48 protein-coding genes, 1 pseudogene and 1 riboswitch (2 of these 50 running past the window's edge) are annotated in these 57,671 nt (G+C 60.6%); of the genes and pseudogenes, 26 read left to right on the top strand and 23 right to left on the bottom strand.

The window, feature by feature from the left end; all coding sequences use genetic code 11:
- On the bottom strand, positions 1-426 hold the 5' portion of the coding sequence (locus tag JS46_RS14390) for a multifunctional CCA addition/repair protein (protein ID WP_033752495.1). It extends 807 nt beyond the left edge of the window; the window shows 426 of its 1,233 coding nt (coding positions 1-426); its start codon is at positions 424-426; the stop codon falls past the left edge of the window.
- Between the two features lie 168 nt (positions 427-594).
- Positions 595-1,215 (bottom strand): TIGR04211 family SH3 domain-containing protein, encoded by a 621-nt coding sequence (locus JS46_RS14385; RefSeq protein WP_033752493.1) that lies wholly within the window; start codon positions 1,213-1,215, stop codon positions 595-597.
- Between the two features lie 207 nt (positions 1,216-1,422).
- Here JS46_RS14385 and JS46_RS14380 point away from each other — a divergent pair, with 207 nt between their 5' ends.
- The 3 genes from JS46_RS14380 to hldE all read left to right on the top strand — a co-directional run bounded on the left by JS46_RS14380 (position 1,423) and on the right by hldE (position 7,109).
- A complete protein-coding gene (locus tag JS46_RS14380; protein ID WP_033752491.1) occupies positions 1,423-2,733 on the top strand; it encodes an inorganic triphosphatase in 1,311 nt (436 codons plus the stop codon).
- Between the two features lie 25 nt (positions 2,734-2,758).
- On the top strand, positions 2,759-5,608 hold the full coding sequence (gene glnE, locus JS46_RS14375; protein ID WP_033752490.1) for a bifunctional [glutamate--ammonia ligase]-adenylyl-L-tyrosine phosphorylase/[glutamate--ammonia-ligase] adenylyltransferase: 2,850 nt from the start codon (positions 2,759-2,761) through the stop codon (positions 5,606-5,608).
- A gap of 76 nt (positions 5,609-5,684) precedes the next feature.
- Positions 5,685-7,109, top strand: coding sequence for a bifunctional D-glycero-beta-D-manno-heptose-7-phosphate kinase/D-glycero-beta-D-manno-heptose 1-phosphate adenylyltransferase HldE (gene hldE, locus JS46_RS14370; protein ID WP_033752489.1), 1,425 nt, complete (start codon positions 5,685-5,687; stop codon positions 7,107-7,109).
- Positions 7,110-7,145: 36 nt separating this feature from the next.
- Here hldE and JS46_RS14365 read toward each other — a convergent pair whose 3' ends face one another.
- Positions 7,146-7,451: an accessory factor UbiK family protein gene (locus JS46_RS14365; protein ID WP_033752486.1), complete on the bottom strand. Its 306-nt coding sequence runs from the start codon at positions 7,449-7,451 to the stop codon at positions 7,146-7,148.
- 172 nt (positions 7,452-7,623) lie between these two features.
- A riboswitch (FMN riboswitch) is annotated at positions 7,624-7,771 on the top strand.
- Between the two features lie 108 nt (positions 7,772-7,879).
- Between JS46_RS14365 and ribB the strand changes: the two genes are divergently transcribed.
- Positions 7,880-8,536 carry a 3,4-dihydroxy-2-butanone-4-phosphate synthase gene (gene ribB, locus JS46_RS14360; protein WP_033752483.1) on the top strand — a complete coding sequence of 219 codons (657 nt, stop codon included), beginning with the start codon at positions 7,880-7,882 and terminating at the stop codon, positions 8,534-8,536.
- Between the two features lie 62 nt (positions 8,537-8,598).
- Here the strand turns inward: ribB and zupT are convergent, their stop codons facing one another.
- Positions 8,599-9,366, bottom strand: coding sequence for a zinc transporter ZupT (gene zupT, locus JS46_RS14355; RefSeq protein ID WP_033752479.1), 768 nt, complete (start codon positions 9,364-9,366; stop codon positions 8,599-8,601).
- Between the two features lie 191 nt (positions 9,367-9,557).
- On the opposite strand from zupT, the gene ygiD reads away from it, so the two are divergent.
- Positions 9,558-10,340 (top strand): 4,5-DOPA dioxygenase extradiol, encoded by a 783-nt coding sequence (gene ygiD / locus JS46_RS14350; protein WP_033752476.1) that lies wholly within the window; start codon positions 9,558-9,560, stop codon positions 10,338-10,340.
- Between the two features lie 30 nt (positions 10,341-10,370).
- On the opposite strand, the gene JS46_RS14345 is transcribed toward ygiD, so the two are convergent.
- From JS46_RS14345 to tolC, 3 genes are all read right to left on the bottom strand, one after another.
- Positions 10,371-11,531, bottom strand: a complete 1,161-nt coding sequence (locus tag JS46_RS14345; protein ID WP_033752474.1) for a glutathionylspermidine synthase family protein — start codon at positions 11,529-11,531, stop codon at positions 10,371-10,373.
- 7 nt (positions 11,532-11,538) lie between these two features.
- Positions 11,539-12,210, bottom strand: a complete 672-nt coding sequence (locus JS46_RS14340) for a DUF1190 family protein (protein ID WP_033752472.1) — start codon at positions 12,208-12,210, stop codon at positions 11,539-11,541.
- A 309-nt stretch (positions 12,211-12,519) separates the two neighbouring features.
- Positions 12,520-13,986: an outer membrane channel protein TolC gene (gene tolC / locus JS46_RS14335; protein WP_033752470.1), complete on the bottom strand. Its 1,467-nt coding sequence runs from the start codon at positions 13,984-13,986 to the stop codon at positions 12,520-12,522.
- Between the two features lie 214 nt (positions 13,987-14,200).
- Here tolC and nudF point away from each other — a divergent pair, with 214 nt between their 5' ends.
- From nudF to JS46_RS14305, 6 genes are all read left to right on the top strand, one after another.
- Positions 14,201-14,836 (top strand): ADP-ribose diphosphatase, encoded by a 636-nt coding sequence (gene nudF / locus JS46_RS14330; RefSeq protein WP_033752469.1) that lies wholly within the window; start codon positions 14,201-14,203, stop codon positions 14,834-14,836.
- Complete coding sequence (locus JS46_RS14325; protein WP_033752467.1) at positions 14,833-15,258, top strand: DUF1249 family protein; 426 nt, start codon at positions 14,833-14,835, stop codon at positions 15,256-15,258. Before nudF ends, JS46_RS14325 begins: the two co-directional genes overlap by 4 nt.
- Positions 15,259-15,303: 45 nt before the next feature.
- Positions 15,304-16,131: a 3',5'-cyclic-AMP phosphodiesterase gene (gene cpdA / locus JS46_RS14320; protein WP_033752466.1), complete on the top strand. Its 828-nt coding sequence runs from the start codon at positions 15,304-15,306 to the stop codon at positions 16,129-16,131.
- Between the two features lie 3 nt (positions 16,132-16,134).
- A complete protein-coding gene (gene yqiA, locus JS46_RS14315) occupies positions 16,135-16,716 on the top strand; it encodes an esterase YqiA (protein ID WP_033752464.1) in 582 nt (193 codons plus the stop codon).
- 47 nt (positions 16,717-16,763) lie between these two features.
- Entirely contained in the window at positions 16,764-18,659 is a 1,896-nt protein-coding gene (parE, locus tag JS46_RS14310; RefSeq protein WP_033752462.1) for a DNA topoisomerase IV subunit B, read from the top strand.
- Between the two features lie 76 nt (positions 18,660-18,735).
- Complete coding sequence (locus JS46_RS14305; protein ID WP_033752461.1) at positions 18,736-19,635, top strand: LysR substrate-binding domain-containing protein; 900 nt, start codon at positions 18,736-18,738, stop codon at positions 19,633-19,635.
- Between the two features lie 51 nt (positions 19,636-19,686).
- On the opposite strand, the gene JS46_RS14300 is transcribed toward JS46_RS14305, so the two are convergent.
- The gene (locus JS46_RS14300) at positions 19,687-19,995 is read right to left on the bottom strand and encodes a putative quinol monooxygenase (protein WP_033752459.1); all 309 of its coding nucleotides are present in this window, start codon (positions 19,993-19,995) and stop codon (positions 19,687-19,689) included.
- Between the two features lie 32 nt (positions 19,996-20,027).
- Positions 20,028-20,606 (bottom strand): NAD(P)H-dependent oxidoreductase, encoded by a 579-nt coding sequence (locus JS46_RS14295; protein ID WP_033752457.1) that lies wholly within the window; start codon positions 20,604-20,606, stop codon positions 20,028-20,030.
- A 159-nt stretch (positions 20,607-20,765) separates the two neighbouring features.
- Between JS46_RS14295 and JS46_RS14290 the strand changes: the two genes are divergently transcribed.
- From JS46_RS14290 to ftsP, 4 genes are all read left to right on the top strand, one after another.
- A complete protein-coding gene (locus JS46_RS14290; RefSeq protein WP_051905625.1) occupies positions 20,766-21,533 on the top strand; it encodes a transporter substrate-binding domain-containing protein in 768 nt (255 codons plus the stop codon).
- 132 nt (positions 21,534-21,665) lie between these two features.
- Positions 21,666-23,939 carry a DNA topoisomerase IV subunit A gene (parC, locus tag JS46_RS14285; protein ID WP_033752453.1) on the top strand — a complete coding sequence of 758 codons (2,274 nt, stop codon included), beginning with the start codon at positions 21,666-21,668 and terminating at the stop codon, positions 23,937-23,939.
- Positions 23,940-23,985: 46 nt separating this feature from the next.
- Positions 23,986-24,723, top strand: a complete 738-nt coding sequence (locus tag JS46_RS14280; protein WP_033752568.1) for a 1-acylglycerol-3-phosphate O-acyltransferase — start codon at positions 23,986-23,988, stop codon at positions 24,721-24,723.
- Positions 24,724-24,855: 132 nt separating this feature from the next.
- Positions 24,856-26,286 (top strand): cell division protein FtsP, encoded by a 1,431-nt coding sequence (gene ftsP / locus JS46_RS14275; protein WP_033752452.1) that lies wholly within the window; start codon positions 24,856-24,858, stop codon positions 26,284-26,286.
- 53 nt (positions 26,287-26,339) lie between these two features.
- Here ftsP and dkgA read toward each other — a convergent pair whose 3' ends face one another.
- Positions 26,340-27,164, bottom strand: a complete 825-nt coding sequence (dkgA, locus tag JS46_RS14270) for a 2,5-didehydrogluconate reductase DkgA (RefSeq protein WP_033752450.1) — start codon at positions 27,162-27,164, stop codon at positions 26,340-26,342.
- Between the two features lie 194 nt (positions 27,165-27,358).
- On the opposite strand from dkgA, the gene JS46_RS14265 reads away from it, so the two are divergent.
- Positions 27,359-28,267, top strand: coding sequence for an AraC family transcriptional regulator (locus JS46_RS14265; RefSeq protein ID WP_033752449.1), 909 nt, complete (start codon positions 27,359-27,361; stop codon positions 28,265-28,267).
- 10 nt (positions 28,268-28,277) lie between these two features.
- Here the strand turns inward: JS46_RS14265 and JS46_RS14260 are convergent, their stop codons facing one another.
- The 5 genes from JS46_RS14260 to JS46_RS14240 all read right to left on the bottom strand — a co-directional run bounded on the left by JS46_RS14260 (position 28,278) and on the right by JS46_RS14240 (position 33,196).
- Positions 28,278-28,940 carry a DedA family protein gene (locus tag JS46_RS14260; protein ID WP_033752447.1) on the bottom strand — a complete coding sequence of 221 codons (663 nt, stop codon included), beginning with the start codon at positions 28,938-28,940 and terminating at the stop codon, positions 28,278-28,280.
- A gap of 105 nt (positions 28,941-29,045) precedes the next feature.
- Positions 29,046-30,236 carry a cystathionine beta-lyase gene (metC, locus tag JS46_RS14255; RefSeq protein WP_033752446.1) on the bottom strand — a complete coding sequence of 397 codons (1,191 nt, stop codon included), beginning with the start codon at positions 30,234-30,236 and terminating at the stop codon, positions 29,046-29,048.
- Positions 30,237-30,369: 133 nt separating this feature from the next.
- Positions 30,370-31,656 carry a TRAP transporter large permease gene (locus JS46_RS14250; RefSeq protein WP_033752445.1) on the bottom strand — a complete coding sequence of 429 codons (1,287 nt, stop codon included), beginning with the start codon at positions 31,654-31,656 and terminating at the stop codon, positions 30,370-30,372.
- Positions 31,657-31,665: 9 nt separating this feature from the next.
- Positions 31,666-32,172 (bottom strand): TRAP transporter small permease, encoded by a 507-nt coding sequence (locus JS46_RS14245; protein ID WP_033752443.1) that lies wholly within the window; start codon positions 32,170-32,172, stop codon positions 31,666-31,668.
- 46 nt (positions 32,173-32,218) lie between these two features.
- On the bottom strand, positions 32,219-33,196 hold the full coding sequence (locus JS46_RS14240; protein ID WP_033752441.1) for a TRAP transporter substrate-binding protein: 978 nt from the start codon (positions 33,194-33,196) through the stop codon (positions 32,219-32,221).
- A gap of 352 nt (positions 33,197-33,548) precedes the next feature.
- On the opposite strand from JS46_RS14240, the gene exbB reads away from it, so the two are divergent.
- Both exbB and exbD read left to right on the top strand, forming a co-directional pair.
- Complete coding sequence (gene exbB, locus JS46_RS14235; protein WP_071997460.1) at positions 33,549-34,274, top strand: tol-pal system-associated acyl-CoA thioesterase; 726 nt, start codon at positions 33,549-33,551, stop codon at positions 34,272-34,274.
- 4 nt (positions 34,275-34,278) lie between these two features.
- Positions 34,279-34,701, top strand: coding sequence for a TonB system transport protein ExbD (gene exbD, locus JS46_RS14230; protein ID WP_033752437.1), 423 nt, complete (start codon positions 34,279-34,281; stop codon positions 34,699-34,701).
- Positions 34,702-34,964: 263 nt separating this feature from the next.
- Here the strand turns inward: exbD and JS46_RS14225 are convergent, their stop codons facing one another.
- A complete protein-coding gene (locus JS46_RS14225; RefSeq protein WP_200879039.1) occupies positions 34,965-36,173 on the bottom strand; it encodes a sugar efflux transporter in 1,209 nt (402 codons plus the stop codon).
- Between the two features lie 237 nt (positions 36,174-36,410).
- Positions 36,411-37,307: an alpha/beta fold hydrolase gene (locus JS46_RS14220; protein ID WP_033752435.1), complete on the bottom strand. Its 897-nt coding sequence runs from the start codon at positions 37,305-37,307 to the stop codon at positions 36,411-36,413.
- Between the two features lie 284 nt (positions 37,308-37,591).
- Between JS46_RS14220 and JS46_RS14215 the strand changes: the two genes are divergently transcribed.
- Positions 37,592-38,911, top strand: coding sequence for an MFS transporter (locus JS46_RS14215; RefSeq protein ID WP_033752432.1), 1,320 nt, complete (start codon positions 37,592-37,594; stop codon positions 38,909-38,911).
- Here JS46_RS14215 and JS46_RS14210 read toward each other — a convergent pair.
- The 5 genes and pseudogenes from JS46_RS14210 to JS46_RS14190 all read right to left on the bottom strand — a co-directional run bounded on the left by JS46_RS14210 (position 38,908) and on the right by JS46_RS14190 (position 44,154).
- Positions 38,908-39,885 (bottom strand): spore coat U domain-containing protein, encoded by a 978-nt coding sequence (locus JS46_RS14210; protein WP_033752429.1) that lies wholly within the window; start codon positions 39,883-39,885, stop codon positions 38,908-38,910. The genes JS46_RS14215 and JS46_RS14210 overlap by 4 nt on opposite strands.
- Positions 39,882-42,332, bottom strand: a pseudogene (locus JS46_RS22925) (fimbria/pilus outer membrane usher protein). The gene JS46_RS14210 and the pseudogene JS46_RS22925 overlap by 4 nt, the downstream one beginning before the upstream one ends.
- On the bottom strand, positions 42,333-43,022 hold the full coding sequence (locus JS46_RS14200) for a molecular chaperone (RefSeq protein ID WP_200879038.1): 690 nt from the start codon (positions 43,020-43,022) through the stop codon (positions 42,333-42,335). It abuts the pseudogene before it with no gap.
- A 24-nt stretch (positions 43,023-43,046) separates the two neighbouring features.
- Complete coding sequence (locus tag JS46_RS14195; protein ID WP_235213006.1) at positions 43,047-43,535, bottom strand: spore coat U domain-containing protein; 489 nt, start codon at positions 43,533-43,535, stop codon at positions 43,047-43,049.
- A 49-nt stretch (positions 43,536-43,584) separates the two neighbouring features.
- A complete protein-coding gene (locus JS46_RS14190; protein ID WP_033752425.1) occupies positions 43,585-44,154 on the bottom strand; it encodes a spore coat protein U domain-containing protein in 570 nt (189 codons plus the stop codon).
- Positions 44,155-44,691: 537 nt separating this feature from the next.
- Here JS46_RS14190 and JS46_RS14185 point away from each other — a divergent pair.
- From JS46_RS14185 to JS46_RS14165, 5 genes are all read left to right on the top strand, one after another.
- Entirely contained in the window at positions 44,692-46,737 is a 2,046-nt protein-coding gene (locus tag JS46_RS14185; protein WP_033752422.1) for a bifunctional diguanylate cyclase/phosphodiesterase, read from the top strand.
- A 155-nt stretch (positions 46,738-46,892) separates the two neighbouring features.
- Positions 46,893-49,016 carry a bifunctional diguanylate cyclase/phosphodiesterase gene (locus JS46_RS14180; RefSeq protein WP_033752419.1) on the top strand — a complete coding sequence of 708 codons (2,124 nt, stop codon included), beginning with the start codon at positions 46,893-46,895 and terminating at the stop codon, positions 49,014-49,016.
- A 148-nt stretch (positions 49,017-49,164) separates the two neighbouring features.
- Positions 49,165-49,770 carry a cupin domain-containing protein gene (locus tag JS46_RS14175; RefSeq protein ID WP_033752414.1) on the top strand — a complete coding sequence of 202 codons (606 nt, stop codon included), beginning with the start codon at positions 49,165-49,167 and terminating at the stop codon, positions 49,768-49,770.
- Between the two features lie 74 nt (positions 49,771-49,844).
- The gene (locus JS46_RS14170) at positions 49,845-51,569 is read left to right on the top strand and encodes a lysophospholipid acyltransferase family protein (RefSeq protein WP_033752412.1); all 1,725 of its coding nucleotides are present in this window, start codon (positions 49,845-49,847) and stop codon (positions 51,567-51,569) included.
- Positions 51,570-51,892: 323 nt separating this feature from the next.
- Positions 51,893-54,754 carry an EAL domain-containing protein gene (locus tag JS46_RS14165; RefSeq protein WP_033752411.1) on the top strand — a complete coding sequence of 954 codons (2,862 nt, stop codon included), beginning with the start codon at positions 51,893-51,895 and terminating at the stop codon, positions 54,752-54,754.
- Here JS46_RS14165 and JS46_RS14160 read toward each other — a convergent pair.
- Complete coding sequence (locus tag JS46_RS14160) at positions 54,751-55,815, bottom strand: LacI family DNA-binding transcriptional regulator (protein ID WP_033752409.1); 1,065 nt, start codon at positions 55,813-55,815, stop codon at positions 54,751-54,753. The genes JS46_RS14165 and JS46_RS14160 overlap by 4 nt on opposite strands.
- Positions 55,816-56,052: 237 nt before the next feature.
- Between JS46_RS14160 and JS46_RS14155 the strand changes: the two genes are divergently transcribed.
- Together JS46_RS14155 and JS46_RS14150 are read left to right on the top strand one after the other, a co-directional pair.
- The gene (locus JS46_RS14155; protein WP_033752406.1) at positions 56,053-57,363 is read left to right on the top strand and encodes an MFS transporter; all 1,311 of its coding nucleotides are present in this window, start codon (positions 56,053-56,055) and stop codon (positions 57,361-57,363) included.
- A 10-nt stretch (positions 57,364-57,373) separates the two neighbouring features.
- A protein-coding gene (locus JS46_RS14150) for a TIM-barrel domain-containing protein (RefSeq protein WP_033752403.1) crosses the window boundary here: on the top strand, positions 57,374-57,671 show its 5' end (the start). Its footprint extends 2,063 nt past the window's final position; the window shows 298 of its 2,361 coding nt (coding positions 1-298); its start codon is at positions 57,374-57,376; its stop codon lies beyond the right edge, outside the window.

The following is a 57,671-nucleotide window of genomic DNA, read 5'->3' as shown; positions in this document are numbered from 1 at the left end:
CGCAAAGCGCGCCACGCGCAGCACGCGCAGCGGATCTTCGTTAAAGGCGTCAGAAACGTGGCGCAGCAGACGCGCCTGCAGATCGCGCTCGCCGTGAAAGGGATCGATCAGCTCGCCGTTTTCCCGCTGCGCGATGGCGTTGATGGTCAGGTCGCGGCGTTGCAGATCCTGCTCCAGCGTCACGTCGGGTGCGGACCAGGTGACGAAGCCGGTATAGCCGTTGCCGCTTTTGCGTTCGGTGCGCGCCAGCGCGTATTCTTCACGGCTTTGCGGATGCAGAAAGACCGGAAAATCGCGACCGACCTGCTGAAAGCCCTGCGCCAGCATCGCCTCCGGCGTCGCGCCGACCACTACCCAGTCCCGGTCTTTAACCGGCAGTTTTAACAGCGCATCGCGAACGGCGCCGCCTACTAAATACGTCTTCACTCAACAACTCCAGAGATAATAAAAAGGCGCGCCGGACGGCACATCCGCCGCTAAACATTCAGCGCGCTTGTTGCTCTATTGTTGCACACAATGGCCAGATTGCAGGCATGACGAAAAGGGCATCAAAGGATGCCCCTGGCGCACGGAACGCAAAACGCGGGAAAAAACTTAGTTCATCCAGCGATCTTTTTTCTTACGGCGCGGCACCATATGCGGCAGCACCAGACCCAGCAGCAGGCCGACGCCCAGCACGCCGCCGCCATACATAAACCACTGCATGATGATGGTGCGCTGCTTGTCATCCAGCTGAACGTTGGCGGCGCTGACTTTTTTCTGCGCCACGATCAGCTCGTTTTTCAGCTTCTGGTTCTCTTCTTTCAGCCCGTTGATGACGCTGTCGCTATTGGCGACCTTGTTCTGCATCTCGGCGGTGCGCTGGTTCCAGCTGTTGTCGATATTGCCCAGCTTCGCGGTCAGATCTTTGACCTGCTGCTCCAGCTGCGGCACGCGGGTGCGCAGGCTCGGTTCTGCGCTGAGCTGCGACAGCGGGATCCAGACGGTACGGCCTTCCGAATCGCGGATCTGGCCGTAGTTGGTATCGTTGTTGGTCTGCACCAGCTGCACTTCTTCGCCCGCGTTCAGCTTGCCGAGCAGGCGATACTGATCGCCCGGTCCGCTGCGAACCCAGGTGGATAATTCGTCGGAGATGTAGCGTTTTTCATCTGCATGGGCTGGTGCGAGCGTGCTGATAGCCAGCAAGGTAAGGCCTGCGATTACAATTTTTTTCATTCGATGTCGTTTTAGCTTGGGGGTCTGTAAATTTACCGGCACAGTCTGGAACCGCCTCGCATAAATCTGAATGAGAACTATCCTGGTCTCATTTCCCTGCGAAAAGGGTAGCGAAAGCGCAAAGAAAGCCGAGACAGCCTGCCTTCTGTGCATTACTCTTCGCCAGATAATCCTCGTAAGTGCCAGCAGCGTATTGAATAAAAAATTATGACCATCGAAATCGAACTAAAGTTCATTGCCACGCCTGACGTCGCCAGCAAGCTGACGCAGGCTCTCGCCGCTTACCCGCACCAGCATCAGGCCGCGCGGGCGCTAAGCAACATCTATTTTGAGACAGATGACAACCAGCTGCGCCGCTGGGATATGGGCCTGCGCATTCGCGGCGTTGATGGTCACCATGAGATGACGCTGAAGAGCGCCGGGAAAACGCTCGGCGGCCTGCATCAGCGCGCGGAATATAACATCGACCTGCCCGAGGCGAAGCTCGATATCGCGCGGCTGCCCGCCGAGGTCTGGCCGCAGGGCACCGACGTCGCCGCGCTGCAGCAGCGCCTGCAGCCGCTCTTTAGCACCCATTTCCAGCGCGAAACCTGGCTGGTTCAGGTAGGCGAAAGCGAAGTGGAAGTAGCATTCGATCGCGGCGCGGTCGCCACGGAGACGCTGAGCGAAGATCTGTTTGAAGTGGAGCTGGAACTGAAAAGCGGCCAGCGCGGCGACATGATGACCTTCGCCCGCGAGCTGATCGCCATCGGCGGCCTGCGTCTCGGCAGTCTGAGCAAAGCGGCGCGCGGCTATCAGCTGGCGCAGGGCAACCCGCCGCGACCGCTGCGTCCGTTCCCGCTGCTGAAAGCCGCGCCGAAAGCGACGGTGGAAGAGGGGATGGTGACCGCGATGTCGAGCGCCCTGAGCCACTGGCAATACCATGAAGAAGTCTGGCTGCGCGGCAACGCCGAGGCGCAGCGCAGCGTCGTCGAAGCGCTGGAAGCGCTGCGTCAGGCTTTCTCTCTGTTTGGCGCACTGGTGCCGCGCAAGGCGAGCAGCGAGCTGCGCCAGAAGCTCACGACGCTGGAAGAGACCCTCGCCGAGCCGGTTAAAGATGCGCAGGCGCTGAGCTTCTCGTCGCTCTCTGTAGAGACCCAGTTAGCGCTCACTCACTGGCTGGTGGAGTCGCAGTGGCGGCGCTGGATCGATGCCAAAAACCAGGCGAAGCTCGATGGCTCCTTCAAGCGTTTCAGCGACATCATGCTGAGCCGCATCGCAGCCGATCTTAAAGAGACCTTCAGCGACGTGCAGCAGCTGAACGAATATCACGACAAGGCGACGCGCCTGTCGCGTCAGCTGCTGGCGGTGCATCTGCTGGCAGGCGCCTACCCGGCGGAAGCCGTTTCCGTCTGGCTGGCGCCGTGGCAGCAGCTGCAACAGTCTATAGCGCAAAATCAGGAGCACTGGCTGCGATCGCTGGCGAACCAGGCGATTCGCCAGCCGGCTTTCTGGCTGAACAGCAGCGCGCCACGATGATCTGACCCATCAGGGAGAGAAGACGTTGTTAGAGTTACCCGCTGAATTACAGGCGCAGGCGGCCAGCGCGGCCGAGCGCCTTGGCGTCGCTGCCGACGCCTTAACCGACGCGCAGCGCGCCGCGCTGGCGTTCAGTGATTTCATCGCCGAGAACCTGCAACGTCACCCTGAATGGTGGCTGGCGATCCAGCAGCAGGCGCCACAGCCGGAGGAGTGGCAGCACTATGCGCGCTGGCTGGATGACGACCTCGCCGCGGTAGACAGCGAGGCGGCGCTGATGCGCGCGCTGCGGCTGTTTCGCCGCCGCATGCTGGTGCGGGTCGCCTGGATGCAGTGTCTGGGCGAAGCCAGCACCGAACAGAGCCTGCGGCAGCTTAGCGTGCTGGCGGAGGTGCTGATCGGCCGCGCGCGCGACTGGGTCTACCAGGCGTGCTGCCAGGATTTCGGCACGCCCTGCAACAGCGCGGGCGAACCGCAGCCGATGCTGATCCTCGGCATGGGCAAGCTGGGCGGCGGCGAACTCAACTTCTCTTCCGATATCGATCTGATCTTCGCCTGGCCGGAAAACGGCGCGACGCGCGGCGGACGACGCGAGCTGGATAACGCGCAGTTCTTCACGCGCATGGGGCAGCGGCTGATCAAGGTGCTGGATCAGCCCACCATGGACGGCTTCGTCTACCGCGTCGATATGCGGCTGCGCCCTTTCGGCGACAGCGGCCCGCTGGTGCTGAGCTTCGCCGCGCTGGAAGATTACTACCAGGAGCAGGGCCGCGACTGGGAGCGCTATGCGATGGTCAAGGCGCGCCTGATGGGCGACGATCAGGATCGCTGGAGCCAGGAGCTGCAGCAGATGCTGCGCCCCTTTATCTATCGCCGCTATATCGACTTCAGCGTGATTCAGTCGCTGCGCAATATGAAAAGCATGATCACCCGCGAAGTGCGGCGGCGCGGGCTGACCAACAATATCAAGCTGGGCGCGGGCGGCATTCGCGAAACCGAATTTATCGTGCAGGTCTTTCAGCTGATACGCGGCGGGCGTGAGCGCTCGCTACAGCTGCGTTCTCTGCTGCCGACGCTTGCAGCCATCGGTGAGCTGGGGCTGCTGACGCCGGAGCAGGTCGCGACGCTGCGCGACGCTTACCTCTTCCTGCGTCGTCTGGAGAATCTGCTGCAAAGCCTCAATGACGAACAGACCCAGACGCTGCCGGACGATGCGCTTAACCGCGCGCGGCTCGCCTGGGCGATGAACGCCGAGAGCTGGCCCACGCTGACGGCGCAGCTTGAGACGCATATGGCGGCGGTGCGCGCCATTTTCGACGAGCTAATTGGCGAAGATATTCCCGAAATAAGCGATCAGCCGGAGCTGCTGGAATTCAGCGGCATGTGGCAGGATTCGCTCGAAGATGCCGAGCTGGCGCCGCTGGTGCCGCAGCTCGACGATGAACAGCGCCGGACGCTGCATCGCGCGCTGGACGATTTTCGCCAGGACATCAGCCGCCGCACCATCGGGCCGCGCGGACGGCTGGCGATCGACCAGCTGATGCCGCGGCTGCTGAGCGAAGTCTGTCCGCGCGACGACGCCGCGGTCACCTTCAGCCGCCTTGTTCCGCTCTTGCTGGGCGTACTCACGCGCAGTACCTATCTGGAGCTGCTTACCGAATATCACGGCGCCCTGCGGCACCTGATCCGCCTGTGCGCGGCGTCGCCGATGATCGCCAGCCAGCTGGCGCGCTATCCGCTGCTGCTGGATGAGCTGCTCGATCCCGCCACGCTCTATCAGCCGACCGCCACCGACGCCTATCGCGATGAGCTGCGCCAGTATCTGATGCGCATCCCGGTAGATGATGAAGAGCAGCAGCTGGAGGCGGTGCGTCAGTTCAAGCAGGCGCAGCTGCTGCGCATTGCGGCGGCGGATATCGCCGGTACGCTGCCGGTTATGAAAGTGAGCGATCACTTAACATGGCTGGCGGAAGCTATCATCGAATCGGTAGTGCAGCAGGCGTGGCAGATGATGGTGCAGCGCTATGGCCGGCCGCAGCATCTGAAAAACGAGCACGAGCACGAGCGCGGCTTCGCGGTGCTGGGCTACGGCAAGCTGGGCGGCTGGGAGCTGGGCTACAGCTCCGATCTCGATCTGGTGTTTCTGCATGACTGCCCGGCAGAGACGGTCACTGACGGCGAGCGCAGCATCGACGGCCGTCAGTTCTATCTGCGCCTGGCGCAGCGCATTATGCATCTCTTCAGCACGCGCACCGCTTCGGGGATCCTCTACGAAGTGGACGCACGGCTGCGCCCTTCCGGCGCCGCAGGCATGCTGGTCAGCACCTTTGACGCCTTTGACGAGTATCAGCGCCACGAGGCCTGGACCTGGGAGCATCAGGCGCTGGTGCGCGCCCGCGTGGTGTTTGGCGATGAGGCGCTCGCGGGGCGCTTTAACGCTATCCGCCGCGCCATTCTCTGCCTGCCGCGCGCGCCGAAGGCGCTGCAAAAAGAGGTGCGCGAGATGCGCGAAAAAATGCGCGCGCACCTCAGCAACCGGCACAAAGGGCGCTGGGAGATCAAAACCGATGAGGGCGGCATTACCGACATTGAATTCATCGCGCAATATTTTGTCTTAGCCTGGGCCGCCGAGCAGCCCGAGCTGACGCGCTGGTCCGACAACGTACGCATATTCGAACTGGCGGCGCGCTACGACAAAATGCCGGAGGCGGAAGCGCAGGCGTTGACGCATGCCTACGTGACGCTGCGCGACGCGCTGCATCATCTGGCGCTGCAGGAGCTGCCCGGCCACGTCGAGCCGGACGCCTTCGCCGCCGAGCGGCAAACCGTAATGGCGAGCTGGCAGCGCTGGCTGGCGTCGCCGCCCGCACCTTAAAGCGCCTGTTGATAGCGCAGATCGCATCTGTGCTATCATCCGCGCACTATTTTTACTGCAGTCTGGAGTGTCTGGAATGAAAGTTACTTTGCCCGCGTTCGACCGTGCTTCGGTACTGGTTGTAGGCGATGTGATGTTGGATCGCTACTGGTATGGCCCAACCAGCCGTATCTCTCCTGAAGCGCCGGTGCCGGTGGTAAAAGTGGACGCTATCGAAGAGCGTCCCGGTGGCGCGGCAAACGTGGCGATGAACATTGCAGCGCTGGGTGCCGCCTCGCAGCTGATCGGCTTGACCGGCGAAGATGATGCGGCGCGCGTGCTGAGCGAAACGCTGAAAAACGTCAACGTTCGCTGTGACTTCGTGGCGGTCAAAACCCATCCCACCATTACCAAACTGCGCGTGCTGTCGCGCAACCAGCAGCTGCTGCGCCTCGATTTCGAAGAGGGGTTCGAGCAGGTCGATCCAGAGCCGATCCATCAGCGCCTGCGTCAGTCGCTGGCGGCCGCCGGCGCGCTGGTGCTCTCCGACTATGCGAAAGGGGCGCTCGCCAGCGTGCAGACCATGATTCGCCTGGCGCGCGAGGCTAACGTGCCGGTGCTGATCGATCCCAAAGGCACCGACTTCGAGCGCTATCGCGGCGCCACGCTGCTGACGCCAAACCTGTCAGAGTTCGAAGCGGTGGTCGGCAAATGTAAAAACGAAGAGGAGATCGTCAGCCGCGGCATGCAGCTGGTGGCGGATTATGAGCTCTCGGCGCTGCTGGTGACGCGCTCTGAAAATGGCATGACGCTGCTGCAGCCTGGCAAAGCGCCGCTTCATCTGCCGACGCAGGCGCAGGAAGTGTTCGACGTGACCGGCGCGGGCGATACCGTAATCGGCGTGCTGGCGGCGACCCTGGCGGCAGGCGACTCCCTTGAGGATGCCTGCTTTATGGCGAACGCGGCGGCGGGCGTCGTGGTCGGCAAGCTGGGCACCTCGACCGTGAGTCCGGTCGAGCTGGAAAACGCCATTCATGCGCGTCCGGAAGAGGGCTTCGGCATTATGAACGAAGCGCAGCTTAAAATCGCGGTCGAGCAAGCGCGCAAGCGCGGCGAGAAAGTGGTGATGACCAACGGCGTGTTCGACATTCTGCATGCGGGCCACGTCTCTTACCTGGCCAATGCGCGCAAGCTGGGCGATCGCCTGATTGTGGCGGTCAACAGCGATGCTTCGACGAAGCGCCTGAAAGGCAGCAGCCGTCCGGTGAATCCGCTGGTCAATCGCATGATTGTGCTCGGCGCGCTGGAAGCGGTGGACTGGGTCGTGGCGTTTGAAGAGGATACGCCGCAGCGCCTGATCGCCAGCGTGTTGCCGGATCTGCTGGTAAAAGGCGGCGATTACAAGCCGGAAGATATCGCGGGCAGCAAAGAGGTGTGGGCCAACGGCGGCGACGTGCGCGTGCTGAATTTCGAGGACGGCATCTCAACCACCAACATTATTAAAACCATTCGCGGCGAGTAGTGATGCGGGCGGGCGCATCGCGCCCGCCGTTAAAGCTTACTGCGGGGTGTCGATCTTGCCTGCCGGATCGGGCGTAACGACCGCTGGAGCGGGCGCGGAAGGCTGATGGCTTTCCAGCTGCGCCAGGCGCTGCTCCAGCGCGGCCAGCTTTTCACGCGTGCGCAGCAGCACCTGCGTCTGCACGTCAAACTCTTCACGATTGACCAAATCCATACGCGTCAGCTGCGCCTGCAGAACCTGGCGAATTTTCTTTTCGACATCGTCGCCAAATTCACGAATCCCTTTCGGCATCGCCTCGTGCACCTGACGCGCAAGTTGTTCAATTTTTTTCGTGTCGATCATGATGATTTCCTGGTTTCGTGTTGCTGGGGACAGCAGGGGGTGGAGCCTGATAATGGATAAGTGTAATGCCTGAAACGAAAAGGTTAAACCCGAAATCGACATGGCAGGAAATGCAAAAGCATTTGCGGTTTTGTTGATTGCCCGACCTGTTGAATGGCGCTATAGTGATTTTGCTTATTCTCAGGGCGGGGCGAAATTCCCCACCGGCGGTAAATCAGCGTGAGCTGAAAGCCCGCGAGCGCTTCCCGGCAACGGGAAGGTCAGCAGATCCGGTGTAATTCCGGGGCCGACGGTTAAAGTCCGGATGGGAGAGGGTAACGACATCTGCCGGGCTACGCCCGCTTCGCGTTATTGCCATGTCTTGATGACATCACTCCTAAGCTCGCCCTGATTCTGGTAACTCATATATTTTATAAGGTTTTATTACCATGAATCAGACGCTTCTTTCTGAATTTGGCACGCCGGAACAGCGTGTAGAACGTGCAGTCGCTGCGCTCCGTGAGGGACGCGGCGTGATGGTGCTTGACGACGAAGACCGTGAAAACGAAGGCGATATGATCTTCGCAGCGGAAACCATGACCGTTGAGCAGATGGCGCTCACCATTCGCCACGGCAGCGGCATTGTCTGCCTTTGCCTGACGGAAGAACGCCGTCAGCAGCTTGAGCTGCCGATGATGGTGGAGACCAACACCAGCGCCTACGGCACCGGTTTTACCGTGACCATTGAGGCCGCTGAAGGGGTCACCACCGGCGTATCCGCGCAGGATCGCATCACGACCATTCGCGCAGCGATCGCTGACAACGCAAAGCCGAGCGATCTTAATCGTCCCGGCCACGTCTTCCCGCTGCGCGCGCGCGACGGCGGCGTGCTGACGCGCGGCGGCCATACCGAAGCGACCATCGATTTGGTGACGCTGGCGGGCTTTAAGCCGGCGGGCGTGCTGTGTGAACTGACCAATGACGACGGCACCATGGCGCACGCGCCGGAAGCTATCACCTTTGCCAAAGCGAACAATATGCCGGTCGTCACCATTGAAGACCTGGTGGCGTATCGCCGCGCGCATGAGACGCGTCAGGCCAGCTAAGCTGCGCTGCTGACCAACGAAAAACGGGCCGCTTAGCGGCCCGTTTTGTTTGTAGCTGGCGCTTAGCCCAGCTCGCTTACCTGCAGCAGCGCCAGGCTCGCACCCATCACCGTCATGCCGCAGAGCACGCCGTAACTCGGGTTGTTATGGGGATCGATCTCGCGCGCCAGCGGCATCAGCTCGTCCACCGACAGCGCCACCATAATACCGGCGACGGCCGCCATCACCGCGGCGATCGCTACCGGCGACATCATCGGGCCGAGCAGCGCAAACGCCAGCAACCCGCCGAGGATCTCCGCCATGCCGGAGACGCAGGCCCAGAATAGCGCTTTGCTTTTCGAGCCGGTTGCGGCGTACATCGGGCCGGCTACCGCCAGACCTTCGGGAATGTTGTGGATCGCCACCGCCAGCGCGATGCCCAGCCCCAGCTCCATATCGCTGCTGGCGGTGACATAGGTGGCGACGCCTTCAGGGAAGTTATGCAGGCTGATGCCCAGCGTCAGCAGGATCGCCGTGCGGCGCAGCTTCGCCGGATGACGCTGCGCCGTCATTAGATCCTGCGGATGCTGATGCGGCAGCAGGCGATCCAGTGCGAAATAGCCGACCAGGCCCAGCATAAACATGCCGTATCCGAGTATCGGCGATATCCCCTCGGTACGCAGCGCGGTCGGCAGCATCTCCATCAGCGAAATCAGCAGCATGATCCCGGCGGCGAAGCCGAGCGCGAACGCCAGCATGCGGTTAGAGGGCTTTTGTCCCAGCACGCCGAATAGTGCACCGATAAACGTAGCGCCGCCAGCCAGAATGGTAAGCAGCAAAGGAACCGACATCGCACTCTCCTTAATGATAATCATTCGCATAAAGTTAGCGATAACCCCACGGAAGGTCGAGTTATTTTTGGTAAAGAAGTGTCGGCCAAAAGTTATTCAAATTCACTGATGCTCTTCATCATGCTTATGCGCGTTTCCGGCACTGTTAAAGGGCGTATCGTTGTCCCATTGAGAATGAGTGAGGATGGACAATGCAACAGACGATGCCTGCGCTGTTTTTAGGTCACGGCAGCCCGATGAACGTGCTGGAAGAGAACCGCTACACCCAGGCCTGGCGTCATGCAGGCGAGACGCTGCCGCGCCCGCGCGCCATTATCGCGGTATCGGCACACTGGTACACGCGCGGCACGGCGGTCACGGCGATGGAAGATCCGCGTACCATTCACGACTTCGGCGGCTTCCCGCAGGCGCTGTTCGACACGCGCTATCCGGCGCCGGGCTCGCCCGGGCTGGCGCAGGAGATCGCCGATGCGCTCGCGCCGACACCGGTGCGCTTCGACCACGAATGGGGGTTCGATCACGGCTCCTGGGGCGTGCTGATCAAGATGTATCCAGACGCCGATATTCCTGTGGTGCAGCTGAGCGTCGATGCGACGCAGCCGCCCGCCTGGCATTTTGAGCAGGGCAAAAAGCTGGCGGCGCTGCGCGACAGCGGCGTGATGATCGTGGCCAGCGGCAACGTGGTGCATAACCTGCGTAAGGTGCGCTGGGACGAAACGGCGGAAGCCTGGCCCTGGGCGCAGCGCTTCAATCAGTTCGTACGGGATAATCTGGACTATCAGGGCAGCACCGAGGCGCATCCGCTGGTGAACTTTATGCAGCATCCAGATGCGGCGCTGTCGAATCCGACGCCGGAACACTACCTGCCGCTGCTCTATGTGCTGGGCGCGCGTCAGGCCGGCGAGCCGGTGACCGTGCCGGTAGAGGGCCTGGAGATGGGCGCTATCAGCATGCTGTCGGTGCAGGTAGGCTAAGCGAAGGCGGGCCGGGGTGGCCCGCTCTGTTTATTCGACAAAAGCGTGGGGATAGAAGCGCGAAAGATCCTGAGTGATCAGGTCGCGATCCTCGCGCAGGCCGATACCGGCCGGCTGATCGTCTATCAGCCAGCTGCCGATCAGCGTGTAGCTGTCGCCGAACTTCGGCAGCGGGCAGAACTGCTGCACGATCATGCCCTCTTCGCCGTAAGGCCCGTCGACGCGCGCAATCTCCTGACCCTTTTCCACGATGCGAATATTGGCGCCTTCACGCGAGAACAGCGGCTTCACCACATATTTATCCATGTGCGGCACGTTGTCTTCGGCGAAATAAGCGGGCAGCAGGTTAGGGTGATTGGGGAACATCTGCCACAGCATCGGCAGCAGCGCCTTGTTGGAGACGATGCTTTTCCAGGCCGGCTCCAGCCAGCGCACGCCCGCATCCGCCAGCTTGGTGGAGAAGATCTCGCGCAGCATAAACTCCCACGGATAGAGCTTGAACAGGTTGCTGATCACCTGATCCTGCACGTCGGTGAACTGACCTTTGTCGCCAAGGCCGATCTCGTCGATATAGAGGAATTCGCTCGGCAAGCCCGCTTCGGTGGCGCAGTCCTGCAGATACTGCACCGTGCCGCGATCCTCTTCGGTATCGCGACAGCAGGCGAAATGCAGCCACTGAAAGCCGTGCTGCTGATGCAGCGCGGCGAAACGCTCGATCAGCTTCTCCTGCAGGCTGTTGAACTGATCGCTGCCCGGCGGCAGCTGACCGGCGTTGAGCTGATCTTCCAGCCAGATCCACTGAAAGAAGGCCGCTTCGTAAAGCGAGGTCGGCGTGTCCGCATTGTTTTCCAGCAGCTTAGCGTCGCCCTGACCGTCCCAGGCGAGATCGAGACGCGAGTAGAGCGACGGCTGGCGCTGTTTCCATGAGTCGCGCACGAAATCCCAGGTGTGCTTCGGAATGCGGAATTTTTCCAGCAGCTGCTCGCTGGCCACCACTTTCTCCACTACCTGCAGACACATCTGGTGCAGCTCCGCCGTGGTCGCTTCCAGCTTATCTATCTGCGCCAGCGTGAACTGGTAGTAGGCATCTTCGCACCAGTACGGCTCGCCGTGCATGGTGTGAAAACGAAAGCCGTATTCCGTGGCTTTTTCGCGCCAGTAGGGACGCTCGTTGATTGCAATGCGTTGCATAACGGCTTCAGCCTCCCAGCGAACGGCTGGAGGTGCCGGTAGCGCTGCTGCGCGCCATGCTGTTCTGCTTCGCGACCGTTTCGCCAAAGCCGCCGCGCGTGATGGTCGAGGTGGTGGCCGGTTTCGGCGCCAGCGCGGTTTTCGGCACGTTCATGGTGCGGCCGGAAGTGGCGGCGCCATAGTTTTTGCCTGACGCGTCAACAAACTGGCCGTTCGCCGAGCTGTTCGGGGTGCGCGGAGAGAAGAGCGGCTGCTGAGCGAAGCCCGCGCCGCCGCCCATCAGGCGTCCCATCATGTAGCCCGCCATTAACGGCATCCAGAAGCTGCCGCTCTGCTGCGCTTCGGCATTCTGCGTGGTGCCGACGCCAGCCTGCGCCGGCGTCTGCTGGCACTGGTTCTCGCCGAACTCCGCAACGCAGTCTTCGCGCGAGGCGTATTTCGGCGCGGTGCGCTCCGCTTCTTTCAGCGCGTTGTTGTAGGCGGTGGTGCACTGCGCGCTCTGGCCTGGATTGGCCTTGCTGCAGTCATCCGCGTTCTGATACATCGAGACCGTTTCATCGCTCTGTTCGCAGCCCGCCAGGGTAAATACCGCAGCGATGGCCAATGCGACCGGCGTTAAATGGCGTGCCTGCCAGCTTTTACGGAAAGCGGCATGGCGAATATTTTTTGTCCGTTTCATCGTTGTCGTCCTGTGCCCAAAGGTGATGCTCAGGATAGGGGATCGCTGGTGGAAAATGAAGCTGAGGGCCTGATGAGGAAAGGATCTTTACGTTGTTATACGTTTAACGGCGAGACGGGCCGCAAAGCGGCCGTTATGGCCAGCGGCTGAAATTCGAAACGGGTGTGATGTGGACCGAAGAGCAAAGCGTCACGCGCCAGGGAGGGCGCGTGTCGAGCAGGCTGGGATGCCGATTTTGCGACTTTGCGATTGGTCCATATCGCGCACGTTGGCACCGTCAAGACGGGCCGCAAAGCGGCCCGTTGAAGATTAATTGCGGAACGGATTGCCGCTGCTGCGCTGGGCGGCAGGGCGCGCTGTCGGAGCCGCCGGCTCCGCCGACGGACCGTTGTCAACGCGAGCGGTCTGCTGCGGATTTTCCGGCGCGACGCTTTCCGGCGAAGTCGAAATCTCTTTGCCGAGCTGGCTGTTCAGCTGCTGCAGATCCTGCTCATTCAGCGTACCCAGCGCATATTTGATATTCAGCTGGTTGATCAGGTAGCTGTAGCGCGCGTCGGAGAGCTGCTGCTTAGCGTTGTAGAGCGTGGTAGTCGCGTCCAGCACGTCGACGATGGTGCGCGTGCCGACCTGATAACCTGCTTCAGACGCATCCAGCGAGCTTTGCGCGGAGACCACCGCCTGCTTATAGGCTTCGATGCTGCTCACCGAGGCGTTCACGTTGTTGTAGGAGGAGCGTACGGTCTGCACGGCGGAGCGATGCGCGCTCTCCAGCTGCTCGCTGGCGCTAACGTAGTTATACTGCGCCTGCTTCACCTGTGAGGTGACCGCGCCGCCGCTGTAGAGCGGCAGCGAGAAGCTCAGGCCAACCTGGTTGGTGCCGCTGATCGAGTCGGTGCTGCCCGCGCTCTGGTTGGCGCGGCTGCCGCCATACTTGCTGTTCGAGAGACCGGTTGACGCAGTCAAATCCAGCGTCGGCATATGGCCGGTTTCGGCGTAGCGGATCTGCTCGCGCGCCAGATCCTGGTTCAGACGCGCCGACAGCAGGTTCAGGTTACGGCTCTCCGCCTGCTTCAGCAGCGCGCTGACCGCATCTGGTTTGGTGGTTTTGAAACGGTCGATATTCAGCGACGCCAGCGCAAGGTAGTCGTTGCCGGTAATCTGACGCAGCGCCTCGACCATATTGTCGAGATTGTTGCGTGCGGTCACTTCGTTCGCCAGCACGCTGTCGTACTGGGCGCGGGCGTTCTGCACGTCGGTGATCGCCACCAGGCCGACGTTAAAGCGCTGAGTAGTCTGATCCAGCTCGCGATAGATCGACTGTTTTTGCGCTTCGGTATAAGAAAGGGTATCGATCGCCTTTAAGACGTTGAAATAGGCGGTAGCGGTATTCAGGATCAAATCCTGCTGCGCGACCTGATAGGTGACATCCTGAATGCCGGCAGTTTTTTCCTGCAGCGTCAGGTTGCGCCATTTCGACATGTCGAAAATGGTCTGGGTTAATTGCAGCGATCCGCTGGTCGTGTTGGAATGAAGGCCGCTGCTGTCACGATAACCATTGCTATAGGTGTAATCCGCGCCTAAACCTAACTGAGGCAACAAAGGACTGCGCGCTTCATTAATCTTTTCAAAGGCGGCGTCGCGGGTAGCTGCGGAGCTGCGTAAATCCGGGTTGCTCAGACGCGCTTGTTGATAGACCTGCAGCAGGTCCTCTGCCTGACTGGCAAGGCTGAAACCGGCCAGGCTCAGCCCAATGAGAAGTGGGAGCAGTTTTTTCATTTGCATTCCTTTTGTTGCAGCAAATTACAGGGGTAGCGCTGCCGGATAAGCCAAAAAATAATCGCAGATTCTAGCAGAGTGCGACTGTGAGATAAGTTGGCTGAACGTGCCTTCTCCCCCTAATTTACGTAAATAATTCAGAAAGAACCACTCGGATGGAGACCTATGGTTGGCTTTTTGCCGCTCCGTCCCAATCTGCATAAGGAGCCCGACGATGAGCGGCGAAAAAAAATCTCCAGTGACTTTTACAAAAAACGATGTAGAAATTATTGCACGCGAAACCGCCTGGAAAGGTTTTTTTTCCATTGTTCGTTACCGGTTTCGCCACCGCCGCTTTAACGGCGAAATGAGCAACGAGGTGGTGCGCGAAGTTTTCGAGCGTGGGCACGCCGCGGTGCTGCTACCCTATGATCCCTTACGCGACGAAGTGGTGCTGATCGAACAGATCCGCATTCCCGCCTTTGACGTCAGCGAAACGCCCTGGCTGCTGGAAATGGTGGCGGGCATTATCGAGCCTAACGAAAGCGCCGAAGATGTGGTGCGACGCGAGGCCGTAGAAGAAGCGGGCCTGACCGTCGGTAGGGTTAAACCCGTGTTAAACTACCTCGCCAGCCCTGGCGGCACCAGCGAACGCTTGTCGATCCTGGTGGGAGAAGTGGATGCCAGCCTGGCAAAAGGATGCCACGGTCTGGAGGAAGAGAATGAGGATATTCTTGTGCATGTGGTAAGCCGCGAACAGGCTTACCGCTGGGTGGAAGAGGGGATTATCGACAACGCGGCGTCTGTCATCGCTCTGCAATGGCTGGCGTTGCACCATGAAAAACTACGAGAAGAGTGGAAGCTAAAATGAAACAGCGCTATATCCCTGATTTCCCCGAAATGATGCGGCTTTGCGAAACCAATTTCGCCCAGCTGCGTCGTTTGCTGCCGCGCAGCGACGAGGCTGGCGCGTCGGTGGTCTATCAGGTAAAAGGCGCCCGCTATCAGTTGACCATAGAAGAGTCCACGCGCTACACCACGCTGGTGGAGATCCGCCAGGTGGCGCCGACCGTCAGCTACTGGAGCCTGCCTTCTATGTCGGTGCGGCTCTATCATGACGCGCTGGTCGCCGAAGTGTGTTCAACACAGCAGATCTATCGCTTTAAAGCGCGCTATGATTATCCTAATAAAAAATTGCATCAGCGCGACGAGAAACATCAGATCAACCAGTTTCTGGCAGACTGGTTGCGTTACTGTCTGGCACAGGGCGCGATGGCGGCGCCGGTCTGCTGATCGCACAGATAATGCATTATTCGGCGTGGAGACGAAGGAAACGCTTTGGATAGCCTGCTAACACTTCCTGCGGCGAATGGGGCCGGGATCAGGATTTTGCAAATCACGGACACCCACCTTTTCGCTGGAAAAAATGAATCGCTGCTGGGCGTGAATACCTGGGCGAGTTATGACGCGGTGCTGGACGCCATTGCGGCGCAGCAGCGCGAGTACGATCTGATTATCGCCACCGGCGATCTCGCTCAGGATCACTCTGTCGAAGCCTATCAGCACTTCGCTGAGGGCATCGCACGCCTGCCGAAACCCTGCGTCTGGCTGCCGGGCAATCATGATTTCCAGCCGGCGATGGTCGACACGCTGGCCGAGGCGAAGATCGACGCCCGCAAGCATGTGCTGCTCGGCGACCACTGGCAGCTGGTGATGCTCGACAGCCAGGTGTTTGGCGTGCCGCACGGCATGTTGAGCGACTATCAGCTGGAGTGGCTCGATAAAACCCTGGCGCTCTATCCGCAGCGCCACACGCTGGTGGTGCTGCATCATCACCCGCTGGCCAGCGGCTGCACCTGGCTCGATCAGCACAGCCTGCGCAATTCCCATCAGCTCGACGCGGTGCTGCAACACTATCCTTTAGCGCGCACCCTGGTGTGCGGCCATATTCATCAGGAGCTGGATATCGACTGGCGCGGCCGCCGCGTGCTGGCGACGCCCTCGACCTGCGTGCAGTTCAAACCGCACTGCACCAGCTTCACCATCGACACCGTCGCCCCCGGCTGGCGCTGGTTTACCCTCTATCCGGACGGCTCTTTCGCAACCGAAGTGGAACGGCTGCAAACCGACGCGTTTCGGCCGGACCTGGAATCGGACGGATACTGACGCATGGCGGCGCTGCTCTATCTGCATGGTTTCAACAGCTCGCCGCGCTCCGCCAAGGCGACGCAGCTGCAGCAGTGGATGGCGGCGACGCATCCCCATATCGAGGTGATCGTGCCGCAGCTGCCCGCTTTTCCCGCCGACGCCGCCGCGCTGCTGGAAGAGAAAGTAATGGCCCTGAGCGGCCAGCCGCTCGGCTTAATCGGCTCCTCGCTGGGCGGCTATCTCGCCACCTGGATCTCCCAGTGTTTTATGCTGCCCGCCGTGGTGGTCAATCCGGCGGTGCGTCCTTTCGAGCTGCTGGCGGATTACCTTGGGGTGAACCAGAATCCCTACACCGGCCAGCAATATGTGTTAGAGTCTCGCCACATTTACGATCTGAAAGTCATGCAGATTGACCCGCTGGAAGCGCCCGATTTACTCTGGCTGCTGCAACAAACGGGCGACGAAGTGCTTGATTACCGCCAGGCGCTCGACTACTACAGCGCGTGCCGACAAACGGTAGAGCAGGGCGGCAATCATGCGTTTATCGGATTCGAGCGCTATTTCCCGCAGATTCTGGACTTTCTGGGTCTGAATCACGACTAACTCGTGGAAATTGCACATAATTTCACGCTTCTGATTAGAAACTTATCATGAGTCAATCAAGCTATAACGCGGATGCTATTGAGGTTCTGACCGGCCTTGAGCCGGTTCGCCGTCGTCCCGGCATGTACACCGATACGACGCGTCCTAACCATCTGGGTCAGGAAGTCATTGATAACAGCGTCGATGAGGCGCTGGCGGGCCATGCCAAACGGGTCGAAGTGATCCTGCACGCCGATCAGTCGCTGGAGGTCATCGACGACGGGCGCGGCATGCCGGTCGATATTCACCCGGAAGAGGGCGTGCCTGCGGTCGAGCTGATCCTGTGTCGTCTGCATGCAGGCGGCAAATTCTCCAGCAAAAACTATCAGTTCTCAGGCGGCCTGCACGGCGTCGGCATCTCCGTGGTCAACGCCCTGTCGAAGCGCGTCGAGGTCACGGTGCGCCGCAACGGCGAGGTCTACAACATCGCGTTCGAGAACGGCGAGAAGGTGCAGGAGCTGACCAAAACCGGCACGGTGGCGAAGCGCAACACCGGCACCAGCGTCCACTTCTGGCCTGACGAAAGCTTCTTCGACAGCCCGCGCTTCTCGGTTTCCCGCCTCTCCCATCTGCTGAAGGCCAAAGCGGTGCTCTGTCCCGGCGTGGAGATCGTCTTCAAAGACAAGGTCAACAATACCGAACAGCGCTGGTGCTACGAAGACGGCCTCACCGACTACCTGTGCGAAGCGGTCAACGGCCTGCCGACGCTGCCGGAAAAACCGTTCGTCGGCAGCTTCTCGGGTGACACGGAAGCGGTCGACTGGGCGCTGCTGTGGCTGCCGGAAGGCGGCGAACTGCTGACCGAAAGCTACGTCAACCTCATCCCGACCATGCAGGGCGGCACGCACGTCAACGGTCTGCGTCAGGGGCTGCTCGACGCGATGCGCGAGTTCTGCGAATACCGCAATATCCTGCCGCGCGGCGTGAAGCTGTCGGCGGAAGATATCTGGGATCGCTGCGCTTACGTGCTGTCGGTGAAGATGCAGGATCCGCAGTTCGCCGGACAGACCAAAGAGCGTCTGTCGTCGCGCCAGTGCGCCGCCTTTGTCTCGGCGGTGGTGAAAGACGCCTTCAGCCTGTGGCTCAATCAGAACGTGCAGGCGGCGGAGCAGCTTGCCGAGCTGGCGATCTCCAGCGCGCAGCGCCGTATGCGCGCGGCGAAAAAAGTGGTGCGCAAAAAGCTCACCAGCGGACCGGCGCTGCCGGGCAAGCTGGCGGACTGCACCGCGCAGGATCTAAATAAAACCGAGCTTTTCCTCGTGGAAGGGGACTCCGCAGGCGGATCCGCCAAGCAGGCGCGCGATCGCGAATATCAGGCGATCATGCCGCTCAAAGGCAAGATCCTCAACACCTGGGAAGTCTCTTCCGACGAAGTGCTGGCGTCGCAGGAGGTGCATGACATCTCCGTGGCGATCGGCATCGATCCCGACAGCGAAGATCTCAGCCAGCTGCGCTACGGCAAGATCTGCATCCTCGCCGATGCGGACTCGGACGGCCTGCATATCGCCACGCTGCTGTGCGCGCTGTTTGTGAAGCACTTCCGCTCGCTGGTGAAAGGCGGTCACGTTTATGTCGCGATGCCGCCGCTCTACCGTATCGATCTCGGCAAAGAGGTCTATTACGCCCTCGACGAAGATGAGAAAGAGGGTGTGCTGGAGCAGCTCAAGCGCAAGAAAGGCAAGCCGAACGTGCAGCGCTTTAAAGGGCTGGGCGAGATGAACCCGCTGCAGCTGCGCGAAACTACCCTCGACCCCAATACGCGCCGCCTGGTGCAGCTAACGGTGGACGATAGCGACATCGAGCAGACGCTGCGCGTGATGGATATGCTGCTGGCCAAGAAGCGCTCGGAAGATCGCCGCAACTGGCTGCAAGAAAAAGGCGATATGGCCGATATCGAAGTGTAATCATCGCGCTGCGGCGCGTCGCGCGATCCCGGGCTGCGGCCTGAATCGCGCGTCCGCCGCGCACCCGGAGTAGACGATGAAAGTCACGCTGGAAGAGCTGCGCGTGCTGGTGGCGGTGGCGGACTGCGGTTCCATTACCTCGGCGGCGGAGCTGCTGGATCAAACCAGTTCAGGCGTGAGCCGCGCCCTGAGCCGCCTCGAAGCCAAACTCAACAGCACCTTGCTGCACCGCACCACGCGGCGGCTGGCCCTGACCGAAGAGGGCCAGCTTTTCCTGACCCATGCACGCCAGATTTTGCTCTCCGTCGAACAGGCGGAAGAGCAGATCGCCCGACGCCGGGAGACGCCTTCTGGCCGCCTGCGCATCAACGCCGCCGCGCCTTTTATGCAGCACGTCGTCGTGCCGCTGATCGGCGCGTTCCGGCAGCGCTATCCGCTGATCCAGCTGGAGCTCAATACCGACGACATCGTGATCGATCTGCTGGAGCAGCAGACTGATATCGCTATTCGCATCGGCGAGCTGCGGGATTCCACCATGCGCGCCCGAATGCTCGGCAGCAGCCGGGTTCGGCTGCTGGCCAGCCCCGCCTATCTGCAGAAATATGGCGAACCGCAGAGCGTCGAGGCGCTGGCGCAGCATCAGCTTATCGGCTTCAGCCAGCTGGAGATGCATAACGTCTGGCCCGTCTGGCAGCGTGAAGGCGAGCTGCTGCGCATTCAGCCGACCATTGCCGCTTCCAGCGGCGAAATCATTCGCCAGCTCGCGCTGGCGGGCCAGGGCATTGCGCGCATATCCGACTTCGTCAGCCATCAGGATCTCGCCGCCGGTCGGTTAAAAGAGGTGCTGGTGCAGCAGACGCACGACGTCAGGCTGCCCGTGCATGCCGTTTACTACCGCAACGCGGAGCTGGCGTCGCGCATTACCTGTTTTCTCGACTTTCTCCATCAGGAGATCGCCTCGCAGGCGCTGTTCTGACAAAAAAAAGCCGCGCGTCCTGAGGCGCGCGGCGCGTAACAGCCTGTGACGTCAGGCGGTCGGTTCCAGCACCAGAATCTTCACGTCCAGCACGTCGTCTTTAATCTTTTCGCGATGCGTTTCCATGTGCGGCATCTGCTGATGCTGCTCCAGGTGGCGCAGCGACTCCCACTGCTCCAGCATAAAAATGGAGTCGGGCGAATTCTGCTTCCACGGCACCTGCGCCTGATGATCGACCAGCGCGTCGTACTGATGGCAGCCCTCTTCGGCCAGCACCGAGGGGATAAGCGACTTGATCGCCTCCAGCACTTTGTTGCGATGTCCTGGTTTAATACAAATTTCAGCCACTACCGTTAGCATGTCCGTCTCCTTGTTTGCGGGTCCGCTGTCAGTTAAGCAAAGATCTCGCTGAGATGTGTCCGATAACGTGCGATATCGCGCGGCACGTCCGGCATCTTAATGACGTCGTTACAGATAAAGGTCGGCAGCGGGTCCATGCCCAGGAACTGGTTGGCTTTATGGAAGTGCAGATAGAGACCGTCGACGCCGACGCCTTCAAAGAACTGATCGGGATCGGTAAAAGCCTCCAGCGGCGCGTTCCAGGTCAGCGACAGCATATATTTTTTACCCTGCAGCAGGCCGCCCGAGCCATATTTTTTGCTGGCGTCGGCGCGCGAGCGGCCGTCGCTGGCGTAGAGCGAGCCGTGGCCTTCGGTAAAGACTTCGTCGATATAGCGCTTCACCGTCCAGGGTTCGCCCATCCACCAGCCCGGCATCTGGTAAATCACCACGTCGCTGTCGAGATACTTCTGCACTTCGTCCGCGATAACATAGTCGCTGTCGGCCAGGGTAACGTTAACCTGATGGCCTAAATCGCGCAGCTGGCTGGCCGCCACCTCGGTCAGGGTATGGTTCAGCTCGCCTTTGGAGTGGGCGAAGGTTTTACCGCCGTCGATAATCAGAATGTTCATTCGCTAATCTCATGTGTGTTGCAATAGAGGGTTACTCTACGCCCTTAGCGGCGGCGGAAAAATGGGATTCAGATCACAAGACTTTTGCGCTGGAAGCAATAATCCAGCGGCTTATGACACACTCCGACAACACTCATCACGTCAAACAGAAGAACAATAATGCGCACATACCTTATCAGCGCGCTGCTGCTGGCCAGCGTCGTCGCGCAGGCGGACTCCCGTCTGGATCAGATCCTCGCCAGCAAAACTCTGAAGGTCTGCACCACCGGCGACTACAAGCCCTACACCTACCTGCGCCCGGACGGCCAGTACGAAGGGCTGGATATCAGCATGGCGCAGTCGCTGGCCGCCAGTCTGGACGCGACGATCAGCTGGGTGCCGACCAGCTGGAAAACCCTGTCGCAGGATTTTAAACAGAAACAGTGCGATATCGCGCTGGGCGGCGTGTCGGTGACGCTGAAGCGCCAGCAGATCGCCTGGTTCGCCCAGCCGCTCGGCGTCGACGGCAAGATCCCGCTGGTGCGCTGCGCCGACAAGGCGAAATACAGCACGGTCGAGCAGCTTAACGCGCCGGCGGTGCGGGTGATCGAACCGGCGGGCGGCACCAACGAAGCCTTTGTCCACAGCCATCTGCCGCAGGCGACGCTGACCCTGTTCCACGATAACGTCACGATTTTCCAGCAGCTGGTGGACGGAAAGGCCGACGTGATGATCACCGACGCCTCCGAAGCGCTCTATCAGCAGCAGCGCTACCCGCAGCTCTGCGCCATTAATCCGCAGGCGCCGCTGCAGTACGGCGAAAAAGCCTACATGATCCCGCGCGACGATATGAGCTGGAAAGCCTACATCGATCAGTGGCTGCACCTCGCCACCGCTACCGGCGAATATGGGCGTATCGCGGCGCAGTGGATGGGCGCGGCGCGCTGATAGTCGCGGCCGGCAATCCTGGGCCGCACTGCGCTTCCCCTGTGACTAATTCTGGCGATTGAGGTACTATCCTCGCCAAATAACCGCCGGGTGTTTCGCCATTGCGGGACACGAAGTGAGGATAAAAATTCAATGAGTGAATTGACGCAGGATGGTGCAGAGCGTCTTGCCCTGCATACATTTACCGAAAACGCGTACCTGAACTACTCGATGTACGTCATCATGGACCGCGCCTTGCCCTATATCGGCGACGGACTGAAGCCGGTACAGCGCCGTATCGTGTACGCCATGTCGGAGCTCGGCCTGAGCGCCAGCGCCAAATTCAAGAAATCCGCGCGTACCGTGGGCGACGTGCTGGGTAAATACCATCCGCACGGCGACAGCGCCTGCTACGAAGCGATGGTGCTGATGGCGCAGCCGTTCTCCTATCGCTATCCGCTGGTGGATGGCCAGGGCAACTGGGGCGCGCCTGACGATCCGAAATCCTTCGCGGCGATGCGCTATACCGAATCCCGCCTCTCTAAATATGCGGAAGTGCTGCTCGGCGAGCTGGGCCAGGGCACGGTGGACTTCGTGCCGAACTTCGACGGCACGATGCAAGAACCGAAAATGCTGCCCGCGCGGCTGCCGAACATTCTGCTGAACGGCACGACCGGCATCGCCGTCGGCATGGCGACCGACATTCCGCCGCACAACCTGCGCGAAGTGGCGCAGGCGGCGATCGCCCTGATCGATAAGCCGAACACCAGCCTCGACGCGCTGCTGGATATCGTACAGGGCCCCGATTATCCCACCGAGGCGGAGATCATCACGCCGCGCGACGAGATCCGTAAAATTTACCAGACCGGCCGCGGCTCTATTCGCCAGCGCGCGGTGTGGAAAAAAGAGGATGGCGAGGTGGTGATCACCGCGCTGCCACACCAGGTTTCGGGCGCGCGCGTGCTGGAGCAGATCGCCGCTCAGATGCGCAATAAAAAACTACCAATGGTGGAAGACCTGCGCGACGAGTCGGATCACGAAAACCCGACCCGCCTGGTGATCGTGCCGCGTTCGAACCGCGTGGATCTCGATCAGGTGATGCATCACCTGTTCGCTACCACCGATCTCGAAAAGAGCTACCGCGTTAACCTCAACATGATCGGCCTCGACAACCGCCCGGCGGTGAAAAACCTGCTGGAGATCCTGTCGGAATGGCTGGTGTTCCGCCGCGACACCGTTAAGCGTCGTCTTAACCATCGCCTTGAGCGCGTGCTGCGTCGTCTGCACATCCTTGAGGGCCTGCTGGTCGCCTTCCTCAATATCGACGAGGTGATTCATATCATCCGCAGCGAGGATGAGCCTAAGCCGGTGCTGATGTCGCGCTTCGGCATCAGCGAAACCCAGGCGGAAGCGATCCTCGAGCTGAAGCTGCGCCACCTGGCGAAGCTGGAAGAGATGAAGATCCGCGGCGAGCAGAGCGAGCTGGAAAAAGAGCGCGATCAGATTCAGGCGATCCTCGCCTCTGAGCGCAAGATGAATACCCTGCTGAAGAAAGAGCTGCAGGCGGACGCCGCCGCCTATGGCGACGATCGCCGTTCGCCGCTCCACGAGCGCGAAGAGGCCAAAGCGCTGAGCGAAAACGAACTGGTGCCGTCCGAGCCGGTCACTATCGTCCTGTCGCAGATGGGCTGGGTGCGCAGCGCCAAGGGCCACGATATCGATCCGTCAGGACTGAGCTACAAAGCGGGCGACAGCTATCTGGCGGCGGCGCGCGGTAAGAGCAACCAGCCGGTCGCCTTTATCGACTCCACCGGACGCAGCTATACGCTCGATCCCACCTCGCTGCCGTCGGCGCGCGGGCAGGGCGAGCCGCTGACCGGCAAGCTGACGCCGCCGCCGGGCGCAGTGGTGGAGCAGGTGCTGATGGAGGCGGACGAGCAGAAGCTGCTGATGGCGTCCGACGCCGGCTACGGCTTTATCTGCACCTTCGCCGATCTGGTGTCGCGCAACCGCGCCGGCAAAGCGCTGCTGACGCTGCCGGAGAACGCGCGCGTTATGACGCCGATGGCGGTGCATCACGAAGATGACATGCTGCTGGCGATTACGCAGGCGGGACGTATGCTGATGTTCCCGGTCGGCGAGCTGCCGCAGATGTCGAAAGGCAAGGGCAACAAAATTATCTCTATCCCGGCGGCGGACGCCGCAGCGGGCAACGATAAGCTGGCGTGGCTGATGATCCTGCCGCCGGGCAGCGCGATTACGCTCTACGTCGGCAAGCGCAAGCTGGTGCTGCGCAGCGAAGAGCTGCAGAAGTTCCGCGCCGATCGCGGACGTCGCGGCACGCTGCTGCCGCGCGGCCTGCAGCGTATCGACAAGGTAGAGCTGGATGCCCCAGCGCGTGCCGTCAGCGAAGACGGCGAAGCCTGAGCAATGCGGCGGAGCCTTTTCTCCGCCGCGCCATAACGAGGGATATATGTTACTAGTACTGCGCACCATCTTTGTGGTGATTTACTCGATTCTGGTCTGTGTTTTCGGCTGCATCTGGTGTCTGTTTTCGCCGCGCAACCCGCGCCACGTCGCCACCTTCGGCCATCTCTTCGGCCGTCTCTCCGGCGTGTTCGGCGTAAAGGTTGAGCTGCGTAAACCGCCTGAGGCGGCCCATTACGGCAACGCTATCTATATCGCCAACCACCAGAACAACTACGACATGATCACGGCGGCGAAGATTGTCCAGCCGACGACCGTGACGGTCGGCAAAAAGAGCCTGCTGTGGGTGCCGTTCTTCGGTCTGCTCTACTGGCTGACCGGCAACCTTCTGATCGACCGGGACAACCGCTCTAAGGCACATGGCACCATCAGCCAGCTGGTCGATCAGTTTAAAAAGAAGCGCATCTCGTTCTGGATGTTCCCGGAAGGCACGCGCAGCCGCGGTCGCGGTCTGCTACCTTTTAAAACCGGCGCGTTCCATGCGGCCGTAGCGGCAGGCGTGCCCATTATTCCTATCGTGGTCTCCAACACGCACGGCAAGATCAACCTTAACCGCCTGAAAAACGGTCTGGTGATCGTCGAGATGCTGCCGCCGGTCGACACCAGCGGCTACACCACGCAGTCGGTGCGCAAGCTCGCCACCCATTGCCGTGAGCTGATGATGGAGAAACTGGAAGCGCTCAACGCCGAAGTCGAAGCGCGCGAAAAAAGCGGTAAACTCTGACCGGCCAGCCTCTCGCCGGCACCCGCACGGATGCACGCGGCGCGCTCTGCCCGCCGCGACGCAACACAGCAATAAATCAAGAATAACAATCGGCTGGCGCGCAAGCGCCACGCGTAAAGGGTTTGACGTTCTATGTCTTTCAGCAGACGACAGTTTATCCAGCTTTCTGCTGGCGCTGCGCTTAGCGCAGGTCTCTTACCTTCTGCGGCGCGCGCCGCCTCCGCGCCCGGCGGCGATACGCCGCTGCCGGTGCCGCCGCTTATCGAATCGCGTCGCGGTCAGCCAATCTTTCTGACGCTGATGCGCAGCCACTGGTCCTTTCTCGGCGACAACAACAAAGTGCCGGTATGGGGCGTAAACGGGCTCTATCTCGGTCCGACGGTGCGCGTCTACAGCGGCGGCGACGTTAAGCTCATCTACAGCAACCGCCTTAACGAGCCGGTGGCGATGACCGTCAGCGGCCTGCAGGTGCCGGGCGCGTTGATGGGCGGCGCGCCGCGCATGATGTCCGCCGGCGCTGACTGGGCGCCGGTGCTGCCGATCCGCCAGAACGCCGCGACCTGCTGGTACCACGCCAGCACGCCGAACCACATGGCGCCGCACATCTACAACGGGCTGGCGGGCATGTGGCTTGTCGAGGATGAGGTGAGCAAGCAGCTGCCGCTGCCGCGCCACTACGGCGTCGACGACTTCCCGCTGATCATTCAGGACAAGCGCCTCGATAACTTCGGCACGCCCGCCTACGATCCGCCACGCGACGGCGGCTTTCTCGGCGACGTGCTGCTGGTCAACGGCGTGCAGAATCCCTTTGTCGAGGTGTCGCGCGGCTGGGTGCGCCTGCGCCTGCTCAACGCCTCGAACGCGCGCCGCTACCAGCTGTCGCTAAGCGATAACCGTCCCTTTACCGTTATCGCCAGCGATCAGGGCTTTCTGCCCGCGCCGGTGGCGGTGCAGCAGCTCTCGCTGGCGCCGGGCGAGCGCCGTGAAGTGCTGATCGATATGTCGCAGGGCGACGAGGTGTCGATTACCGCCGGCACGGCGGCGGGCATTATGGACCGCCTGCGCGGCCTGTTCGAACCTTCATCGATCCTCACCAACACGCTGGTGCTGACGCTACGTCCGACCGGTCTGCTGCCGCTGGTGACCGATAATCTGCCGATGCGCCTGCTGGCGGATCAGATACTCGACGGCATGGCGACGCGCACGCGCGAATTCCGCATCGGCGAGGATATGCCGGGCATCAACGGCGCGCAGTGGGATCTGAACCGCATCGATACTACCGTGCAGCAGGGCACCTTCGAGCGCTGGATCCTGCGCGCCGACCGGCCGCAGGCGATGCATATTCAGGGAGCGATGTTCCTGATCAAGAGCGTCAACGGCGCGCAGCCGATGGGCGAAGATCGCGGCTGGAAAGATACCGTCTGGGTGGATGGCGAGGTCGAGCTGCTGGTGAGCTTTCCGCAAAGCTCGTCCGATCATTTTCCCTTTGTCTACTACAGCCAGACGCTGGAGCTGGCCGATCTCGGCACGGCGGGACAGCTGCTGGTGCAGCCGACGGCGTAAGGATTCAGGCGAAAAGGGCGCGCTGCCCGCAAGGACAGCGCGCATAGCCTGCATTAATTGAAGGTTTCCGGGTCCGGCCCCAGACGGTTGCCGCGATCCAGCTTCGCGATTTCGCTCAGCTCGGTCTTCTCCAGGCGGAAATCGAACACGGCGAAGTTCTCCGCGATACGCTCAGGCGTCACCGATTTCGGGATCACCACCAGCCCGCTGTCGAGATGCCAGCGGATAACGATCTGTGCCGGGGTTTTGCCGTACTTCTTCGCCAGCTGGCGAATAATCTCCTGATCGAACACCCCTTCGCCGCCCTGTGCCAGCGGGCTCCAGGATTCGGTCTGGATCTGATGCATGGCATTCCACGCGTGCAGCGTGCGCTGCTGCAGCATCGGATGCAGCTCGATCTGATTGACCACCGGTGAGACGCCGGTTTCATCCAGCAGGCGCTTCAGGTGCGCTTCGTGGAAGTTACAGACGCCGATGCTTTTGGTCAGACCCTGCTGCTGCAGCTTGATCATCTCTTTCCAGGCGTCGACATAGTGATCTTTCTCCGGGCACGGCCAGTGCATCAGGTAGAGATCGACCTGCTCCAGCTGCAGTTTTTTCAGGCTGGTTTCCATTGCCTGCTGCACATTCTGCTGATCGTCGTTCCACAGCTTGGTGGTAACGAAAATCTCTTCGCGCGGCACGTCGGTATCCTGTAACGCCTGGCCGATCGCCTCTTCGTTTTTATAGGCGGCAGCGGTGTCGATCGAGCGGTAGCCGACCTCCAGCGCCTTAAGCACGGCGCGATGGGCATCTTCGTTGCTCGCCTGCCACACGCCAAGCCCCAGCTGCGGCATCATATTGCCGTCGTGCAGTTTGATAATCGGTTGATCTGCCATAGGTGCTCCTTTCTGTTGCAGTGAACCTGTGAGGCTTAAGTCTAGTCAACAAACCTGACCCCGTTTTCATTGTGGCTGGCAATTCCGTTTCCCGCCCTGCCTGATCCTGCGGAAGTCTTGCCTGTTTCTCCATTTCAGTGGCGAATTTCGCAGCAGCCTGGCAGACTGGTTTCTTTACTCTGCGAGAGATATGCATGGCGCACGAAGCTCTGTGTCAACACCTGGCGAAACAGGTCGTGACCTTAATGACCCATGGACGCAACCGCCTTTGCCCGGTGGAAAACGTCAACCTGATCTACCTTAATCAATATCAGCCGCGTACGCCGATGATGTACCAGCCCGGTATCGTGATTCTGTTTCAGGGCAGCAAAACCGGCTATCTCGGCAGCACCGTTTTTACCTATGACGCCACGAAATATCTGATGCTCACCGTGCCGCTGCCGGTCGAGTGTGAAACCTGGGCGTCGCCGGAAGAGCCGGTGGCAGGCATGTTCCTGACGGTCGATACCGCCAGCCTGCAGGATCTGCTGATCGAGATTGGCGACGACGAAGATTTCCATCCGCAGCCGCAGACCTCCGGCATTCACTCCGCCTGGCTGACCGAGCCGATGCTGTGCGCGGCGGAGCGCCTGCTGGACGTTATGCTGCATCCGCGCGACGCGCGCGTGCTGGGGCCGCAGATCGTGCGGGAGATTATCTACTACGTGCTGACCGGGCCGACGGGCGGCGCGCTGCTGTCGCTGGTGAGCCGTCAGACCCAGTTCAGCCAGATCGCCCGCGCGCTGCGCCGCATCGAAAACCACTATGCGGACAACCTTAGCGTCGATGCGCTGGCGGCAGAGGTGAACATGAGCGTCTCGGCGTTTCATCACAACTTCAAGGCGGTGACGCAAACCTCGCCGCTGCAGTACCTGAAGCGCTACCGTTTGCATCAGGCGCGGCTGCTGATGCTGCATGACGGGCTGAAGGCGAGCGCGGCGGCGGTGCGGGTGGGTTACGAAAGCCCATCGCAGTTTTCACGGGAGTTTAAGCGCTATTTCGGCGTGACGCCGGGAGAGGAGATTAGCCGCGTGCGTCAGACCGTGGCGGAACCACAGGCCTGACGCCGGGCGATCAGGCCTGTTTCTGGCGACGTTTTTTCCAGATCACCACGATGCTGCCCGCGAGGCCGACAAACAGCAGCACCATCGGCAGCACCATCAGGATCGCCATCACCTGATCTTCATGGCGTTTGATAAAGGGCACCTGACTGATGCCGTAGCCAAATGCCACCACAATCGCCACCCACAGCAGTCCGCTCAGCCAGTTAAACAGCTGGAAACGGCCATTCTGCAGGCCGGAAATGCCCGCCATGGTTGGCAGAATAGTGCGCACGAACGCCAGGAAGCGGCCAACCAGCAGCGCCATCAGGCCGTGGCGGTTAAACAGCTGCCACGCGCGCTGATGATATTGCGCCGGCAGATGCATCAGCCAGCTTTTCACCAGGCGCGTGTTGCCGAGCCAGCGTCCCTGAAGGTAGCTCAGCCAGCAGCCGAGACTGGCGGCCGTGGTGAGGATCACCATGGTGGGGAAAAAATCCATTACCCCTTTGGCGACCATCGCGCCCGCCAGCAGCAGCAGGCTGTCGCCCGGCAAAAAAGAGGCGGGAAGCAAGCCGTTCTCCAGAAACAGCGTCAGAAACATCACGCCGTAAACTACCCAAACCACATTTGGATCGGCCAGCGCGGCAAAATCCTGATGCCAGAGCGCATGAACAATCTCGTGTAAAACACTCATCTGCTATCCCATCGAGTCACAAGGAATCTATTTTAGCGGCAATCCGGCAGAGAAATTTGATCTGCGGCCGGTCGCCATGGCGTGGTTGAGGTTCTGTTTAAGTTACTACTGCGTCAGGCGTGCAAAACCTGCCGTTAAATCGTCAATCAGGTCGTCGACATGCTCCAGACCAATATGCAGGCGCACCAGCGTGCCGTCAAAGTCGACGCCAGCCGCCGGCCTGATCGCCGCCAGCTCTTCCGGCTGATTCGCCAGAATCAGCGACTCGTAGCCGCCCCACGAGTAGGCCATGCTGAAATGGTGGAAGCGATCGAGGTAATGCGCCAGTTTTTCGCCGTCCAGTTTTTCATGCAGCACGAAAGAAAACAGGCCGCTGCTGCCGCTGAAGTCGCGTTTCCAGAAGGCGTGGCCTTTGCTCTGCGCCAGCGCCGGATGGTTGACGCGCGCCACTTCCGGTCGCGTCGACAGCCACTCCGCCACCTGCAGCGCGCTCGCCTCATGCTGGCGCAGGCGCGTGGCGAGGGTGCGCAGGCCGCGGCTCGCCATATAGGCGCTGTCGGCATCTACCGTCTGGCCCATCAGATAGGAGTTCTCGCGCAGCTGTTCCCAGCAGCGCGCGTTCGCCACTGCGGTGCCGATCATTGCGTCGCTGTGGCCGATCAGGTACTTGGTGCCCGCCTGAATCGAGATATCGACGCCGTGCGCCAGCGCGTTGAAGAAAAAGCCTGCCGCCCAGGTGTTATCCATCATGATCACCGCGTCCGGCGCCTTTGCGCGCACCGCCGCGACGATTGCCGGAATATCCTGCACCTCCATAGTGATGGAGGCCGGAGACTCGAGAAACACTACGCGGGTTTCCGGGCGCACCAGCGCGCCGATTTCGCTGCCGATAGTGTGATCGTAGAAGGTGGTAGCGACGCCGAGCTTACTGAGGATTTTGGTGCAGAAGTCCTGCGTCGGCTCATAGACGGCGCCGCACATCAGCACATGGTCGCCCGCGTCGACGAACGAAAGGATGGCGTTGGCAACCGCTGCCGCGCCGCAGGGATAGAGCACGCAGCCCGCGCCGCCCTCCAGCTCGGTCATCGCGTCCTGCAGCGAGAAGTGGGTGAGGGTGCCGCGGCGGCCATAGAAGAGCTCGCCGGTGGCGCGTCCCGCCGTGGCGCGCTTTTTATCGGCGACGCTATCGAACACCAGCGAAGAGGCGCGCTGAATCACGCTGTTGACCGCGCCCTGCGTGTAACGTTTGCTGCGCCCCGCGCTGACTAAGGTGGTATCGATTTTTTTGGTCGTCATTCGTGTCTGCCCTGCCGCCTGCTACAAAGCCTTCACGTTACCACGAATTGCCGGTCAGGGTTGACCCCAAATCCTGATATTCAGAACCTGCCCGAAAGTGGAAAGGCGGCGCGCCGCGCCGCCTTTTAACCGATTACATCACCCCCATCAGACGCGGCAGCCACAGCGAAATCGCCGGAACGTAAGTAATCAGCATCAGCACCAAAAACAGAATGCCGTAAAAAGGCAGCATCGCGCCGACCACCTGCTCGATTTTCTGTTTGCTCACCGCGCTGGCGACAAACAGCACCGTGCCCACTGGCGGGGTGATCAACCCGATGCCGAGGTTGGTCATCATGATCATGCCGAAGTGCACCGGATCGATGCCGAGCGCGGTCGCCACCGGCAGCAGTACCGGCGTCAGGATCAGGATAATCGGCGCCATATCCATCAGCGTGCCGATTACCAGCAGCAGCAGGTTGATGCACATCAGGATGACGTACTTGTTATCCGACAGGCTGGTAAAGGCGTCGGTGATAATGGTCGGCAGCTGCATAAAGGTCATCACCGCGCCGAAGCCCGCCGCGAAGGCGATCAGCACCATCACGATAGTCACCGTCTTAATGGTGCGGAACAGCAGGATATGCAGCTGGCTCCATTTAAAGTCGCGGTAGATGAACATGGTGACGAAGAAGGCCCAGAGGCAGGCGATCGCCGCCGACTCCGACGCGGTAAAAATACCGGAGAGAATGCCGCCCAGGATAATCACGATGGTGAAGAGACCCCAGAAAGCGTCGAAGAAGATCTTCACCGCCTGGCGAAACGGAATGCGCTCACCTTTGGGATAGCCGCGCTTGCGCGCGAAGGCGAGGCACATCACCATCAGGCAGAAGCCCAGCAGCAGGCCGGGAAAGATGCCGGCGACGAACAGCGAGGAGATGGTCACCACGCCGCCGGTCGCCAGCGAATAAATCACCGAGTTATGGCTGGGCGGCGTCAGCACCGCCTGCACCGAGCCGCTGGCGGTGACCGCCGCCGCGAAGTCGCGCGGATAGCCTTTCTGCTCCATCTGCGGGATCATCACCGAGCCGATCGAAGCGGTATCCGCCACCGACGAGCCGGAAATCGCGCCGAAAAAGGTCGAGGCGACGATATTCACCAGCGACAGCCCGCCGCGAATAAAGCCGACAAAGATATAGGCGAAGTTCACCAGCCGCCGCGCGATGCCGCCTTCCGCCATAATCGCCCCCGCCAGGATAAAGAAGGGGATGGTAAGCAGCGAGAACTTATTGACGCCGTTCGTAATTTGAATAACCACCGCTTCCAGCGGCAGATCGATCCACCATGCGCCGATAAAGGCGCTGAGGCCCACGGCGAAGGCGACGGGAAATCCCAACAACAGCAGCACAACCAGGCTGCCGATCAACATCAATGCGTCCATGGTCGCTCCTTAATGGGTACCGCCTAAAACCACCACAGGCCGCTGGCTTTGATCGCCGTTCAGCAGCCGCTCGATAACAAACAACAGGGTAAACAGCGCGCCGATGGGGATCGGCAGATACATCTCGCCGTAGGTCACCGAGGGCAGCGAGGCGAGCGGCTGGATCCACATCGCCACGCACAGGTTGTAGCTCGCCTGAAAGATGATCAAACAGGTCACCACCATCAGCAGATCGCACAGGCGCAGCATCAGTCGCTGCGCGGCAGGCGACAGGCGATCGGTCACCATCGAGACGCAAATATGGGTGCCGGCGCGAAAACCGACCGGCGCGCCGATAAAGGTAAAAATAATCATGCAGACGATGGCGACCGGCTCGGGCCAGGCCAGCGCGCCGTTAAGCACATAGCGAGCGAAAATGCCGATGGGGATCACCGTCACCATAATCAACAGCGCGACGGCGGCGATGCCCATGCACAGCAGATAGAGCCCATCCATCAGACGAGAGTATCGGTTCATATGCGTTACCTGAATAACGCCGCGCGGAAGGCGCGGCGGCGGAAGGTTATTTAACGTCGGCGATTTGCGTCATCAGATCCTGATATTTGCCGCCAAACTGATCGCGCACCGGCTGCGTCGCTTTCATGAAATAGTCTCTGTCGGTCTCCTGAAAGGTCACGCCGCCCGCTTTCATCTTCTCGATCGACTGCTGGGTGTAGGTCGCCCACAGCTGGCGCTCTTCATCCTGCGCCTCTTTGCCGAGCTTTTTCAGCAGCGCCTGATCGTCCGGCGACAGGCGCGCCCACGAAGTTTTGGAGAAGAGGATCATCTCCGGCTGGATAAAGTGGCCGGTCAGGGTGTAGTACTTCGCGACCGGCAGATAGTTGTGAGCGACGAAGGTCGGCGGGTTGTTTTCCGTGCCGTCCACCACGCCGGTCTGCATGGCGCTGAAGACTTCGCTGACGCCCATCGCCACCGGGTTGGCGCCCATCGCTTTCAGCGTTGCCAGCGAGATGGCGCTGTTCTGCACGCGGATTTTCATTCCTTTGAGATCGTCCGGCTTGCTGAGCGGCTTTTTGGTGATCATGTTGCGTTCGCCCGCGTCGGTCCAGCCGAGAAACACCATGCGTGCGTTGGCGTCGGCGTCGAATTTGTCGACAATTTGCTTGCCGACCTCGCCGTCCAGCACCTTATGCATATGATCGACGTCGCGAAAGATGTAGGGCAGCGTCAGCACGCTGGTTTCCGGCGCGATGGTGGTGACCGGTGCCAGCGAGACGCGGATCATGTCGATGGCGCCGAGCTGCACCTGCTGCAGCGTCTGATCTTCGTCGCCCAGCACGCCGCCAGCGTAGACTTTCATCTCCAGCCGCCCGTCAGTCGCCTGTTTCAGCTTGTCGCCCATATGCTGCAGCGCCACGACGGTGGGGTAGCCAGCGGGCTGGACCTCCGCCACTTTTAATACCTTCGCCGATGCCGGAGCCGCGCTCAGGCCAAGCGCAGCAGAGACGGAAACGGCAAGGATCCATTTATTCACTCTCATTATTTTTTTCTCCAGGCAGATAGAGGAGGGAACAGGTCATAGGCGGCAGAGGAAGTGGCCCGCGTGCTGCCAGAATAAGCAAATCGTGCTGGCTGAAAATGCGGCAATGTTGATTGAATGAACAAGCTCGCATTTTGAAACGATGTTTTAATAAATTTATACGAGAAATCACATTTCTGAAATAGCGCTGAAAAGTGTCATAAAAGGTTGGCAACAGCCCGGTGAGAGCGGCGTACTGTTTGTAAATAGTAATGAGAACTACTATCAATTCGCCGGTTTTTTGCTATTATTCGCGCTTATCCATTATTCCTGCATATGAAGTTGGAGACGCAGCGTGGTAGCCAGTGACTTAATGCAAACGGATCTCTCTGTTTGGGGCATGTATCAACATGCCGATATCGTGGTAAAAGTGGTAATGATCGGCCTGTTGCTGGCGTCGGTCGTCACCTGGGCGATTTTTTTCGGAAAGTTTGCCGAGCTTAGCGCGGCGAAACGTCGACTGAAAAGCGAGCAGCAGGCGCTGGGCGAAGCCCGCAGCCTGGGCGACGCCGCCCGCGCCGCCGCGCAGTTCAAGAGCCACAGCCACAGCGCGGCGTTGCTGAATGACGCGCAAAACGAGATTGCGCTTTCGGCGGGCGTCGAAGATACCGACGGCATTAAAGAGCGCACCAGCTTTCGCCTTGAGCGCCGCGTTGCCGCCTTTAGCCGCCACGCCGGTCGCGGCAACGGCTTCCTCGCCACCATCGGCTCCGTCGCGCCGTTTATCGGCCTGTTCGGAACGGTCTGGGGCATTATGAATAGCTTTATCGGTATCGCGCAGACTCAGACCACCAATCTGGCGGTTGTCGCGCCCGGCATCGCCGAAGCGCTGCTGGCCACCGCGATCGGCCTGGTGGCGGCGATTCCCGCGGTGGTGATCTACAACGTTTTCGCGCGCATGATCGCGGGCTATAAAGCGTCGCTGGGCGACGTGGCCGCGCAGATTCTGCTGCTGCAGAGCCGCGATATCGACCTGGGCAATCTTAACGCGAAAAGCGCTGAAGCTCGCCCGACCGCTCAGAAATTACGCGTAGGTTAAGTTTATGGCGATGCGATTAAACGACGATCTGGAAACCGACGGCGAGATGCATGAAATCAACGTCACGCCGTTTATCGACGTTATGCTGGTGTTGCTGATCATCTTTATGGTGGCTGCGCCGTTGGCGACCGTGGATGTTCGTGTTAATCTGCCCGCCTCGACCAGCGCGCCGCAGCCGCGACCGGAGAAGCCGGTCTATCTGTCGATTAAGGCGGACAAGCAGTTTTATATCGGCAATGAGCTGGTGACGCCGGAGACGCTGGTGGCGGTGCTGAACAGCCAGACCGAAGGCAACAAAGAGACCACTATCTTCTTCCAGGCTGATAAGTCGGTCGATTACGAGACCCTGATGAGCGCGATGGATAAGCTGCGCGGCGCGGGTTATCTCAAGATCGGCCTGATGGGGATGGAAACCGCCGCGAAGTAAATTTGCGCGCGTGAGAAAAGGGCAGCCTGCGGGCTGCCTTTTTTGTTTTTGTCCTGTCGCGGGAGGCTTTGCTCTCCGGGCGTCAGACTTTTAATTCTAAAGAAGGCGCTGTGCGCAGATGACGGCGTTTTAGTGCGAATGTCCGCTTCGTGCCAGCAGCGGACGTTCAGCTCGTTTTCATCATCCTTACAGAGAGACCGCGAGGCCCATAAAATGCATCCAGGGCAGCGCAGTTCTGCCAGCCCTTATTTATATGTGCGTAGTCAGCCCGTTACCGAACGCTTCTTTACAGAATGACTTCTGTTTATGCAAAACATCAGTAAAGCAGCGCAACAGACTGATAACAATGGAATAAGCAAAGTCATTTTAAAACCGGCCAGTTGCGCCATCAGCCCGGCAATCCCGTTACCTGCCATCATGCCTGTGCGCATGGCATTGGAGTGAAATGCAGATGCGAAACCGCTACGTTCCGGCAACGCGTCCTGAATAAGAGAAATGCCCAAGCCGACAAAAATACCGAAGAATAATCCGTTAAAAAGTTGCAACACGATAAGTTCGGTCATGCTGGTGGCCATTTGAAGCAGGCAGTAATAGACGGCAGCAAACAAAAAACCAGCCATAATCAGCGGCTCTTTACCTGTTCTCTCAGCCAGATGTGCAGCGGCAAGCATAACGGGAATTTCCATTATCGCGGTTGCGCCCAGCAGGAAGCCCGGAAACGAGGCTGGTAAATTAAGCTCGTGTACCAGGTACAGTGGCATAATGGTCAGGTACATATTATTGGATAAGTTTGCCAGCATCATTACTGCGCCCAGCATCCAAATCATACCCGTGACAGAGGCTTTACCGGCTTGAGTTGCTTTTTTTATGCCTGTATCGACGGTTTTTTTATTCGTCGGAAGCAGCAACTGACTGGCAAGTAAGGTCATGGCTGAAAGCAGGGCTGAGGCCAGAAAATTAAAGCTGAATCCAAATCTGTCGGCAAAGACAAATGCCAGGGCAGGACCGGCAATCCATACAATTGAAACGCCCGAACGCATTTGCGTATTGAGCCGCGTAGCGTTAAGTCCTGCGGTCAGTGAATGCTTTCGGATCATCGACAGAAGTAACGGGATAGACGCATTGCCTGGCCCCATCAGGAGAATGCCGATGGCCAGAGCCTCAATGGGTTGACGACAGAAACTGAAGGCTAAGCCCGCCAGAAAAAGCGCCATAACAGAAATCATGAAAAGTTGCCTGACCGAATATCCTTTATCTGCAAGCGAGCCCATCAGCTGGCTGAAAAATAATCCCGACAGGGCAAATCCCAGGCTGTAGAAAGTGATAAAAATCGGGCTTGCATGCAATCCGTTTATTAGAAACAGGCTCATTACAGGCAAAATGAAGGCATATGAAATGGCGGTCATCACGTTTATCAGAAATAGCCGCCCGGTAACCCCAGAAAAAAAAGCCATAAATAACAACATCTCCATGTAAGTTAATCCTGTGTTTTTAACACGGAAACGTCTCAAGGCAGTGCAATATTTCACTCCGAATGTATTGTACTGGTTATTTGGCTATAAGGATTTTGTCTGCAGAGCGGCGCCTGGTTCCTTAGAGTTGCTGTGGTTTATTCTGGCACCGAACGTCCGCTTTTCGCTCATAGCGGACATCGGCCTGCGCGTCAGCTTGCCTGGTGCCAAAAGCGGTGCTTGCGCCCTGAACATCCTTTATTCATTTAAAAATGCCTTAACCGCACTGGTGAACCGTTCTGGCTGATCAAGCATCACAAAGTGAAAACTGTCATCAATGCGCGTGAAACGGATATGCGGTGCAGAGGCATAGGCCTGACGGTACATCGCCTCTACGCGGGTTGCCGGTATGCCAAATAAGGCGTCATACGCATAGACGATCTCCATCTGCGCTTTGATACGGCCTAGCTCGGGACGCAAATCGGTCACCATCAGTTCATACACGGCATCCGCAACGGTTTTGCGATCGGAACGGATGCTCGCCGCCACCAGTGCGGGCCTCACCGCCTCGGTCATGGCTAAACGGGCTATGGATGCTTTCTGGGACGCTTCGAATTGCTCCGGCGACTGCTGCAGCAGCCAGTCCCGCATAGGGGCGGCATGCCGCTCAGCCGTTTCGCTGGTCGCCGCAGGATCAATCATCAACGTGTAGAACGGTAAAGCATCGACAATCATCAGGCGACCGACCAGGTTGGGGTAGCGCGCGCCCAGCATCAAGGCTATCTCTCCCCCAAGAGAATGGCCAATAATCGCCGGTGCGTTGATGTGCTGGGTCTGGATATAGTCTGCGATGGCCTCAGTTGCCGGCGCGATGACCTTTCCCTCAGGGTTGGCAATGGCTGGCGTATTCGCAAAGCCCGCAAGTTCTACCAGATGAATGCGGTGTTTCTTACGTAATTCTGCGGCTAAATCGGCCCAGACTTCGCGCGACGACGCCAGCCCGGGAATCAAAATGACATCCGTTCCTGCGCCTTGCGTCTGTACAGAGATACGCTGCGCGTGAGGAGCGGGCGGGGTAAGAGGCTGAGCTGCGGTTGCCGAGAATATGAGTGACATAAATAAAAGCGTTTCTCCGAACATGGCACGGATATGCATGACATTTCCCTGTTAAGTTAAGCTGTTTAAGCCACTGTGTATCGCTATTGTGCCTCTTCTGTCACCTTTCCCGTTATACCTGCTTATCTGATACGTCGCTTTGTAGACTACCTGAAGGCAGAGTCAGTCAGCGCGGACAGGTGAAAAGGTGAATCCTGCTGCATAATTGCAAGGTTAATTGTTTGTTACTCTTGGTTTCATAATTGTAAAGTGAAATGGTGAGGTTAATCACGTTATTCGCGCCTCGCTCAGGCTAAAACGGAGAAAAAACGCAGGAAGCCACTATGAGTCACACTCCGTCTTTACAAAAGCCTCAGGGCAGCGCCCGAACTATCTTCAACGTTACCAGCGGTAACTTCCTTGAAATGTATGACTTTATGGTGTTTGGCTACTACGCCACCGCCATAGCGAAAACCTTCTTCCCTGGCGACGATCCATTCGCCTCTCTCATGTTGACCCTGATGACCTTCGGCGCCGGATTCCTGATGCGGCCGTTAGGGGCGATCGTGCTTGGCGCCTATATCGACCATCATGGCCGCCGCAAGGGGCTGCTGCTGACGTTAGGGCTGATGGCGATCGGCACGCTCACTATCGCGCTGGTGCCGGGCTACGCCACGCTGGGCGCCGCCGCGCCGATTCTCATCCTGCTTGGCCGCCTGCTGCAGGGCTTCTCCGCCGGCGTCGAGCTGGGCGGCGTCTCAGTCTATCTGGCCGAGGTGGCGCCAAAAGGGCGCAAAGGCTTTTTCGTTAGCTGGCAGTCGGGAAGCCAGCAAATTGCGGTTATCTTCGCCGCGCTGCTCGGCCTGCTACTCAACCATCTGCTGGCGAAAGAGGCGGTGACGGAGTGGGGCTGGCGTATTCCCTTCGTTGTTGGCTGTATGATCGTGCCCTTTCTGTTCTGGGTGCGCCGCATGCTGGAAGAGACCGAAGCCTTCAGCCAGCGCAAACAGCATCCGACCATGCAGCAGATTATGCGTTCGCTGGCGAGCAACTGGGCGCTGGTGCTGGCGGGCATGTTGATGGTGGTCACCACCACCGTGATGTTCTATATGATCACCGCCTTTACGCCTACCTTCGGCAAAACCGTGCTGATGATGAGCGATAAAGAGAGCTTTCTGGTGACGCTGTGCGTCGGCGTCTCCAACCTGATCTGGCTGCCGCTGATGGGCGCGCTGTCGGATCGCATCGGCCGCCGTCTGCTGTTGATTACCTTTACGCTGCTGATGATCCTCACCACCTGGCCGGTGCTGCACTGGCTGGTGGGATCGCCGACCTTCGCCCATCTGATGGAAGCGGAGCTCTGGCTCTCGTTCCTCTATGCCAGCTATAACGGCGCGATGGTGGTCTATCTGGCAGAAATCATGCCTGCCGAAGTGCGCGCCTCAGGCTTCTCGCTCGCCTACAGCCTGGCAACTGCATTGTTCGGCGGCTTTACGCCCGCCATCTCCAGCTATCTGATCCACGCCACCGGCGACAAGGCGATGCCCGGCGTCTGGCTCACCTTCGCCGCCGTTTGCGGCCTGATCGGCACGCTGCTGATTGGCCGCATGGTCAGGCAGTATCGTGCGCGCCACAGCGGCGCGACCGCCGGCGCCTCAATCTAAAACGACAGGTCCACCACCACGCTGTCCGTGTAGTTCCCCGCGGGCGGCGTGTTTTGCGTGGTGAGGATGCGCGCGGTATAGCTGTAGCCGCGCGTCAGCCCGTCCGTGCTCACGCTGGTGGAGCTGGCGCTGCTGTAGCGCTCGGTGCCGCTCGGCCCCCAGCGGTTGCTGCTGGTTCCCTTGTAAATCTCATAGCTTAACCGGTTAGTGCCGCTCGCCATCTGACGCTGCGTGCCGCTAAGGTAGTTACCATTGCTTAACCCTACCGTGTAGGTGCTGCCTTTGCTGCACACCACGTTAATCGTCTGCGACACGGCAGAGAAGCTGCCTACCAGCGGCGCGCTGCCGAAGCTGATATTGGGCGCGGTGATAGTGGTGCAGTCGTTGGTGACCACCATGGTGACGGTAATGGGGATCACGCCGCTGCCGGTCTGCGGCGACAGGCAAATGTTGCCGACGCCGACGCTAGTGCAGATGTTATAGGTCACCGCCAGGTTCAGCGTGGTGGTATAGGTGCCGGCGGCCACCGTCTGGCCCGGCACGCTGCGCAGGTAGACCGGAATGGCGAAGTTAAGACTGCCTAACAGGCCGGCGAGATTAACCAGCACCGACTGGCTGATGACGTAGGCGGCGGCGCCGATGGTGAGCTCGGTGGCGCAGGCGCTGTCGATGCAGAGCTGCACCGGAATATTATCGGTGCCGGTGTCGCCGCTGCGCTTGAGCGTGCCGCGCGTGCCGTTGACGTTGGTGGCGCCGGTCAGCTGAAAGGTGATCTGGTTATTGCCCAGCAGCGAGAGCGAGGAGCCGGACCCGCAGTTAACGTTGGCGTTGGTCGAGGTCGCCTGCGCCGTGCTGTTGACCACAAAGGTCGTCACCGAACCAAAGCTGGCGGTGGAGGCGGGCAGGGCGCAGGCGGCGCGCGACAGCGTCGGGAAAAGCGCCATCAGCGCCAGCAGCAGCAGGATTTTTTTCATGGAATAATCCCTGAGGTGAAGTTATCGGCACTGGGCACCGGCGCGCCTGCTGGCCTGGGCGGCAGCGGGCAGGTAATGGGGCCATAGGTTTTCAGCGCCTGCGGCTGGCCGCTGGCGATGGTCAGCTCGGCGCTGCAGGTGCGGCCGTCCGGCGTGGCGACGCGCATCGGGTTGCGGGCGCGCAGGTTTTCCAGCCAGGCGATGCCGTCCCAGCCGACATATTCAGTTGCCTGGCCTTAGCGCAGCACCTGGCTGGAGACCGGCAGCGGCTGGCCGTCGGCATCCTGCAGGATCACGCTGGCGGCGCGCAGCTTCTCCACCGGAAAGTGCAGCAGATAGCCGCTCTGGCGTTTCACCGCGAAGCGCTGTTCAACGTTGGGCGTCGTCATATCGGCGGGCAGGTCGAGCGTGTCGATATCGTACTTCGCCGGATAGTAGCTGCTGATCGAGGGCACCAGCAGATAGCCGTTGCGGTCGGTGCGCCCCATTGACTGGTTTTCATAGCGCACGTTGACGTCGGGATAGCTGGTTTTCACCACCACGAAGGCGTCGTTGATGGCGTTGGCAGCGAAGGTCTGATTGTCCATCAGCACCAGCGAACCGGTGAGATCCGCCCACTGAGTGTTGTAGTCGTCGTCACCGTAGAAGCCCGCCGAGGTGTCGATTTTGTTATTGCGCCAGCGCAGGCTTCCCTGGCGGTAGTCGCCGCTGTCGCCGCCCTGATTAGCCCAGGAGGCGTCCCAGGCGAAGCCGCCGTCGCTCGGCATTGAGCGCGACAGGTAGAGCCGCTGATTATTTTCGCCCTGCTGGTCGCGCTCCATGCTCACCGAGGCGCTGCCGTGCTCGCCGAACGGGATCACCAGCGAAATCGCGCCGCTCCATGCGCCCTGCTCCTGATCGCGGCTGGCGGAAACGTAGAGGCTGGAATTGCCCCACAGGGTTTTGCTCCAGGAGAGGTTGAGCAGCCGCGTATGCTGGCCGTCGCCGCCGCTGATATCGATATAAGCGGCGCCGAGGCTGCCGTACTGGCTCAGCGACAGGCTGGCGTTGTACTGGGCGCTGCGGCGCGCCAGGCTATAGGTGGTATTGCTAGTGTCGCTGTTGCCGGTGCGGCTGCTGAGCAGCGCGAGGTTGCCGAAGTCGCGGCTGCGCAGAATATGCTGCGTGCCGATGCTGAACCAGCTGTTGTTGTACTGGTAGCCCCAGCTGTACTGCGTGCCGGCTGCGCCGCTCATCTGGCTTTGCGCCGCCGCGCCGTTCAGCACGCCGAGGCTGCCGACGCGAAACATCGCGCCCGCGCCGCCCATCGCCAGGCTGTCGCTGCCTTCGGCGTGGGTTTCCAGCGTCAGCCAGTCGGCGACGCCGTAGCGCAGCGAGCCGCTCGCCGCCGCCTCGCCGTAGTCGAAATTGCGGATGCCGTAGTTGTCGCGAAACGCGCCGGCGGAAAAAGAGTAGTCGCTTAGGCCCGCTTTCAGCAGCGTGCTGGAGACATAGAAGGGCAGCGTCGTCGTGACCTGACGTCCCACCGCGTCGGTCGTGGTGATCACCGCATCGCCCGCGCCGTTGACGAAAGGAACGTTGGTCAGCGACCAGGGACCCGGCTGCACGTTCGCCTGGCTGGATCGGTAGCCGTTGATAAAGAGATCGACGGTGGAGGGCACCGCCGCCTGGCCGGAGAAGGCGGGCAGCGGATAGGTCACCAGATCGGGCCGCACGCTGAAATCGCGGCCGACCTGTATCCCGCCGAGACGCACGCTGTTGCTCCAGCTCAGCGCGTCGGTGGTGAGATCGCCGACGCGCCAGCTGACCGCATTGTTCTCATCCTCGTTGCTCCACCAGGTGTCGTAGCGGATATAGCCGTCATCCTGCGCGGGGGCGCGGCCCTCAATCTGCTGCTGCCAGACGCCGTTGCTGGAAAACTGGCCGGCGGAGCCGAAGAGGCGCAGTTCGTTCCAGGCGGAAAGCCGGGTGCCCGCGTTGGTGGTGCGCGTGGCGTAGAGGTCGTAATTGAACAGCGCGCCGGTTGTGGCGCGTCCAGGGTAGCGCGGCCCGTTCTGCGCCTCGCCGATCACCTGGCCGGGGAGCCAGGCGGGCGGCACCGTCAGCAGCAGCCGCTGGCGTCGATCGTCGTAATCCGCTTTGACGTCGGGCCACTGGCTGACGTCGACCTGCTGCGGGTCGGGCAATTTCTCCGCGGGAATGCCGACGCGCTGCAAATCGCCGGCGCGCACCAGCAGGCGGCCGTCGCGCCGCTCTACCGGCACGATAACGCCGCTTTCGCGCTGGTTGATCACCAGCTCCAGCATATAGCGCTGACGATCGCTGCTGCTCTCCTGCGACGGCGGCGGCGGCAGCGACGAAAAGGTCTCCGCCAGCGCGGCGGCCGGCGTCAGACAGGCGCAAACGCTGGCCACCGCCAGCGCGCAGGGGTGAAGTGCGCGCGGCATTTAGCGGCTGGGCGCGCTGCGCCACGCGCCGGCGTTGGTGTCTGCCGTCATCTGGCCGCTAAGAGGAGTTTTCAGCGGCCAGCGGTTTTCGCTGCGCGCCAGCACGTAGCCGAACAGGCCGTCGCCCAGCTTGCGTCCGCCGACGGTGACGTTGCTGAGGCGCGCATGGCCGCTGCCGCGATTGGCGATCAGCAGCCAGGATCGGCCGCCTTCGCTCACCTGCCGCCAGCTTAAATCCGGTTTTGCCCCGTCGCGCGTCAGCCCGTCGCCGTAGACGAACAGCGGCACCGAGTAACGCATCTGAAAATTCAGGCCCGCCTGGTTTTCGCCCGGCGTGCGCGGCGTCGGGATCTCATCGAGCACCACGCGGTACGCCAGCTCCTGGCCCGCGCCGGGCGGCGTCTGCTTGATCAGGCGCACCAGCTGCTTTTTCCCCGGCTCAATGCGCACCAGCGGCGGACTGGCGACGATGCTCTGCTGCGTGGCGTACTGCTCTTTGCCGCCGACCTGCTGCCAGCTGAAGATACGCACCTGCATCAGCGTGGTGACGCTGCCGCGGTTTTCCAGCCACAGCTCGCTCGCTTTCTCCTCCGGATTGATGGCGGGATCGATTGGCCAGATCATCAGCGAGTTTGCCGCCTGGGCGCTGGCCGCCAGCAGGGAAACAAAGAACAACAGGGCGCGCATCATCAACTTTCTCCTTTAAGCATGCGGCTACCAGCTCAGCGTCACGGTTAGCGTGTCGGTGTAGACGCCGGCGCGCGTCGGGCCAGGCAGCTGCAGCAGGCCGTAAATCGGCAGCGTAATGTTATTGGCATTGCTGTAGCTCAGCGCGACGGCGCTGTTCACCGGGATCGCGGTGGTATGGCTGGCGTTGGTATAGAGGGTGTAGGGCACAGTATTGGTATTGCTGGTGTGCTTCAGGTTGCGCGTGGTGGTGTAGTTGCTGCCGCCGCTGATGCTCATGCTCAGCGTCGTGCCAGGGGTGCAGGCGAGCGTAATAGCGGCGCTCTGCACAAAACTGGCGCTGACGCTGTTGCGGGCAACGCCCGACTGCGAGCCGAAATCAAGCGTGCCGAAAACCCCGGTATTGGTACCGGAGACGACGCAGCCCGCCACGATGGAAGCCGAGACTTGAAACGTGCTGGTGGGCAGGCTCCAGGCGCTAAGACTTCCTGTCAGCAGGGGCAGCGCGTAGATCAGCCTGCGCAAAGCGCGCGGCGCAGCCACCCGGGTGCTCCTGACCGCGCGATCAGTAATTCACGGCGACGTTAATGGTGTCGGTATAGGTGCCTGCCGGAATCAGCGGGTTGAAGCCGCCGCCTACGACGCGACCGTAGATGGCGTAGTTGGTGCCCAGCGTCGGATCGGTGGTGCCGCTGGGCGCGATATTGGTGTTATTGGCGATAGCGGTGGTAAAGGCCGCGTCGCTATAAAGGGTGTAGGCGATCCCCTGAGTATTGTTGGAGCCGAGGATCAGGTAGCGCGGCTGGCCGGAAACGGTGCCGTAGATGGTGGCGGGCGCCGCGTTGCTGCTGGTCACCTGCACGTTGAAAGTCTGGCCGGTGGTGCAGCGCACGTAGATGCCGTTGCCGGACGCGCCGACCAGCGTGGCGTTAAGGGTATCGAAGGTCGCCGCGCTGCTGCCGAAGTTCAAGGTACCGAAGTTAACGCCGGTCGTGGCGGACTGGCCGTTCACCAGACAGCCGGTAGTCAGCGTCAGGGTGGCGTTGATCGTCCCTGTGGTGGTGGCGGCAAATGTCACAGCAGGGAGTGCCGAGGTCAGGCCCGCAGCGGCAAACAAAAAAAGCTTGAATTTCATAATTAATCCTTACCGATTATTCAGAGTCAGTGCTTTTTTGCCCGGTGATTAATTATTAAATCAAACAAAGTTTAGTAACTGCGGCCCCGGCAAAGCGGGAAATGGCGCCTCATCCTGAGGATAATCTTAGCTTTGAGCTAAGGGTTTTTTATAAATTTTACTTAATATAGAACAGCGCGCAAGCGCCGGTGAAGCGATAGCGGAATTTTTCCTTAATCAATTGGCATTTCAGGCCGATAAACCTGTAATACCAATACCTTGGGTTAAAGAAAAAAAAAGCAAAGCGCGGGGTATTTTGCCCTCTACCGCCGCCTCGTTAACAGTGATATGTTCATACATTAATCAGGTCCAGTTACCCTTTTAGTTACCATGCCAGGAAAAGTCTTAATCACGTCCCGCCCGCATCGGGACAGCGCTAATCGGCCCTGAAAATAATAAACTGCACGGCTGACCACTTTTTTATCCGTCTGTTTTTTTTGGAATCTTTGTTGATTACAACACAGCGCCTGCTCACAGGCAGGCTGTGGGGAGCTACACATGCTGTTGGTCACCTGGGATAGCGTCCTGGTCGGCGTTTCGCTGATCGTCGCTTTTATCGCCGCGTTTACCGCGCTGGACACGGCAGGGCGCGTCGCGGTATCGCACGGCTGGATAGCGCGTTTATGGCTGCTGGCCGGCGGCATGGCGATGGGCATCGGCATCTGGGCGATGCATTTTATCGGCATGCTGGCGATGATGATGCCGATGCGCTACGACGTGAGCCTGACGGTGCTGTCGCTGCTGGCGGCCTGCGTCGCCTGTATGCTGGCGTTCGCGCAGACTCAGCACGGGCATTTTAGCCGCCGACGCTGGCTGGCGGGCAGCGCCATGCTCGGCAGCGGCATCGTGGCGATGCACTACACCGGCATGCTTGCGCTGATGATCTCGCCCGCGCTGCACTGGCGCTTTTCGCTGGTGGCGCTCTCCGTCGCCATCGCTTACCTCGCCTCCGCCGCCGCGCTCTGGCTGGCGTTTCGTCTGCGCCAGGGCGAAAAATATCTGCTGACGATGCGCGCGCTCGGCGCGCTGGTGATGGGCGTCGCCATCGCCGGCATGCACTACATCGGCATGGCGGCGGCGCAGTTCGACCGCCACAGCGTGCCGCTGGCGCAGGGCGTTAGCGGCCAGGGGCTGGCGGTGTGGGTCGCGCTCGGCACGCTCTCTATTCTCGGCTTTACGCTGCTCGCCTCGATGCTGGACGCTCAGCTGCGCGCCGCGCGTCTGGCGCAGCGCCTTAACCAGGCGAATCAGGAGCTGCATCAGCTGGCGATGCACGACAATCTCACCGCGCTGCCCAATCGCGTGATGCTGGAGCAGCGGCTGGACGTCGCGCTCAGCCAGACAACGCGCGATACGCCGGGCTTTACCCTGATGTATATGGATCTCGACGGCTTTAAGGCGGTCAACGACACCTGGGGTCACTACGTGGGCGATCGCCTGCTGATAGCGGTCGCCGATCGCCTGCGCCGCCAGCTCAGCGACGAAAAAATATTGCTGGCGCGCCTCGGCGGCGATGAGTTTGTGCTGCTGGCGCAGGGCAACGAGAGCCGGCAAGCGGCGGCGCTGGCGCAGCGGCTGGTCAATACGATTGACGAGCCGTTCGAGCTGGATCGCTACCTGCTGCGCGTCTCGCTCAGCGTCGGCGTCGCGCTCTGTCCGCAGCACGGTCGCAGCAAGCAGGAGCTGATGTTCAACGCCGATTCGGCGATGTACCACATCAAGCACAGCGGGCGTAACGGCTACTGCCTGTTTGAGCCGGCGATGAGCGCCAGCGCGCAGCATAAGCTGGCGCTGGCCAACGACCTGTGGCAGGCGCTGGAGCGTCAGGAGATGCAGCTGTTCTACCAGCCGAAGTTCCGCTCCAGCAGCAGCGAACTGATCGGCTTTGAAGCGCTGCTGCGCTGGCAGCACCCGACGCGCGGCCTGCTGATGCCCGATATTTTTCTGCCGCGCGCCGAGAAGACCGGACAGATTGTCGCGCTGGGCAACTGGGTGATTAACGAAGCCTGCCGCCAGCTCAAACAGTGGCACAGCGACGGGCACCCAAACTGGACGGTGTCGGTTAACCTCTCGGCCCTGCAGTTTCACCAGCGCGATCTGCTGGAGACGGTGCGCCAGGCGCTGCTGCGCCATCAGCTGCCGGGCGGCTCGCTGACGCTGGAGATCACGGAGAGCATCGCGATGCGCGATCCGCAGTTCAGCCAGCAGCGCATCAGCGAGCTGCAAAAAATCGAGGTCAGAGTGGCGATCGATAATTTCGGCATCGGCTACGCTAACCTGCTGCACCTGAAACACCTTGAGGCCAGCGAACTGAAGATCGACCGCAGCTTTATCAATAGCCTGCGCGCCGACAGCCAGGACGCCACCGTGGTGAGCGCGATGCTGGCGCTGGCGCAGACGCTTAACCTGCATATGGTGGCGGAAGGGGTCGAAACCGAAGAGCAGCAGACGCTGCTGACCCGGCTGGGCTTCGACGCTTTGCAGGGCTATCTGCTGGGTAAACCGACGCCGGCCGATCGCATCGCCGACTTCGCCACCGTCTGACGATAGATTTTAACGCTCACAGGCATCGGAAGCTTTCATCGTGGCAGGCTAATTACCCTTTGCCTTTTGCCGATAACCTGAGCAGATAATTCATCCTTGTGACTTTTTCATTACAACACCACGGCTGCGATTTTGCGCTTTAACGGGACTTCACTATGTTAGTGACCTCATACGATTCGTTTACCGTCATCGTTTCCATTCTCGTTGCGATGCTGGCGTCCTTTACCGCGCTGGATATGGCGGGCCGCGTCGCCACCTCGACAGGAAAAGTCGCGCTGATATGGCTGTTCGGCGGCGGTTTCGCCATGGGCGTCGGCATCTGGGCGATGCACTTTATCGGCATGCTGTCGATGACCATGGAGATGGTGATGAGCTACGACGCGTCGCTCACCGGCGTCTCGATGGCGATTGCCGTTATCGCCTCGATCTTCGCGCTCTGGCTGGTCTGCCAGGGCGAGCTGCCGCTAAAAAAACTGCTGGGCGGCGCGCTGGTGCTGGGCAGCGGCGTAGTGGCGATGCACTATACCGGCATGGCGGCGCTGATGTTCTCGCCGGGCATCAGCTGGAACTGGGGCTGGATTGCGCTCTCGGTAGTGATTGCGCTGGTGGCGTCGGGCGCGGCGCTGTGGCTGGCGTTCAACCTGCGCGACGGCACCACCGGCCGCACCACGCTGCTGCGCGTCGGCGCGTCGGTGGTAATGGGATGCGCCATCGCGGGCATGCACTATACCGGCATGGCGGCGGCCAGCTTCCCGGCGCACAGCCATGCCGGCTCGATGGGCGTCAACAGCAACTGGCTGGCGATTCTGGTGACGGTGGTAACGCTGGCGATCCTCGGTATTACGCTGCTGGTGTCGATGCTTGACGCGCGCATGCAGGCGCGCACCGCCATTCTGGCGCGCTCGCTGGCGGAGGCAAACCGCGAACTGGCGCAGCTGGCGCTGCACGACAACCTGACGCGCCTGCCGAACCGCATTCTGCTGGAGGATCGTCTAGAGCAGGCGATCAATAAGGCTAACCGCGAGCGCACCCAGTTCGCCCTGATGTTTATGGATCTCGACGGCTTTAAGGCGGTGAATGACGCCTTCGGCCATCACGTCGGCGACAGCCTGCTTATCGCCGTCACCGAGCGCATGAGCGAGCAGATGAAGGGCTACTATACGCTGGCGCGGCTGGGGGGCGATGAGTTTGTGCTGCTGATCGATATTAACGATCCCAACGACGCCGCCACGGTGGCGGACACGCTGGTGAAGGCTATCGAGCGTCCGTTTGAGATCTCCCGCTACGAGCTGATGGTTTCGCTGAGCATCGGCATCGCCGTCTATCCGGGCGACGGCAACGACGAGCGCGAGCTGATGTTCAACGCCGACGCCGCCATGTACCACACTAAAAACAACGGCCGCAACGGGCATAACTTCTTTCAGCCTTCGATGAATACCCTGGCGCAGAGTCAGCTGCAGCTTAATAACGATCTGTGGCACGCCCAGGAAAATCACGAGCTGCGGCTGTTTTACCAGCCGAAATATTGCGCGCCGCGCGGCCCGATTATCGGCTTTGAAGCGCTGCTGCGCTGGCAGCATCCGACGCGCGGCCTGCTGACGCCCGATATCTTCCTGCCGCTGGCGGAGAAGACCGGGATGATCCTGAATATCGGCTGCTGGGTCATTAACGAAGCCTGCCGCCAGCTGCATGAGTGGCGTCAGCAGGGGCACACCAACTGGTCGGTCGCGGTCAACCTGTCGGCGCTGCAGTTTGAGCAGAGCAATCTGGTAGAGACGGTGACCGAGGCGCTGGCGACGCACGCCATTCCGCCCGAGCTGCTGACGCTGGAAGTGACGGAAACCACCGCGATGCGCGATCCGGACGAGAGCGTGCGCATCCTGACCGAGCTGACGCGACTGGGCGTTAAGGCGTCGATAGATGACTTCGGCACCGGCTATTCGAGCCTGCTCTATCTCAAGCGCCTGCCGGCCAGCGAGCTCAAGATCGATCGGGCGTTCGTTAACGAACTGCAGCATCAGACCGAAGACGCCACTATCGTTTCCGCCATCGTCGCGCTGGCGCAGTCGCTGGATCTCAAAGTGGTGGCGGAAGGAGTAGAGACCGCCGAACAGCAGGCTTTTTTAACCGGCTTAGGCTGCAATACCCTACAGGGATATCTGCTGGGCAAGCCCGTTCCGCCGGAAAAGGTCGAGGAGCTGCCCGATTTCGCGCCGGAACCGGAACAGAAAAAAGGCGTCTTGCCGTCGCCTGCGCTCTGCGCGGCGCTGCCGGGATAAGCTGACCGCACAAAGTAGCAGGATTGTTGCTTAGTTATTTGTGTTTGGTTAGCAAAATCATGCTTTTATGGCAGATCTGCTGGCGGGCGCACATTGCAACAATCATCAGGTTTGCCACAATTAGCGGAAAGCTACCCGGAGAACCTGTATGACTGCCTCTTCTTCCAGTCTGATGTTGCTGATGTCCTTCGCGGCGGGCACCTTTGCCGCCGGCTCGTCGAATAATCCGCAGCATCTGATGCTCGCCAGCCCGTCGGGCGGCGTGCCAAACAATCCTCTGCCGCTTATTATCTGGCCGCGCGTGGCGCTGGATGAGGCGCACGAGGAGGAGCCCGATCTCGCCGGCTGGTTCGAGCAGACTTTTGCGCGCAACGGCTGGCCGCCCTCATGGCGTTACGACATTTTTCCCTATACCCACTACCATCCCAATACGCATGAGCTGCTGGGCGTGGCGCAGGGCTGGGCGGAAGTCCTGTTCGGCGGCGACACCGGCCGTATGGTGACCCTGCGCGCGGGCGACGCGGTGCTGATCCCGGCGGGCGTCGGCCATAAGCAGGTCTATGCCAGCGAGGACTTTATGGTGGTCGGGGCCTACCCGGAGGGCTTTGCGCCAGAGACCAACCGCGACGAGCCGGCCAGACTGCGCGCGGCCGAGCAGCAGGTGAAGCAGGTGCCGCTGCCGACGCGCGATCCCTTTACCGGCAAAGAGGGCGCGCTGACCGATATCTGGACGCCGATCGCCGACCATTTCTGACCTGCGCCGCGTCATAAATTTGAAAACAACTCACCTTATTTTTGGCGTCATCATCGTCGAAAATAAGGCGCGTTATGTTCTCTGTCGATCAGGTTGTCGAACGCTTCTGGCCGCAGGCTCAGCCTGCAGGCTGGCAGCGTCGTGTGCTGCGCTGGGCGCTGCATGAAGAGGAGTTTCAGCGCTTCGCCGCGCGCTACCCGCATCTGAAAGGGCTGGATATGGTCGAGCAGATGCTGGAGCACCTCGACGTGCGCTGCGAGCTGAGCGAGCGCGATCTGGAGCAGATCCCGTCGCGCGGGCCGGTGGTGATCGTTGCCAATCATCCGCTGGGGGCGCTTGACGGACTGGCGCTGCTGGCGGCGGTGGCGCAGGTACGGCGCGATGTGAAAATCGTCGCCAACCGCATGCTGATGATGCTGGAGCCGCTCAGCACGCTGCTGCTGCCGGTGGACAACATGGGCAACCGCACCAGCCGCGACCAGCTTCAGCGCATGCAGCAGCACCTTAGCAACGACGGGGTGCTGATTATTTTCCCGGCGGGCGAAGTATCGCGCCTCGGCAGCCGCGGCGTGCGCGACGGCCGCTGGCATCACGCCTTTCTGCGCCTGGCGGCGCGCGCCCGTGCGCCGCTGGTGCCGGTTTTCGTCGACGGGCGCAACAGCGGCCTGTTCTACGCGGCGGCTAAAATCGCCCAGCCGCTGGCGCTGCTGATGCTGGTGCGCGAGATGTTCCGCCAGCGCGGCTCGCGCATCAAGCTGCATATCGGCGCGCAGATCCCCTTTGCGCACTGGCATGACGGCCATACGCCGGGCAAAGCGCTGGCGAAGCGGCTGCGCAAACACCTTTATCGCATCGGCCAGCAGCGTCCCGGCCTGTTCCAGACGGAAAAAGCGATCGCGCGCGCCGAAGATCGCGGCGAGCTGAAGCGCGCGCTGCGCGAGAGCGAGCATCTCGGCACCACCAGCGACGGCAAGCAGATTTACCTGTGGCGGCGCAACGGCGCCACCTGGGTGCCGCTGCTGCGCGAGCTGGGAAGGCTGCGGGAGATCGCCTTTCGCGCAGTGGGTGAGGGCAGCGGCCGCCGCCGCGATCTGGATAATTACGACGACGACTATTATCACCTGATCCTGTGGGACGACGCGCAGCTGGAGATCGTCGGCGCCTACCGCTTTATTCCCGGCGACGAGCAGCTCGCCAGACGCGGGCTGGAGGGCTTTTACAGCCACAGCCTGTTCCACTACGACGAGCGCATGATGCCGATTTTGCAGCAGAGCATCGAGCTGGGGCGCAGCTTTATTCAGCCCGCCTACTGGGGCAAGCGCGGGCTCGACTATCTCTGGCTCGGCATCGGCGCGTATCTGGCGCGCTACCCGCAGACGCGCTACCTGTTCGGCCCGGTCTCTATCTCCGGCGGCATGCCGCTGGCGGCGCGCGATCTGCTGGTGGCCTTCTACCGCCTCTATTTTCCTACCGAGCTGCCGCTGGCGACGTCGCGCCAGCCTTATCCCGCTTCGCTGCCGGACGTGCTGGCGCAGTTCAGCGGCGGCGACTATCAGGCGGATCTGCGCAGGCTTAAGCAGCTGTTGAGCAACCTCGGCTGCGCCATCCCGCCGCTTTATAAGCAATATTCCGAGCTGTGCGAGTCTGGCGGCGTGCAGTTTATCGATTTCGGCAGCGATCCCGACTTCAATCACTGCATCGACGGGCTGGTGCTGGTGGATCTTACGCGGCTAAAAGCGTCGCGCTACGACCGCTATATCGCGGTGCATCAGGAAATGACGCAGAAGGCGTCAGGCTAAAGCGCGCGCCGCTGGCGTGCGCCTGACGCCTCATCGCCTGTAGCGCGCTACCCGGCGCGCTTAAGCCCAGCGTTTAGTGCTGGGCTTTGCGTGCATTTTGATTTTTAACTGCTTATCCTTCACCGCCAGATTCCCCGCACTAACATAAGCGCATTTACAGTTGAACATTTTCTCGCCGCTGCCGATAACTCACCTACTAACTTTCGTGTTCCGCTCATTTGTACTTGTCAAAGCAGGTGGTTTCAGATGTAGTCGGGTCGTCATTAAGACCATTCTTAAATTTTTGGGGCAATTTCAGGCAGCGCAGCAACAGGCTAATAACAATGGATAAAAATGCTGATGTTATGTATCGGTTACTGGTACAGAGCGTGATCGACTACGCCATCTATATGCTGAAACCAGACGGCACGGTCGCTAACTGGAACGCTGGCGCGCAGCGGACGAAAGGCTACACGCCGGATGAGATCGTAGGTAAGCATTTCTCGCTGTTTTACAGCGAAAGCGACCGCTTAAACGGCGTGCCGCAGCGCGGTCTGGACACCGCCGCGCGCACCGGCAGTTTTGAAACCGAAGGCTGGCGCTACCGCAAGGACGGCAGCGCATTCTGGGCGCATGTGGTCATCGACGCCATCCGCGACCCATACGGCGAACTGATCGGTTTCGCCAAGATTACGCGCGACTGCACCGAGCAGCAGGCGCAGCAGCGCAAAGAGCGCGAGCAGGAAGCGCGCTTCCGCCTGCTGGTGGAAGGCGTCACCGACTATGCCATCTATATGCTGGATCACGACGGGCTGGTAGTGAACTGGAATGCCGGCGCGCAGCGCGCCAAAGGCTACGTGGCGGAAGAGATCGTCGGCCAGCACTTCTCCCGCTTCTACAGCGTCCAGGATCGTCAGGCGCATATCCCGGAAAAAAACCTGCAAACGGCGTATCGCACCGGCCGTTTCGAAGACCAGGGCTGGCGCTACCGCAAAGACGGCAGCGCCTTCTGGGCGCACGTCATCATTGACGCGGTGCGCGACGACGGCGGCAAGCTGATCGGCTACGCCAAGATCACGCGCGACTGCACCGAACAGCAGGCGATGCTGCGCGCGCAGCGTGAGCAGGAGGAGCGCTTCCGCCTGCTGGTGGAAGGCGTGACCGACTACGCCATCTATATGCTGGATCTGAAGGGCTGCGTGGTGAACTGGAACGCCGGGGCGCAGCGCGCCAAAGGCTACCTTGCCGAGGAAATCGTCGGGGAGCATTTCTCGGTATTCTACAGCGCGCAGGAGCGCTTGCTGGGCGCGCCGGACGCCAACCTGGCGATTGCGCTGGCGAACGGCCGCTTCGAAGATGAAGGCTGGCGTTACCGCAAAGACGGCAGCGCCTTCTGGGCGCACGTAGTGATTGACGCTATCCATAACGACGAAGGACGACTAATCGGCTTCGCCAAAATCACCCGCGACATCACCGAGCGCCGCGAGCAGGAGCAGAAGCTGCTGCGTGCCAAAGATCTGGCCGAAGCGCAGAGCGCGAAAATGTCGGCGCTGTCGAAATTCCTCGACAATATCATCGCCAATATTCCCTCTTGCGTGGTGGTCGAAGACGCCGTTACGCGCGAAATTCTGCTGGTCAACGACCGGTCGGAAAAGCTGTTCGGCGTCTCGAAAGCGCTGCTGGTCAACAAAAAGCCGCACGAATGCATGTCGGCTGAACTCAGCGACTACTTTAACAGCCTGGCGGATATCGCGCTGCGCAGCGAAGGCATTCACCAGCGTGAACAGCAGCTGCTCACCGCCAGCGGCGAACGCATTCTGCATACCCGCGCCACCATCATTCGCGGACAGGACGCGCGCCAGAACTATATTATGCTGCTTGTCGAGGATGTCACCGACCAGCGCGCCGCCGACGCGCGCATTCACCATATGGCGCATCACGACAACCTCACCAGCCTGCCGAACCGTATTCTGTTCCGTCAGCGGCTGAGCGAAGCGCTGCGCGGCGACAGCCAGAGCGACCGCCACACCGCTACGCTCTGCCTCGATCTCGACAACTTCAAGAACGTTAACGACGCGCTCGGCCACCAGATCGGCGACGAACTGCTGCGCGCGGTGGCGAAACGCCTGCGCGCCGCGCTGCGCGATCGCGACACGCTGGCGCGCATCGGCGGCGACGAGTTTGCCATTGTGCTGCCCGCTATCGGCAGCGCGGAAGAGGCGGCGCTGGTCGCCCAGCGGCTGATCGAAGCGATACGGCCGCCGGTCAATATCGAAGGCCATAACCTGAGCGTCGGCCTCAGCGTCGGCATCGCCCTGAGCGCGACCATTACCAACACGCCGGAACAGATGCTGCGCTGCGCCGATATGGCGCTCTATGAGGCCAAGCGCAACGGGCGCAACCGCTACGAGCACTTTACGCTGGAGATGGACGACGTGGCGCGCAGCCGCCGCCTGATCGAGAACGATCTGCGCGAGGCGATCGGCAGCCAGCAGCTTAAGCTCTACTATCAGCCGATTACCGACGGCGCAGCGGTGCAGTCGATTATCGGCTACGAGGCGCTGATGCGCTGGCATCATCCGGTGAAAGGGCTGATTATGCCGAACGACTTTATTCCCATCGCGGAAGAGAGCGGGCTGATCCATATGCTTGGTGCCTATGCGCTGTTCGAAGCCTGCCGCGAGGCGACTACCTGGGACGGCAAGCAGTCGGTGTCGGTCAACCTGTCGCCGCTGCAGTTTAAAAACAGCTCGCTGGTCTCGGTGGTGGAGGCCGCGCTGCGCGACTCCGGTCTGGAGCCGAGCCGGCTGGAGGTGGAGATCACCGAGTCGGTGCTGCTCGACGACTCGCTCGGCAATATCCGCACGCTGGAGAGCCTGAAGAAACTCGGCGTGCAGATTGCGCTGGACGACTTCGGCACCGGCTACTCGTCGCTCAGCTATCTGCGATCTTTTCCGTTCGACAAAATCAAAATCGACAAATCTTTTATCAGCGATATGGGCGACAGCCGCGAGGCGCTGGCAATTATCCGCGCCATTACCGGCATGAGCCGCAGCCTGGATATTCAGATTACCGCCGAAGGCGTGGAGAGCAGCGAACAGTTCGCGAAGCTGCGTGAAGAGGGCTGCACCCTGTTCCAGGGCTACTACTTCGGCCGCCCGCAGCCGTCGGAGCTGCGGCTGAAGGCGCTCTCCGGCCCGACCTAATCGTAGAGGCCGTGCTGCTGCACCGGCGCGTGGCTGAGGTTGTCGCGGATGCGGCGCACCGACTCGCGCACCACCAGCTTGCCGTGCAGCAGCAGGGTGCCGGGCAGCGTCTGCGCGTTCAGGCGCATGCTCTGCACCATGCGCACCGCCTCTGCGCCCAGCTCATCACGCGGCACCTGCACGGAAGTGAGCGGAATGTCGTGAATGGCGGCGAGATTGAAGCCGTCCATGCTCATCACCGAAACATCCTGCGGCACGCGCAGTCCGGCCTGCTGCAGCGCCTCCACCGCGCCGGCGGCGATGTAGTCGCCGCTGGCGAGAATCGCGGTAGGGCGTTGGGCGTGCGGGCAGTGCTTCAGATATTCGCTCAGTCTCTCCGCCGCCTCGATCCGACTGAAGCTGGTGAGCGTCAACAGATGCTGGCGGCTGTCGAAGCGCAGGTTCATGGCGTGCCAGGCGTCGCGCACGCCCTGCAGACGCTGCTCCATGGTGTAGCGGCGCAGGCAGTGCAGCGACAAAATCTGGCGGTGCCCCTGCTCAAACAGGTAGCGGGCGGCGCTTTCGCCGATCAGCTGATGATGCGGCGAGACCGAAGAGAGCCGCATACGGCGATCTATCGCATTGATCAACACGCAGGGCTTATCGATCTCCGCCGCGAGCTGGTGGATATGATCGTCGTCGATCCCGACCAGCAGCGCGGCGTCGGTTTGCTGCATCTTCTCCAGAAACAGCGCCGTGTCGCTCTCATTCTCTTCCAGCGCGCAGTAGCGTAAACGCACCTCGTGCGGGGCGATCGCCTGGGCGATGCCCTGAATCACCTTGTAGTAAAAGATATCGCTGCGCACGTCGAACGCGCGGGGCGGCGCGAACACCATCAAATTATTCAGCAGCAGGCGGCCGCTGTGCAGGTTATCCAGCACGCCCTGCTGCTGCGCCACCGCCAGCACTTTATCGCGCGTGCTGGCGCGAGTATTGGCTTTGCCGGCCAGCACGCGCGACACAGTGCTGATCGAGACGCCGCTCAGCGCCGCAATTTCGCTGATTTTTAGCCTTTGCTTCATTTTGTGATCGTCCTCAAATCTGCTGATGAAAAAATTTTCATTGCGTGCTGAATCGCGTCAGATAAGGCAGGTAAGCTGCTTTAAACGCGCCAAAAAGTTTGCCATGAAAAGGCTTGCAAAAAAGAGGCTATACCGACGTTTCGCGCTTTTTAAGGTGCCAGACAGGTTCACGCAGTACGCCGGAGGGCGGTGTGAAGGATCAAACCGGCCGTTAAAAGCCTGCACAGGAGCTGACAAATGAGCCTTGAATCAACGACTAAGCCAATCGGCGCCGCGCGAACGCTGCGCGCCGTTAAAAATCTTCGCTGGTGGATGCTGGGACTGTTTCTACTGGGCGTGACGGTAAACTATGTGACGCGCAATTCGCTCGGCATTCTGGCGCCGGAGCTAAAAACCAGCCTCAATATGAGCACCGAACACTACTCCTGGGTGGTGGCGGCGTTTCAGCTTGCCTATACCCTGTTTCAGCCGCTCTGCGGCTGGCTGATCGACGTCATCGGCCTGAAGATGGGCTTCCTGATCTGCGCGCTGGTCTGGTCGGTCACCTGTCTGCTGCACGCCGGCGCGGGAAGCTGGCTGCATCTGGCGCTGCTGCGCTTTGTGATGGGCGCGTCGGAGGCGGCGGCCACGCCCGCCAACGCCAAGGCGATCGGCGACTGGTTCCCGAAAAAAGAGCGTCCGGTCGCCGCAGGCTGGGCGGGCGTCGGCTTTTCGGTCGGCGCGATGCTGGCGCCGCCGATCATCTATGTGGCGCATATCACCTTCGGCTGGCAGGGCGCGTTTCTGCTCACCGGCGGCCTGGGGCTGCTGTGGGTCGGCCTCTGGTGGTGGGGCTATCAGTCGCCGGAAAAACATGCCCGTCTCTCTGACGAAGAGCGCGCCTGGATTACGCAGGACAACGAAGCCGTGGGTGAAAAGCTGCCGTTCTTTCAGGCGCTGAAAACCATCGGCAAAGAGAAGAAATTTTACGGTATCGCCATTCCGGCGTTTCTTGCCGAGCCCGCCTGGGCGGTGCTGAGCTTTTGGGTGCCGCTCTATCTGGCTAACGAGCGCGGCATGGATCTTAAGCAGATCGTGATGTTCGCCTGGCTGCCGTTTCTCGCCGCCGATCTCGGCAGCGTCGCCAGCGGCTACCTGACCAAAATCTACGTGAAGTGGTTCGGCCTGACGCGCGTCAACTCGATCGTCGCCAGTTCGATCACCGGCGCCGTGCTGATGATCTCGCTGGCGCTGATGACCCTCGTTAAAGATCCTTATCTGGCGATCGCCCTGATCTCGATCGGCGGCTTCGGCCATCAGGTGATCTCCTGCATGCTCAGCGCGCTGGTGGTAGAGCGCTTCGATCGTCGCCAGATGGCAACGGTTAACGGCATGCGCGGCTCCTGCGCCTGGATCGCCAGCTTTATCTTCTCTCTGATTATCGGCGTCACCGCCGACACCATTGGTTTTAATCCGCTGTTCGTCGCCATGGGCTTTTTCGACCTGGTGGGCGCGATTTTCCTGGTGATGTTTATCGCCGAACGTCGGCAGCGCAGCGTGGAACAATAAGGACACCGTTATGAAAACCCTGAAGAACTGGACGCTGAGTCAGCACGCCGATCATTTTGTCGAGCTGAAGGTGGATAACCGCCATCTGCTGCGCCTGTATGTGCTGGAGTCTGGCCTGATGCGCGTGCTGCTGAAGCGCGACGGCGAGCTGGCCCTGAACCGCACCTGGAGCATCGCGCCAGGGGATGACGTGCCCTGGGAAGGGCGCGATCGCGAATCCCTCGACGGGTTCGGGCTGCCGGGCTTTCAGCTGGAGCACGAGGCGAACCAGCTGCGCATCAGCACCGACCGGCTGCGCGTGACGGTGC

It is taken from the genome of Pantoea sp. NGS-ED-1003 (assembly GCF_000738765.1).
GTDB classification, from domain to species: Bacteria; Pseudomonadota; Gammaproteobacteria; order Enterobacterales; family Enterobacteriaceae; genus Pantoea; species Pantoea septica.
This window is presented reverse-complemented; position numbering and strand designations above follow the sequence as displayed.

Excerpts from the sequence above, each read along its gene's own strand:
- parE (WP_033752462.1), top strand. The coding sequence starts at position 16,764 with ATGAGTCAATCAAGCTATAACGCGGATGCTATTGAGGTTCTGACCGGC.
- JS46_RS14365 (WP_033752486.1), bottom strand. The coding sequence starts at position 7,451 with ATGATCGACACGAAAAAAATTGAACAACTTGCGCGTCAGGTGCACGAG.
- JS46_RS14190 (WP_033752425.1), bottom strand. The coding sequence starts at position 44,154 with ATGAAATTCAAGCTTTTTTTGTTTGCCGCTGCGGGCCTGACCTCGGCA.
- JS46_RS14345 (WP_033752474.1), bottom strand. The coding sequence starts at position 11,531 with ATGCAACGCATTGCAATCAACGAGCGTCCCTACTGGCGCGAAAAAGCC.
- JS46_RS14180 (WP_033752419.1), top strand. The coding sequence starts at position 46,893 with ATGTTAGTGACCTCATACGATTCGTTTACCGTCATCGTTTCCATTCTC.
- JS46_RS14265 (WP_033752449.1), top strand. The coding sequence starts at position 27,359 with ATGGCGCACGAAGCTCTGTGTCAACACCTGGCGAAACAGGTCGTGACC.
- JS46_RS14250 (WP_033752445.1), bottom strand. The coding sequence starts at position 31,656 with ATGGACGCATTGATGTTGATCGGCAGCCTGGTTGTGCTGCTGTTGTTG.
- ygiD (WP_033752476.1), top strand. The coding sequence starts at position 9,558 with ATGCAACAGACGATGCCTGCGCTGTTTTTAGGTCACGGCAGCCCGATG.
- JS46_RS14260 (WP_033752447.1), bottom strand. The coding sequence starts at position 28,940 with ATGAGTGTTTTACACGAGATTGTTCATGCGCTCTGGCATCAGGATTTT.
- JS46_RS14185 (WP_033752422.1), top strand. The coding sequence starts at position 44,692 with ATGCTGTTGGTCACCTGGGATAGCGTCCTGGTCGGCGTTTCGCTGATC.
- exbD (WP_033752437.1), top strand. The coding sequence starts at position 34,279 with ATGGCGATGCGATTAAACGACGATCTGGAAACCGACGGCGAGATGCAT.
- JS46_RS14210 (WP_033752429.1), bottom strand. The coding sequence starts at position 39,885 with ATGAAAAAAATCCTGCTGCTGCTGGCGCTGATGGCGCTTTTCCCGACG.
- JS46_RS14225 (WP_200879039.1), bottom strand. The coding sequence starts at position 36,173 with ATGGAGATGTTGTTATTTATGGCTTTTTTTTCTGGGGTTACCGGGCGG.
- JS46_RS14340 (WP_033752472.1), bottom strand. The coding sequence starts at position 12,210 with ATGAAACGGACAAAAAATATTCGCCATGCCGCTTTCCGTAAAAGCTGG.
- dkgA (WP_033752450.1), bottom strand. The coding sequence starts at position 27,164 with ATGGCAGATCAACCGATTATCAAACTGCACGACGGCAATATGATGCCG.
- ftsP (WP_033752452.1), top strand. The coding sequence starts at position 24,856 with ATGTCTTTCAGCAGACGACAGTTTATCCAGCTTTCTGCTGGCGCTGCG.
- JS46_RS14170 (WP_033752412.1), top strand. The coding sequence starts at position 49,845 with ATGTTCTCTGTCGATCAGGTTGTCGAACGCTTCTGGCCGCAGGCTCAG.
- JS46_RS14220 (WP_033752435.1), bottom strand. The coding sequence starts at position 37,307 with ATGCATATCCGTGCCATGTTCGGAGAAACGCTTTTATTTATGTCACTC.
- JS46_RS14380 (WP_033752491.1), top strand. The coding sequence starts at position 1,423 with ATGACCATCGAAATCGAACTAAAGTTCATTGCCACGCCTGACGTCGCC.
- JS46_RS14295 (WP_033752457.1), bottom strand. The coding sequence starts at position 20,606 with ATGAACATTCTGATTATCGACGGCGGTAAAACCTTCGCCCACTCCAAA.
- JS46_RS14290 (WP_051905625.1), top strand. The coding sequence starts at position 20,766 with ATGCGCACATACCTTATCAGCGCGCTGCTGCTGGCCAGCGTCGTCGCG.
- hldE (WP_033752489.1), top strand. The coding sequence starts at position 5,685 with ATGAAAGTTACTTTGCCCGCGTTCGACCGTGCTTCGGTACTGGTTGTA.
- parC (WP_033752453.1), top strand. The coding sequence starts at position 21,666 with ATGAGTGAATTGACGCAGGATGGTGCAGAGCGTCTTGCCCTGCATACA.
- JS46_RS14305 (WP_033752461.1), top strand. The coding sequence starts at position 18,736 with ATGAAAGTCACGCTGGAAGAGCTGCGCGTGCTGGTGGCGGTGGCGGAC.
- JS46_RS14160 (WP_033752409.1), bottom strand. The coding sequence starts at position 55,815 with ATGAAGCAAAGGCTAAAAATCAGCGAAATTGCGGCGCTGAGCGGCGTC.
- zupT (WP_033752479.1), bottom strand. The coding sequence starts at position 9,366 with ATGTCGGTTCCTTTGCTGCTTACCATTCTGGCTGGCGGCGCTACGTTT.
- JS46_RS14325 (WP_033752467.1), top strand. The coding sequence starts at position 14,833 with ATGAAACAGCGCTATATCCCTGATTTCCCCGAAATGATGCGGCTTTGC.
- JS46_RS14240 (WP_033752441.1), bottom strand. The coding sequence starts at position 33,196 with ATGAGAGTGAATAAATGGATCCTTGCCGTTTCCGTCTCTGCTGCGCTT.
- nudF (WP_033752469.1), top strand. The coding sequence starts at position 14,201 with ATGAGCGGCGAAAAAAAATCTCCAGTGACTTTTACAAAAAACGATGTA.
- JS46_RS14245 (WP_033752443.1), bottom strand. The coding sequence starts at position 32,172 with ATGAACCGATACTCTCGTCTGATGGATGGGCTCTATCTGCTGTGCATG.
- tolC (WP_033752470.1), bottom strand. The coding sequence starts at position 13,986 with ATGAAAAAACTGCTCCCACTTCTCATTGGGCTGAGCCTGGCCGGTTTC.
- JS46_RS14300 (WP_033752459.1), bottom strand. The coding sequence starts at position 19,995 with ATGCTAACGGTAGTGGCTGAAATTTGTATTAAACCAGGACATCGCAAC.
- JS46_RS14165 (WP_033752411.1), top strand. The coding sequence starts at position 51,893 with ATGGATAAAAATGCTGATGTTATGTATCGGTTACTGGTACAGAGCGTG.
- JS46_RS14215 (WP_033752432.1), top strand. The coding sequence starts at position 37,592 with ATGAGTCACACTCCGTCTTTACAAAAGCCTCAGGGCAGCGCCCGAACT.
- yqiA (WP_033752464.1), top strand. The coding sequence starts at position 16,135 with ATGGCGGCGCTGCTCTATCTGCATGGTTTCAACAGCTCGCCGCGCTCC.
- exbB (WP_071997460.1), top strand. The coding sequence starts at position 33,549 with ATGCAAACGGATCTCTCTGTTTGGGGCATGTATCAACATGCCGATATC.
- metC (WP_033752446.1), bottom strand. The coding sequence starts at position 30,236 with ATGACGACCAAAAAAATCGATACCACCTTAGTCAGCGCGGGGCGCAGC.
- JS46_RS14175 (WP_033752414.1), top strand. The coding sequence starts at position 49,165 with ATGACTGCCTCTTCTTCCAGTCTGATGTTGCTGATGTCCTTCGCGGCG.
- JS46_RS14385 (WP_033752493.1), bottom strand. The coding sequence starts at position 1,215 with ATGAAAAAAATTGTAATCGCAGGCCTTACCTTGCTGGCTATCAGCACG.
- JS46_RS14155 (WP_033752406.1), top strand. The coding sequence starts at position 56,053 with ATGAGCCTTGAATCAACGACTAAGCCAATCGGCGCCGCGCGAACGCTG.
- JS46_RS14280 (WP_033752568.1), top strand. The coding sequence starts at position 23,986 with ATGTTACTAGTACTGCGCACCATCTTTGTGGTGATTTACTCGATTCTG.
- JS46_RS14200 (WP_200879038.1), bottom strand. The coding sequence starts at position 43,022 with ATGATGCGCGCCCTGTTGTTCTTTGTTTCCCTGCTGGCGGCCAGCGCC.
- ribB (WP_033752483.1), top strand. The coding sequence starts at position 7,880 with ATGAATCAGACGCTTCTTTCTGAATTTGGCACGCCGGAACAGCGTGTA.